At 60.4% G+C, this 57671-nt stretch carries 54 protein-coding genes (1 of these 54 running past the window's edge); 31 read left to right on the plus strand and 23 right to left on the minus strand.

Translation table 11 applies throughout. The features are described 5' to 3' along the window. From QZ638_RS01985 to QZ638_RS02020, 8 genes are all read left to right on the plus strand, one after another. Window positions 1–1224: FHIPEP family type III secretion protein (locus tag QZ638_RS01985; RefSeq protein WP_295806223.1), on the plus strand; the 1224-nt coding region annotated here is incomplete at its 5' end. 48 nt (window positions 1225–1272) lie between these two features. Next, a complete protein-coding gene (gene fliR / locus QZ638_RS01990; protein WP_295806225.1) occupies window positions 1273–2019 on the plus strand; it encodes a flagellar biosynthetic protein FliR in 747 nt (248 codons plus the stop codon). 2 nt (window positions 2020–2021) lie between these two features. Then, window positions 2022–2411: a hypothetical protein gene (locus tag QZ638_RS01995; protein WP_295806227.1), complete on the plus strand. Its 390-nt coding sequence runs from the start codon at window positions 2022–2024 to the stop codon at window positions 2409–2411. Window positions 2412–2471: 60 nt separating this feature from the next. Next, window positions 2472–3014 (plus strand): rod-binding protein, encoded by a 543-nt coding sequence (locus QZ638_RS02000; protein WP_295806229.1) that lies wholly within the window; start codon window positions 2472–2474, stop codon window positions 3012–3014. Between the two features lie 22 nt (window positions 3015–3036). Continuing rightward, window positions 3037–3450 (plus strand): hypothetical protein, encoded by a 414-nt coding sequence (locus tag QZ638_RS02005; protein ID WP_295806231.1) that lies wholly within the window; start codon window positions 3037–3039, stop codon window positions 3448–3450. Beyond that, on the plus strand, window positions 3447–3986 hold the full coding sequence (locus QZ638_RS02010; RefSeq protein WP_295806232.1) for a hypothetical protein: 540 nt from the start codon (window positions 3447–3449) through the stop codon (window positions 3984–3986). The genes QZ638_RS02005 and QZ638_RS02010 overlap by 4 nt, the downstream gene beginning before the upstream one ends. Window positions 3987–4406: 420 nt before the next feature. Further along, entirely contained in the window at window positions 4407–4982 is a 576-nt protein-coding gene (locus QZ638_RS02015; RefSeq protein ID WP_295806234.1) for a MarR family winged helix-turn-helix transcriptional regulator, read from the plus strand. A gap of 121 nt (window positions 4983–5103) precedes the next feature. After that, window positions 5104–5385 carry an SCP2 sterol-binding domain-containing protein gene (locus QZ638_RS02020; RefSeq protein ID WP_295806236.1) on the plus strand — a complete coding sequence of 94 codons (282 nt, stop codon included), beginning with the start codon at window positions 5104–5106 and terminating at the stop codon, window positions 5383–5385. An 84-nt stretch (window positions 5386–5469) separates the two neighbouring features. On the opposite strand, the gene QZ638_RS02025 is transcribed toward QZ638_RS02020, so the two are convergent. Further along, entirely contained in the window at window positions 5470–6045 is a 576-nt protein-coding gene (locus QZ638_RS02025; RefSeq protein WP_295806239.1) for a GNAT family N-acetyltransferase, read from the minus strand. Window positions 6046–6112: 67 nt separating this feature from the next. Next, a complete protein-coding gene (odc2, locus tag QZ638_RS02030; RefSeq protein ID WP_295806240.1) occupies window positions 6113–7246 on the minus strand; it encodes an ornithine/lysine decarboxylase in 1134 nt (377 codons plus the stop codon). A 543-nt stretch (window positions 7247–7789) separates the two neighbouring features. On the opposite strand from odc2, the gene QZ638_RS02035 reads away from it, so the two are divergent. The 4 genes from QZ638_RS02035 to QZ638_RS02050 all read left to right on the plus strand — a co-directional run bounded on the left by QZ638_RS02035 (window position 7790) and on the right by QZ638_RS02050 (window position 11720). Beyond that, window positions 7790–8977 (plus strand): amidase, encoded by a 1188-nt coding sequence (locus QZ638_RS02035; protein WP_295806242.1) that lies wholly within the window; start codon window positions 7790–7792, stop codon window positions 8975–8977. Between the two features lie 11 nt (window positions 8978–8988). Further along, window positions 8989–9891, plus strand: coding sequence for a LysR family transcriptional regulator (locus tag QZ638_RS02040; RefSeq protein ID WP_295806243.1), 903 nt, complete (start codon window positions 8989–8991; stop codon window positions 9889–9891). 70 nt (window positions 9892–9961) lie between these two features. Beyond that, window positions 9962–10627 carry a DUF1007 family protein gene (locus QZ638_RS02045; protein ID WP_295806245.1) on the plus strand — a complete coding sequence of 222 codons (666 nt, stop codon included), beginning with the start codon at window positions 9962–9964 and terminating at the stop codon, window positions 10625–10627. Window positions 10628–10631: 4 nt separating this feature from the next. Continuing rightward, window positions 10632–11720: a nickel/cobalt transporter gene (locus QZ638_RS02050; protein ID WP_295806247.1), complete on the plus strand. Its 1089-nt coding sequence runs from the start codon at window positions 10632–10634 to the stop codon at window positions 11718–11720. Between the two features lie 16 nt (window positions 11721–11736). Here the strand turns inward: QZ638_RS02050 and QZ638_RS02055 are convergent, their stop codons facing one another. The 12 genes from QZ638_RS02055 to QZ638_RS02110 form a co-directional block, all read right to left on the minus strand. Beyond that, window positions 11737–11937 carry a hypothetical protein gene (locus tag QZ638_RS02055; RefSeq protein ID WP_295806248.1) on the minus strand — a complete coding sequence of 67 codons (201 nt, stop codon included), beginning with the start codon at window positions 11935–11937 and terminating at the stop codon, window positions 11737–11739. A gap of 36 nt (window positions 11938–11973) precedes the next feature. Beyond that, on the minus strand, window positions 11974–12648 hold the full coding sequence (locus QZ638_RS02060; protein ID WP_295806250.1) for a GNAT family protein: 675 nt from the start codon (window positions 12646–12648) through the stop codon (window positions 11974–11976). A 249-nt stretch (window positions 12649–12897) separates the two neighbouring features. Beyond that, entirely contained in the window at window positions 12898–14517 is a 1620-nt protein-coding gene (locus QZ638_RS02065) for a TRAP transporter large permease subunit (RefSeq protein ID WP_295806252.1), read from the minus strand. A 5-nt stretch (window positions 14518–14522) separates the two neighbouring features. Further along, window positions 14523–15218, minus strand: a complete 696-nt coding sequence (locus QZ638_RS02070) for a TRAP transporter small permease (protein ID WP_295806253.1) — start codon at window positions 15216–15218, stop codon at window positions 14523–14525. A gap of 104 nt (window positions 15219–15322) precedes the next feature. Then, on the minus strand, window positions 15323–16318 hold the full coding sequence (locus QZ638_RS02075; RefSeq protein ID WP_295806255.1) for a DctP family TRAP transporter solute-binding subunit: 996 nt from the start codon (window positions 16316–16318) through the stop codon (window positions 15323–15325). Window positions 16319–16510: 192 nt separating this feature from the next. Then, window positions 16511–17764, minus strand: a complete 1254-nt coding sequence (locus tag QZ638_RS02080) for an AMP-binding protein (RefSeq protein WP_295806256.1) — start codon at window positions 17762–17764, stop codon at window positions 16511–16513. A 127-nt stretch (window positions 17765–17891) separates the two neighbouring features. After that, window positions 17892–18572 (minus strand): zinc metallopeptidase, encoded by a 681-nt coding sequence (locus QZ638_RS02085; protein ID WP_295806258.1) that lies wholly within the window; start codon window positions 18570–18572, stop codon window positions 17892–17894. Window positions 18573–18602: 30 nt separating this feature from the next. Next, window positions 18603–18986 carry a hypothetical protein gene (locus tag QZ638_RS02090; protein ID WP_295806260.1) on the minus strand — a complete coding sequence of 128 codons (384 nt, stop codon included), beginning with the start codon at window positions 18984–18986 and terminating at the stop codon, window positions 18603–18605. A 140-nt stretch (window positions 18987–19126) separates the two neighbouring features. Then, the gene (locus tag QZ638_RS02095; RefSeq protein ID WP_295806262.1) at window positions 19127–20572 is read right to left on the minus strand and encodes a homospermidine synthase; all 1446 of its coding nucleotides are present in this window, start codon (window positions 20570–20572) and stop codon (window positions 19127–19129) included. A 93-nt stretch (window positions 20573–20665) separates the two neighbouring features. Beyond that, on the minus strand, window positions 20666–20950 hold the full coding sequence (locus QZ638_RS02100; protein WP_295806264.1) for a YciI family protein: 285 nt from the start codon (window positions 20948–20950) through the stop codon (window positions 20666–20668). Window positions 20951–20961: 11 nt separating this feature from the next. After that, window positions 20962–22098, minus strand: coding sequence for an aminodeoxychorismate synthase component I (locus QZ638_RS02105; protein WP_295806266.1), 1137 nt, complete (start codon window positions 22096–22098; stop codon window positions 20962–20964). Window positions 22099–22117: 19 nt separating this feature from the next. Continuing rightward, window positions 22118–23977, minus strand: coding sequence for a M3 family oligoendopeptidase (locus QZ638_RS02110; RefSeq protein ID WP_295806267.1), 1860 nt, complete (start codon window positions 23975–23977; stop codon window positions 22118–22120). A 157-nt stretch (window positions 23978–24134) separates the two neighbouring features. Here QZ638_RS02110 and QZ638_RS02115 point away from each other — a divergent pair, with 157 nt between their 5' ends. Then, window positions 24135–25637: a sigma-54 dependent transcriptional regulator gene (locus QZ638_RS02115; protein ID WP_295806269.1), complete on the plus strand. Its 1503-nt coding sequence runs from the start codon at window positions 24135–24137 to the stop codon at window positions 25635–25637. A 239-nt stretch (window positions 25638–25876) separates the two neighbouring features. Next, complete coding sequence (locus tag QZ638_RS02120; protein WP_366936193.1) at window positions 25877–27619, plus strand: DUF882 domain-containing protein; 1743 nt, start codon at window positions 25877–25879, stop codon at window positions 27617–27619. Window positions 27620–27691: 72 nt separating this feature from the next. On the opposite strand, the gene QZ638_RS02125 is transcribed toward QZ638_RS02120, so the two are convergent. Both QZ638_RS02125 and QZ638_RS02130 read right to left on the minus strand, forming a co-directional pair. After that, entirely contained in the window at window positions 27692–28330 is a 639-nt protein-coding gene (locus tag QZ638_RS02125) for a 2-dehydro-3-deoxy-phosphogluconate aldolase (RefSeq protein WP_295806315.1), read from the minus strand. 134 nt (window positions 28331–28464) lie between these two features. Then, window positions 28465–29343, minus strand: a complete 879-nt coding sequence (locus QZ638_RS02130; protein ID WP_295806270.1) for an N-acetylmuramidase domain-containing protein — start codon at window positions 29341–29343, stop codon at window positions 28465–28467. Between the two features lie 162 nt (window positions 29344–29505). On the opposite strand from QZ638_RS02130, the gene QZ638_RS02135 reads away from it, so the two are divergent. From QZ638_RS02135 to modC, 5 genes are all read left to right on the plus strand, one after another. Continuing rightward, window positions 29506–30456, plus strand: coding sequence for a rhodanese-related sulfurtransferase (locus tag QZ638_RS02135; RefSeq protein WP_295806272.1), 951 nt, complete (start codon window positions 29506–29508; stop codon window positions 30454–30456). A 494-nt stretch (window positions 30457–30950) separates the two neighbouring features. Then, window positions 30951–31646 carry a tellurite resistance TerB family protein gene (locus QZ638_RS02140; protein WP_295806273.1) on the plus strand — a complete coding sequence of 232 codons (696 nt, stop codon included), beginning with the start codon at window positions 30951–30953 and terminating at the stop codon, window positions 31644–31646. A gap of 290 nt (window positions 31647–31936) precedes the next feature. After that, the gene (gene modA / locus QZ638_RS02145) at window positions 31937–32674 is read left to right on the plus strand and encodes a molybdate ABC transporter substrate-binding protein (protein WP_295806275.1); all 738 of its coding nucleotides are present in this window, start codon (window positions 31937–31939) and stop codon (window positions 32672–32674) included. Window positions 32675–32683: 9 nt separating this feature from the next. After that, window positions 32684–33367 (plus strand): molybdate ABC transporter permease subunit, encoded by a 684-nt coding sequence (modB, locus tag QZ638_RS02150; RefSeq protein ID WP_295806276.1) that lies wholly within the window; start codon window positions 32684–32686, stop codon window positions 33365–33367. After that, complete coding sequence (gene modC / locus QZ638_RS02155; protein WP_295806277.1) at window positions 33364–34485, plus strand: molybdenum ABC transporter ATP-binding protein; 1122 nt, start codon at window positions 33364–33366, stop codon at window positions 34483–34485. Before modB ends, modC begins: the two co-directional genes overlap by 4 nt. On the opposite strand, the gene QZ638_RS02160 is transcribed toward modC, so the two are convergent. Continuing rightward, window positions 34460–34969, minus strand: coding sequence for an OsmC family protein (locus QZ638_RS02160; protein ID WP_295806278.1), 510 nt, complete (start codon window positions 34967–34969; stop codon window positions 34460–34462). The genes modC and QZ638_RS02160 overlap by 26 nt on opposite strands. A 193-nt stretch (window positions 34970–35162) precedes the next feature. Here QZ638_RS02160 and QZ638_RS02165 point away from each other — a divergent pair, with 193 nt between their 5' ends. Beyond that, window positions 35163–37316: a 5'-nucleotidase C-terminal domain-containing protein gene (locus QZ638_RS02165; protein WP_295806279.1), complete on the plus strand. Its 2154-nt coding sequence runs from the start codon at window positions 35163–35165 to the stop codon at window positions 37314–37316. A gap of 125 nt (window positions 37317–37441) precedes the next feature. Here the strand turns inward: QZ638_RS02165 and QZ638_RS02170 are convergent, their stop codons facing one another. Continuing rightward, complete coding sequence (locus tag QZ638_RS02170) at window positions 37442–37747, minus strand: hypothetical protein (RefSeq protein WP_295806280.1); 306 nt, start codon at window positions 37745–37747, stop codon at window positions 37442–37444. A gap of 184 nt (window positions 37748–37931) precedes the next feature. On the opposite strand from QZ638_RS02170, the gene QZ638_RS02175 reads away from it, so the two are divergent. The 4 genes from QZ638_RS02175 to QZ638_RS02190 all read left to right on the plus strand — a co-directional run bounded on the left by QZ638_RS02175 (window position 37932) and on the right by QZ638_RS02190 (window position 41164). Then, entirely contained in the window at window positions 37932–38291 is a 360-nt protein-coding gene (locus QZ638_RS02175) for a MerR family transcriptional regulator (RefSeq protein ID WP_295806282.1), read from the plus strand. Window positions 38292–38419: 128 nt separating this feature from the next. Then, window positions 38420–39484: a ferrochelatase gene (gene hemH, locus QZ638_RS02180; RefSeq protein ID WP_295806284.1), complete on the plus strand. Its 1065-nt coding sequence runs from the start codon at window positions 38420–38422 to the stop codon at window positions 39482–39484. 252 nt (window positions 39485–39736) lie between these two features. Further along, window positions 39737–40696 (plus strand): SPFH domain-containing protein, encoded by a 960-nt coding sequence (locus QZ638_RS02185; RefSeq protein WP_295806286.1) that lies wholly within the window; start codon window positions 39737–39739, stop codon window positions 40694–40696. 6 nt (window positions 40697–40702) lie between these two features. After that, window positions 40703–41164 carry an NfeD family protein gene (locus QZ638_RS02190; RefSeq protein ID WP_295806287.1) on the plus strand — a complete coding sequence of 154 codons (462 nt, stop codon included), beginning with the start codon at window positions 40703–40705 and terminating at the stop codon, window positions 41162–41164. 66 nt (window positions 41165–41230) lie between these two features. On the opposite strand, the gene QZ638_RS02195 is transcribed toward QZ638_RS02190, so the two are convergent. Continuing rightward, window positions 41231–42226, minus strand: a complete 996-nt coding sequence (locus QZ638_RS02195; protein ID WP_295806289.1) for a KpsF/GutQ family sugar-phosphate isomerase — start codon at window positions 42224–42226, stop codon at window positions 41231–41233. Window positions 42227–42538: 312 nt separating this feature from the next. On the opposite strand from QZ638_RS02195, the gene QZ638_RS02200 reads away from it, so the two are divergent. Next, on the plus strand, window positions 42539–44023 hold the full coding sequence (locus tag QZ638_RS02200) for an outer membrane beta-barrel protein (protein ID WP_295806291.1): 1485 nt from the start codon (window positions 42539–42541) through the stop codon (window positions 44021–44023). A 93-nt stretch (window positions 44024–44116) separates the two neighbouring features. Here QZ638_RS02200 and galU read toward each other — a convergent pair whose 3' ends face one another. After that, on the minus strand, window positions 44117–44989 hold the full coding sequence (gene galU / locus QZ638_RS02205) for a UTP--glucose-1-phosphate uridylyltransferase GalU (RefSeq protein ID WP_295806292.1): 873 nt from the start codon (window positions 44987–44989) through the stop codon (window positions 44117–44119). Between the two features lie 198 nt (window positions 44990–45187). Between galU and QZ638_RS02210 the strand changes: the two genes are divergently transcribed. Together QZ638_RS02210 and QZ638_RS02215 are read left to right on the plus strand one after the other, a co-directional pair. Next, on the plus strand, window positions 45188–46414 hold the full coding sequence (locus QZ638_RS02210; RefSeq protein WP_295806293.1) for a lytic murein transglycosylase: 1227 nt from the start codon (window positions 45188–45190) through the stop codon (window positions 46412–46414). Between the two features lie 23 nt (window positions 46415–46437). After that, a complete protein-coding gene (locus QZ638_RS02215; protein WP_295806294.1) occupies window positions 46438–47682 on the plus strand; it encodes a DUF459 domain-containing protein in 1245 nt (414 codons plus the stop codon). A 24-nt stretch (window positions 47683–47706) separates the two neighbouring features. Here the strand turns inward: QZ638_RS02215 and QZ638_RS02220 are convergent, their stop codons facing one another. The 3 genes from QZ638_RS02220 to gltB all read right to left on the minus strand — a co-directional run bounded on the left by QZ638_RS02220 (window position 47707) and on the right by gltB (window position 54632). Further along, window positions 47707–49161 (minus strand): glutamate synthase subunit beta, encoded by a 1455-nt coding sequence (locus QZ638_RS02220; protein WP_295806296.1) that lies wholly within the window; start codon window positions 49159–49161, stop codon window positions 47707–47709. Window positions 49162–49282: 121 nt separating this feature from the next. Beyond that, the gene (locus tag QZ638_RS02225) at window positions 49283–49873 is read right to left on the minus strand and encodes a glutathione S-transferase family protein (protein WP_295806297.1); all 591 of its coding nucleotides are present in this window, start codon (window positions 49871–49873) and stop codon (window positions 49283–49285) included. 25 nt (window positions 49874–49898) lie between these two features. Then, on the minus strand, window positions 49899–54632 hold the full coding sequence (gene gltB, locus QZ638_RS02230; RefSeq protein ID WP_295806299.1) for a glutamate synthase large subunit: 4734 nt from the start codon (window positions 54630–54632) through the stop codon (window positions 49899–49901). Between the two features lie 548 nt (window positions 54633–55180). On the opposite strand from gltB, the gene QZ638_RS02235 reads away from it, so the two are divergent. From QZ638_RS02235 to QZ638_RS02250, 4 genes are all read left to right on the plus strand, one after another. Beyond that, entirely contained in the window at window positions 55181–56233 is a 1053-nt protein-coding gene (locus QZ638_RS02235; RefSeq protein ID WP_295806300.1) for a low specificity L-threonine aldolase, read from the plus strand. Between the two features lie 156 nt (window positions 56234–56389). Further along, window positions 56390–56695, plus strand: coding sequence for a DUF2282 domain-containing protein (locus tag QZ638_RS02240; RefSeq protein WP_295806302.1), 306 nt, complete (start codon window positions 56390–56392; stop codon window positions 56693–56695). Window positions 56696–56740: 45 nt separating this feature from the next. Then, a complete protein-coding gene (locus QZ638_RS02245; RefSeq protein WP_295806304.1) occupies window positions 56741–57661 on the plus strand; it encodes a DUF692 domain-containing protein in 921 nt (306 codons plus the stop codon). Then, window positions 57645–57671: the start of a DNA-binding domain-containing protein gene (locus QZ638_RS02250; RefSeq protein WP_295806306.1), read on the plus strand. It continues 789 nt past the right edge of the window; only the first 27 of its 816 coding nucleotides appear in the window; its start codon is at window positions 57645–57647; the stop codon falls past the right edge of the window. Before QZ638_RS02245 ends, QZ638_RS02250 begins: the two co-directional genes overlap by 17 nt.

Consider the following 57671-nt stretch of genomic DNA (forward strand, 5'->3'; position numbering starts at 1 on the left):
CTCTTCGTTGCCGCCATGCTTCTCACCGTGCTCGGCCTCATGCCTGGCCTGCCTTTCCTGCCTTTCGTCGCACTTGCCGCCGTGATGGCAGGCATCGGCTACGCCTTGCCGCGACGTGCGCGCCAGCGGCAGGAAAAGCAACACGAAGTTCAGCGGCAAGAGCAGCTCTCGCAGGAAGAAGAAGAGCGCAACTCGGTCAAATCTTCGTTGAAGACGGCCGAGATCGAACTGCTCATCGGCAAGCAGCTTTCCACGCGACTTCTGGCTTCGCATCAGGAATTGGCCTATCGCATGGGCAAGATGCGCAAGAAGTTTGCCGCGCAGTACGGTTTCGTCGTGCCCGAAGTGCGTCTGACCGACGACTATTCCATCCCGCCCAAAAGCTACCGCATCAAGATCCACGGCACCGTGGTGACAGAGTATCAGATGCGCGTCGGCGAACTGCTCGTCCTGGTTGGCAACAACCGGATGCCCGACATGCCTGGCGAAGAGGTCAAGGAGCCAGCGTTCGGCATGCGCGCCTTCTCGGTGCCGGAAATGTTCAGCGACGACCTGAAACGCGAACGCTATGCCTTCGCCGACAACATGTCGGTCCTGCTGACCCATCTCAGCGAAGTGATCCGAAACAACCTGCCGCAACTTCTGTCCTACAAGGACATGAAGGCGCTCATCGAACGGCTCGATCCCGAATACCGTAAGCTCGCCGATGAAATCTGCTCCTCGCACATAACCTATCCGGGTTTGCAGGCGGTGCTCAAACTTCTCCTGGCTGAGCGCGTCTCTATCCGCAATCTCCATCTCATCATCGAGGCCATTGCCGAGATCGCGCCGCATATCCGCCGCACCGAGCAGATCGTCGAGCATGTCCGCATCCGCATGGCGCAGCAAATCTGCGGCGACCTGACCGAAGGCAACACGCTCAAAGTGCTCCGGCTCGGGGGTCGCTGGGACCTGGCCTTCCATCAGGCGCTCAAGCGCGACGCCAAGGGCGAAATCCGAGAGTTCGACATCGATCCGCGCCAGCTCGAGGAATTCGGGCAGGAGGCGAGCACGGCCATCCGGAAGTATCTGGACGCCGGCGAGCGCTTCGTGCTTGTCACCGCGCCCGAGGCGCGGCCCTACGTGCGCATGATCGTCGAACGACTGTTCCCGACGCTGCCTGTACTCAGCCATGTGGAAATGGCAAAAGGCGTCGAACTCAGCGTGCTGGGCTCGATTTCGTAATGCCGGACCCACGCTCCCTGGGAGCCAGAGCGTCGGCAACCTGATACGATGCTCGAAACCCCGCTCCTCGCCGCGTTTCTTGCCTTCTGCCGTATCGGCGGCTGCTTCATGCTCATGCCCGGGCTATCGAGCGTGCGCGTGCCCATGCAGGTGCGCCTGTTCGCTGCCGTGGCGGCCACGCTTGCCATGCTCGCTCATCTTTGGGATCTCATCACACCGCACGTGTCCGACGAACCGGGGCCGCTTTTCCTGCTGATCGCCTCGGAACTTGCCATCGGCGCGCTGATCGGTCTCATCGCCCGCGTCTACGTCCTGTCGCTGCAATTTATCGGCACCTCCATGGCCATGTTCATGGGCTTCGGCATGGCCGCCGGCGGCACCGCGATCGAAGAGGCCGAACCGCAGCCACCACTTACCGCGCTCATCTCGCTCTCGGCACTAATGCTGCTCTTCGTTCTCGATTTTCACCACCTGATCATCCGTGCGTTGGTGGTCTCGTACGAACTGGCGCCGATCGATAGCCTGTTCGACCCGCAATCCGCACTGACCGACATCACCGACACGCTTTCCGACGCATTCTTCGTGATGCTCAGGCTCGGCAGCCCCTTTCTCGCCTACGCGATCCTGGTGAACCTCGCCATCGGTTTCATCAACAAGCTCACGCCGCAGATCCCGATCTACTTCATATCCCTGCCATTCGTGATCGCGGGAGGCATCATTCTCCTCTATTTCGCCATCCCCTCGCTGCTCGGGCTTTTCGCCGAGGGGTTCTTTCCGATCTTCGAGGGACGTTAGGCATGTCGACACCACGGCAGAAACGCCTGCGGAAGCTTGTATCGGTGATGGAACGCCTCAAGAACTATCACCAGGCACAACACGCCGCGCACATGGCCGAAACCGTAGCTGCGGAAGAGGAAGCCAAGTCCATCACCGACACGCTCGACACCGGCACCACCATGACGGCCCTTTTTCCCGACCTTTATCATCGCCGTGTCGCAAATGCGCTTGAGCGCAGCCGCTCGAGTGCCGAACGCGCCCGGCAGGAAGCGCAAAGCATCATGCAAGCGGATGCGCGTGGCAACGCTTTGGCACGCGCCTATCGCGAGGCCACAAACATGGAAGAACGCAGCAGCGCCGACAAGGAACGCCTCGAATTCATCGAACGCCGCAGAACGGGCGAGACTTAAGCCTCCCACAAGCTTGTTCTGGGAATATGCCGTTTACAAACACGAACGATGGAGGACGCCTTGGCGATATCGCCTCCCGGCGACATTGTCTTGAATGTGGCGCGCGCCGCAGACCCGGCCAAAGCCGCAGCCGCGAAAGAGCGGCTTGAGGCGAAGTCGGGTGTAAGCGCCAGTTTTTCGACAGTGATCGACACGCGGCCCATCAGTCCAATGAAGGCTGGCGCAAACGCGCCGTCCGATGTCGAAAAGAAGTTCGAGGCGATGGTTCTTCAGAACTTCATGCAATCGCTCCTGCCGGAGGAGACCTCCGCCGTTTACGGCGAGGGACTGGCCGGCGAGATGTGGCGCTCGATGCTGGCCCAGCAGCTCAGCGAAACACTGGCCGAGAAGGGTGGCATCGGCATCGCCCGCAATGTTTTGCGCGACTATACGGTCGAAAACGAGCACCGCGTGCCCGTGGGCGCGGTCTCGCAGACGCCAGAGCAGCAAGAAGCCGGCAGACGGGCTCTGCTTTCCACCGCTATGGTCGAGGAGATCGAGCGGCACGCGGCCAAGACGCTGGGCGGGAACCCTACACCGACCCGCAATGACAAAGAGAGCTGAAGTACAGAAACGGAACGAAACCATGTACGATATGACCTCCGCAGCCAATTCCGAGAAAGCCTCTCTGGCCATGAACCAGCATGGTGGCGCGAGCGCCCTGGCGATCATGCGCCGCATCGAGGAAACAATCGACGCCGAGACCGATGCGATCCGCAACGATCCCGCTTTCGATCTCAAGGCGTCCAATGCGCGCAAGAGCCGTCACCTTTACGAGTTGACGCGCGCGCTCAAGGGAGCAAACGAAGCGGGCCTTGCCAACGCGCATCGTGACGCGCTGGTCCGGTTGCGGGACAAGCTCGCTGATAATGAAGCCACTATCCGCGCGCATATGGGCGCCGTCAACGAAGTGGCGGAGCTCCTGCAAGACGCCATCGAGCGCGCGCAGACCGACGGCACCTATTCGCAACACGAATTCGGCCAGGCCGCACCCACATGATAAAGTTCGTCTTCGCCGCCCTGTGGATCTGCGCGGTGTCGGTTGGAACGATGCTTTATTCGTTCCAATTCTCACAGGCCAAGAACAACGCCGAACCCCCACCCGCTTTCTTTGGCGGCCTCGATTATGTGAGCACGGACGTGATTTCGGTGCCGGTCGTCAAGACCGGGGCGGTAGACGGCTATTTTCTCACGCGCCTGTCTTATTCGATCGACTCAAAGAAGCTCAAAGCCCTGAGCATTCCGGTAGAGGCCATGTTGGTGGATGAGATTTACTCTCATCTTTATGCCAACCCCGCCATCGACTACGCGAGCAAGGATGGTTTCGACGTTTCCGCGTTCCGCGACGGATTGGTCGAAAGCATCAATGCGCGGGTCGGCGAGGAGCTGATCCACGAAGTGTTCATCGAACAGGCCGATTATCTGTCCAAGGCAGAAATCCGCAACCAGTCAGCAAGAAGCCGGCTTGGCCCGGAAACTTCAGGCCCCAATGCACTGGAAGCGGATTCCACGGCATCGCAGCCAAGCAGCCACTGAACTCCCCCGCCGGCGTCTTCACCTGCCGCAGCCCATTTGTCAAAGCCCGAGAATCGCACCGATTTTCGGGCGCGTTTGTTTGTCAGAAGCTTCTCGCCTGTGATACCGGAAAAGGGGGATTTTGGGGGCGCTTATCGCCACCAGCATCGATCTTTTCCATTTGTAATATAAGAAATATAACTTTGAAAATTTGAAATAGTATAAAGAATAAATATTATTCATAAGCTATATAATTATGCGAAATTCCGCTTCATAACGCATTTTTATATCCAAATGCCTCATTCCTGTCCAAAATCGATCTGTTTAATGCAGATATAAGGCGTTGCCTTATACAGCAAACAATGTAAACAGTTCCCCGCTACTGCAATTATCCTGAAATTTTTAATCGGGACGCGGGGGGCACTGTTTCGTTGCCGCACTATGTGCGGGCCGAAAGAGTATATTTGGAGATTTATAGTGACGATGACGCACCCCTCGGCCGATATTTCGCCGCCGATCCCGGACAGGGAATGTCTGGAAGCTTTTGATACAGACACCAACAATCCCTGCTTACCACCTCTGGCAACGGCTATTGGATACAAACTGCGCCGCGCGCAGCTCGCCGTCTTCCAAGACTTTCAGAAATCGTTCGCTTCGGTCAAACTGCGGCCAACAGAATTCGCCGTACTCTCTCTGATCGCGGCAAATCCCGGCCAGAAACAGACTGAAGTGGCAGAGCAACTGGGCATCAAGCGCGCGAATTTCGTCGCACTGATGGATTGTCTGGAAAATCGCGGGCTCGCGGAACGCCGAAAGGGCGATATCGACCGCCGTTCGCATTCCCTGCACCTTACATCCAAAGGCGCCGACTTCATCTCCGATATTTCGAAGCTCTGGGCACAGCACGAAAAACGGATCATCGAGAAACTGGGCGGAGAGGACAATCGCGATGCGCTTATTGCACTCCTCGATCGTCTGTTGGCAAACAAGAAACGCACCCCACTGCCGCGTCGATGAAAACCGACAAAAGACGTTGACGTAAACGTCAAATAATGTCTAGTGTCTGGCAACGGGTCTCCCTGCGTCAGTCGGGCAGAGCCATGAAAACGCAGCATATCCGGTTACAGGGAGAACATGTATGGGGATGGACGCGATTGCCGAGAAAGTGAAAGCGCGTGTTGCAGATTCGGATTTCGCCCGATCGGTGAAGTTCGATTGCGGCGATGACGGCGTGATTGTCATCGATGGAAGCAGCGTTTCCACCGGAGACGGCGAAGCCGATTGCGTTATCAGCCTTTCCAAGGATGACCTGGAGGCCATGATTTCGGGCGATCTCGACCCCACATCGGCCTTCATGCAGGGAAAACTCAAAGTGGACGGAGACATGTCCGTTGCAATGCAACTCAGCCAAGTGCTGTAGTCGCAAGATCGCAAAGACGAGACCTTTGGGCGGATCGCTTTTTGAGCAAAAGCGATCCGCCCTTTCTCATATTGAAAAGCCTTTTTACGCCACAAGCCCGTGCGCGCGACTGCGTATGCTCATCTTTCGTCCGCAGGCTCGCAAGGTACCCGTGGCACCGGCGAGCGCCCCTGGAACAAGTTCCAGAGCCAGGAAGCGCTCCGTCTCGTAGGGTCCCGGCATCGCAAGCGCGCGCGTCGGCGCCGAGGAGAAGCCGAACCGCTCATAATAGACGGCATCGCCCACCAGAAGAACTGCCGGATGCTCCAGCCTCCGTGCCTCGGCGAGCGCGTGGCGCATCAGAGCGCTCCCGACTCCGCATCCGGAAAGTGCGGTCTCCACAGCCAACGGCCCGAGCAGAAGCGCGGCCTGTCCACCTGTGCCCAAACGCACATTCCAAAGGCGGACAGAGCCGATCAGACGGCCTTCGTCGTCACGCGCGACAAACGCCAACCCCTCCGCCGGCAACCGGCCCCGGCGCAACGTCTCCGAGGATTTGAGCTTGCGCTTCGACCCCATGACGCGATCGAGCAAGGCTTCGCGTTCGGTCAGGTCCTGCGCGGTTTCACAAAGAATCGAAAAAGCAGGGGCATCCACCCCGCCGACAACAACCTGGTTCATGGCCTTCATCCTTGAAGCCCGAGAAATCCAGCCCGCGCAAGGATGCGCGGGCCACGCAATCTGTTTGTCAGATTACGTAGGATCGAAGCGGCTCGAACCCATTGAAGGCCACAGACGCATAAGTCGTGGTGTAGGCGCCCGTTCCCTCGATCAGAACCTCGTCGCCTATGGTCAACGACAACGGCAGTGGGTACGGAGTCTTCTCGTACATCACATCGGCGGAATCGCAAGTCGGGCCGGCCAGCACACACGGTGCGGTTTCGCTGCCGTCGTGGCGGGTTACGAGCGGATAGCGGATCGCCTCGTCCATGGTCTCGGCCAAGCCGCCAAATTTACCGATATCGAGGTAGACCCAGCGCACATTGTCGTTGTCGGCCTTCCTGGAGATCAGAACGACTTCCGATTTGATGACGCCTGCATTGCCCACCATGCCGCGGCCCGGCTCGATGATTGTCTCTGGAATGCGATTGCCGAAATGCTTGCGCAGCGCCGAAAAGATCGCCTGGCCGTAGGCCTGAGCCGCCGGAACATCACGTAGGTAGCGCGTGGGGAAACCACCGCCCATATTGACCATCTTGAGCACAATGCCCTCGTCCGCCAGCGCGCCGAACACGGCGCGAGCGTCCGCCAACGCGCGATCCCAGGCATCGAGATCGGTCTGCTGCGAGCCGACATGGAAGGAGACGCCATAAGGATCGAGGCCGAGCGCGCGGGCATGGCGCATCACGTCGACAGCCATGGCCGGCGCACAACCGAACTTGCGCGACAGTGGCCACTCCGCGCCAGCACCGTCCGTCAGGACGCGGCAAAACACACGCGAACCCGGTGCCGCGCGGGCGATTTTTTCTACCTCTTCCTGACAGTCCACCGCGAACAGGCGAATGCCGAGTTCGTAGGCGCGCGCCACGTCGCGCTCCTTCTTGATCGTGTTGCCGTAAGAGATGCGGTCGGGCGTAGCGCCAGCATTAAGTGCCATCTCGATTTCTGCGACAGATGCGGTGTCGAAACTCGAACCAAGCTGGACCAGCAGACGCAGGATTTCCGGCGCCGGATTGGCCTTCACCGCGTAATAGATCCTGGAGTCGGGCAGCGCCTTCTCGAAAGCGCAGTAATTGTCACGCACGACATCGAGATCGACGACCAGGCAGGGGCCATCGGGACGGCGGGTGGCGAGGAAGTCGAGAATACGCTGTGTGGCCATGTTTCTCTCCATTTGCGGCCCTTCCGGCCGCACGACTGAAGCTTCTGACTGCAGGCGCATTTACGCGCCTGCGGTGGACAAAGGAGCGGCATACACACCTTGGAGCCGGCAGGTGGAGAGCACCGGAACCAGGGCCATGCGATGACGCGCAGCGATGCATTCCGCCTTGCGGCGAAGATGCGCTTTGTCTGCCTCAGCTTTGGATGGGAGATCCCAACCGCACTGCCGGCAATGAAGGTGTGCCTCTTCAGTAACCCCGGTTTTTGGACAACCGGCAGACACCAGAAAGGCCCGCACCGTCGTTGCTTCAAGATGTCCTCGGTCTAGCGGTTGGCCGTAAGACCGACTGGAGTGGTTAAATCCAGGTACCGTACCGGTTTCCTCGCCATTTTCGAGGTCCGGCGGACACCCACAGGCACGTGCGACTTTGGGCAGCGCCGATATAGTGGCATCGTCTGTCACAATCAACGAAAAATTTTGTGTGCTTGAAAAAAAGGGCGCGAATGCCAACCTGTTGCGCCAAGGCGGACGAGGAAAATGAAGATGACAAAGATGCGCGATACGCTGAACGCATTCCTCGATTATGCCGACGCCCCCGCCCCGGCAAGCGGAGACGGCCCGCTCCTGGGACTGACACTTGGTGTGAAGGACATCTTCGACGTCGCCGGTTATCCAACCGGTGGCGGCAATCCACACCGTGCCGAACTTCATCGATCTGCCATGAGCACGGCACCTGCAATTCAACGGCTGCTCGATGCCGGCGCACAGTTCATCGGCAAGACTCAAACCGATGAATTGACGTTTTCGATGATCGGGCAGAACGCCCACTACCCACCACCGGTCAATCGCGCTGCGCCGCAACGGTTCACCGGCGGGTCATCTTCCGGCTCCGCAGCTGCGGTCGCAGGCGGTTTGACCGACATTGCCGCCGGGTCCGATACCAACGGCTCGATCCGCATCCCGGCTTCCTATTGCGGACTGATCGGGCTGCGAACGACCCATGGGCGGATTCCGCTCGAAGATACGATGCCTCTCTCGCCATCGTTCGACACATTCGGCTGGTTCGCACGGGATGCGGCGACCTATGGCCGCGTCGGCGAGGTTCTGCTAGGCGACGATCCGCACACAACGCGTCTGACACGTCCGGTGCGTGTTCTGGAACTCGAAGCTCTTTTGTTCGGGGAACAAGAGCGGGCGGCATACGGTGCGATGCTTCACACCTGCGCGCATCATTTCAACCGGGAAACCGTCTTCCTTGCGCTGCCCGGTTCGGTGAAAAGATTGTTCGCCTGTTTCCGCACAATCCAGGCCTACGAAGCCTGGCAAGTGCATGGAGATTTTATCCGAAATGCCAAACCGGCACTCGGTCCCGGCGTTAGAGAACGGTTCGAACACGGAAGCCGGATCAGCGCCGAAACGGTCGCCAGTGCGCGCGTCGAACGCCAGCGCTTCCAACAGGATTTCGCCGCGCTGTTCGATGACGATATGGTGTTGGTCATGCCGACGCAGCCCACCGTCGCACCCTTGAAAAGCGCGACACGGGAGGAGCTCGACCGCTACCGCCAGCTCGCGCTCACGCTCACCTCCATCGCCGGTCTTCTCGGCTGGCCGCAGATCACCATTCCCCTTGGCCAGGTGCACGATGCCCCGTTCGGCGTTTCGCTTCTCGGACCCGCCGGCAGCGACCGGCAACTCATCCGCCTGACCGCCGATATCCTCTCCGGAAGCTGAAGGACACTCCCTTGGATACACTTAGCCGTATGCGCGCCTTCGTTGATGTGGTCGAAGCGGAGGGTTTTTCCGCCGCTGCCCGTAAAGTGGGCAAATCGAAAGCTTTGCTATCGAAATATGTGCGCGAGCTCGAAGACGAACTGGGCGCGCTTCTGTTGAACCGGACAACCAGGCAATTATCGCTCACCGAAGCCGGCCATACCTATTTCGCCCGCACCGTCGAATTGCTGCGCGACGTCGAGGATCTCGCCGAGGCGGTGCGCGATTCCTCCGGCGATGTCCGCGGCCGGATCAAGCTTTCGGCACCGCGCACATTCGCGGACGCCCCTATCGGCCAATCGCTCATCGATTTCGCCAAGTCGTACCCCGACATTACTCTCGACATCCACCTCGACGACCGTTTTGTGGATTTGGTGGAAGAAGGGTTCGACCTCGCCATTCGTATTACCAAGCTGGCCGACTCCTCGCTCATCGCCAAGCGTCTGGCGCCTTTCCGCGTTGTACTGTGTGCCTCGCCCGAACTGATCGCCGTTCACGGCGAACCCAAGGTTCCGGAAGACCTGACGCACCTGCCCTGCATCGTCGATACCAATGGCCGTTATCGCCAGAACTGGCCCTTCAAAGCAGACGACGGCGATACGATCAACGTCCCTGTGACCGGGCGTCTGGAGGTGAACAGCCCCATGGCGGCACGTGCCGCCGCTCTCTCGGGACTTGGATTTGCAATCCTGCCCGATTTCATCGCCGACCCGGAGATCAGCGCCGGCCGCCTGGTGCCCCTGCTTCAGGAAAACAATTTCGACGGCGCCGGCATCTACGCGATTTATCCACATCGGCGCTATCTGCCAGCGAAAGTCCGTGCATTTGTGGACCATCTCGCCCGGTGGCTGAAGGAAAATTATCCGAACAAATGACACCCCGTCCAATTTCTGCCGGGTTCGTGTACAAGACAGCATCAACCAGATGGGAGCGGGACCGTTTCAAATGCCGATTCGCAATGATTTCACCCTCAAAGCCGGCATTGCTTTCTTGTCTCTTACGTGTACCGTTCCCGCCTTCGCCCACCCACACGTCTTCGCCGAGGCCCGCCTCGACGTAAACGCCGATAGCGATGGCACCGTCTCCTCCCTGCATCACGTCTGGCGGTTCGACGATCTTTTCTCCAGCACGGTCCTCGTCGAGTTCGACAAAAACCAGGACCTCGCGCTCGATCAAAAAGAGTTGGAAGAAGTGGCGAGCGTCGTTCACGGGTCGCTCGCCGACTTCAATTACTTTCAGCTCGTCACCCAGGGCGGCAAGGACGTGCCTATGCAGGCGCCTGAGCGGCTTATTGCCGATTTCGTCGACAACCAGCTCATCATTCTGTTCGAATCGAAACCCGAAAAGCCGCTGCCCCTTACCGGCAAGGTCGCGTTCGGTGTTTACGACCCCACCTTCTACACAGCCATCGACTTCGTTGAAGACAGCTACATGACCGTCAACAATCTTCCGGCCGACTGCACGAGCAGCGTTGTCCGACCGGATCCCGATGAAGCGATCGCCCAGAACCAGCAAACCCTGACGGACGCCTTCTTCAACGATCCAACCGGCAACGACATGAGCAAAATCTTCGCAACTCGCCTGGAGTTAACCTGCAGCAAGGACAGCTGACCTCATGCTCCTATCCCGCCGTGTCATCGTCGTCACCGCTGCAATCACTCTTGTGGCCGCCGGCGCCGCAATGGCGCAAAGCTCCCTCGGTATCGGCGCGGCGGAACCGGCCATCACGCCCGCGGGCCCTTTCGCCAGCACATTGCAGTGGATCAACACACAGCAGCAGGCGTTCTACCGGACACTGACCGGAGCGTTGAAGGCAATGCGCGAAGATGGCAGCAAATTGTGGGTGCTGATCGGCCTTTCTTTTGCCTATGGTGTGTTCCATGCGGCCGGGCCCGGCCACGGCAAAGCGGTCATCTCCTCTTACATGCTGGCCAATGAAGTGGCGCTCAGGCGCGGTGTCGTCCTCTCGTTCGCCTCCGCGCTCTTACAGGGGCTCACAGCAATCGCGCTTATGGGCGTCGTGTTCCTCGCCCTACGCGGCACATCCATCTCCATGACCGATGCCGCCTGGTTTCTCGAGACGGTCAGCTTCGGCCTGATCGCCGCCTTTGGCGCCTGGCTCTTGTGGCGCAAACTGTCGGGCCCGATCCGCGCCAACCTGCCTGTTCCGCAGCCCATGCACAGTCTTTCTGCCGCTCATGTTCATGAGCATGCGCACGATCACCACAGCCACGATCACTCCACCTGCGGCCACGACCACCACACCGCCCACGGGCACGCCCATGATGATCACGATCATCATCACCACAATCATGCCCCGGGGGAGGTCTGCCCCACCTGCGGCCATTCACATGCTCCCGATCCCAGCATGCTTACGGGCGAACGCTTCGACTGGAAGACAGCGAGTTCGGCCATCGCCGCCGTAGGCATACGTCCCTGCTCGGGCGCACTCATTGTGCTCACCTTCGCTTTTCTGAACAGCCTCTGGATCGGCGGCATCCTTTCGGTGATCGCCATGTCCATCGGCACGGCCATCACCGTTTCGGTCTTGGCGATTTTGGCTGTAACGGCAAAGAACTGGGCTGTGGCACTGTCCGGCGGCAACCGGACGAGCAATCGCATTCACAATGCCATCGAGATCGGCGGCGCAGCACTGGTGATGGTTCTGGGCCTTACCTTGCTGGCCGCAAGTCTTGCGGTCTGATACGGAAACGTGCCTCTCAATCCCGCTTTCGCTGAGCGCGGGCGCGCAGCCAGAACACCATGAAAAACGCCAACACAAAAAGGACGGCAACCGCTCCTGCGATCCAGGGCGAATAGGCGCCGATCGCGAGCATGATGCGTGGCATCAGATAGGCCACGAGACCGAAGCCGATGAGGATGAGCGCGGCTGCAATGGCCGCCTTACGATTTTCCGACAAGTGATCCTGCCTGTCCGTTCGCCGGCGCCTTCAGAGTCAGGTCCGGAAGGCCTCCAACCGTTTCTTCTGACGGCCTTCCTTATCGAAATTGGCGGGATCAAGCCATGCGTCAAATGCACTTTTTAGCGCCGGCCACTCGCAATCAAGAATAGAATACCAGGCGGTGTCGCGGCTTTCGCCTTTCATCACCATGTGCTGACGAAAAACGCCTTCATGGGTGAAGCCGAAACGCTCGGCCGCGCGGCGTGACGGCAGATTGGCGTTGTTGCATTTCCACTCGAAGCGCCGATAGCCCAGATCGTCGAATATGTGACGAGCGAATAGATAAAGCGCCTCGGTCGCCCGCGCCGTGCGCGAGATGCCAGGTCCCCAGTAGATGTTCCCCGCTTCGATAACGCCATTGGCGGGGTCGATGCGCATCAAAGCCTGCCGCCCGCCGATGCGGCTCGTCTCCCGGTCGACCACGGCATAGAAAAACGGGTCCGCGCTCGCCGCAGCTTTCTCAAGCCAGGGTGTGAACGCTTCCCGGCTTTCTGGCGGATACTCGCCTAGCCAGCGAAAACGCTCCTGAGCGTCGGCAACGCTGGAAACGGCAAAAAGACCGTCGCCATGGCACACCGGGTCGAGTGGCTCCAACCGCACTGTGCGTCCCTCCAGAACCTGGCGCGCGGGACGCGGTCTGGCTGTCCAGTTGGAAATGTCGCTCTTCATGTCGTTTCTCTCCAGCCCTGTCTGCCCATCCATCTGCAAAACATGATTGGGGGCGGCCTGGAAGGCCCAGCACTCTGCTTCGGTCTGCACCAGATGACGGTCAACAATGATGGCGGAAAACGGGCGGGGCGGTCACTGGTCGACCGCCCCGTTTCGAACCGTGCTTGGGAGGAGGAAAGCCGATCCGACAATCGGAATCCTACGCGCCAAATCGTTAACGTTTACTTAACGGGTTGGCTCAAATCCTCGCTATCGCGTCACGATCTCAGGCCCCATAAGGCTATATGGCAGCCATGTTGACATAACCGGCACATAGGTCACGAGTATCAGGAAGATAAACAGAACCAGTACGAAGGGTGCGGCGGCCCGCACCACCTGGATCAGGCTCATGCCAGTGATGCCGCTCGTAACGAACAGATTGAGCCCGATCGGCGGCGTGATCATGCCGATTTCCATGTTCACCACCATGATAATGCCGAGATGAACCGGGTCGACACCCAGTTCCATGGCGATGGGAAACACCACCGGTGCAACGATCAGGAGCAAGCCCGAGGGTTCCATGAACTGACCGCCCAAGAGAAGGAGAAGATTCACCGCAATCAGGAAGGTGAACCAGGTGAAGCCGGCATCGACCATAAGGCTGGTGATTGCCTGGGGAATGCGTTCGGCGGTCAGCACATGCGCGAAGAGCAGTGCATTGACGATGATAAACATTAGCATCACCGTGGTGCGAGCCGCATCGACAGTCACCTTCCGCGTCTCCTCGTTGAAGAAAGCACGCAGCACGTTGCGCCCCATCAGCCCGAGGTTGCGCCGCCAGATCGGCAGGCTCGATGCCAATAGGCCGGGCAGACCGCCAAGTCCCTCCTCGCCACCGCGCCATAAAGCATAGGCCAGCATGGCGGCAAGCGAGAGGCCGACGCCAGTCAGCGTGCGTCCCTGAAGTGTGACGCCCTCCCAATCCGCAGTCAGGAAAAATGTCAGGATCATCCAGACGAAAAAGAATGCGAGCGCATAGACGGTGGCCGAAAAGCCCACCCGTGCCCGGATGCCGTCCTCTTCCTTCACCCAGCGTTCGCCCTTCATGGGCCCCATGTCGCGGTAGACGAAAAGCGCAACCACGAAGGAATAGACGGCCGCGACGGCGGCCGCTTCGGTCGGCGTGAAGACACCGCCATAGATACCGCCCAGAATAATGATAATCAGAAACAGTCCCCAGCCGGCCTGCTTGCCGCCTTCGATGATCTCATGGAACCCTTTCCAGTCCTCGGCCGGCAGATTGCGCACGCGCGCCATTACATAGATGGCGATCATCAGCATCAAGCCGGCGACCACTCCGGGCACCACACCGGCCAGGAACATGCGTCCGACCGACACGTCCGTCGCCGCAGAATAGACGACCATCACAATGGACGGCGGGATGAGAATACCCAGGGTGCCGGCATTGGCGATGATGCCGGCGGCAAACTCCTTGGAATACCCCACCTGCCGCATGCCGGCGATGGCAATGGTGCCGATGGCCACCACGGTCGCCGGCGAGGAGCCGGAAAGTGCCGCAAACATCATGCAGGCGAGAACCGATGCCATCGCCAGACCGCCCCGAAAATGTCCGACGGCAGCGATCGCGAAGCGGATAATGCGACGCGCCACCCCGCCCGTCGACATGAAGGCCGAGGCGAGGATAAAAAACGGAATCGCCAGAAGCGTATAGTTCTGCGAGGCTGTGAAAAGTTGAAGGGCCACCGAGGATATGGAGTCGCTTGAAAAGAAAGCGATGATGCACAGCGACGATAGCCCAAGCGCCACCGCAACCGGAACGCCTGTAAAGAGCAGGAACAGGACGAGAATGAACAGAATGGCTGGTTCCACCGCCGCTACTCCTTCAACGCGTCTTTGTTTTCGGCCACCAGTTCCTCGGCTTCGTGTCCCGCGATGATGAGGTCGCGCTCACCCCTGACGATGCCGGCCACACCCTGCAGCGCACGGAAGGCCAGAAGCGCCAGGCCGATAGGCAACATGAGATAGGCCACCCAGCGCTGCACGCGATCCTGCAAGCCGAATGTCTCCTGCATCCACAACGGATAGCGCAGGTCGTCGAGTCCGGTGCCGCGGTCGAACATGAACGTCCAATAGCCGATGGCACCGGTCTGGCGCCAATTGGTCGAAACGTCCGCTCCCACCAGTGTCAGCCAACCCGCATAGAGCAATATGAAGGCGTAGAGGAACACACATAGAGCGCCGAAAATCGCCGCCGTTCTGAAGAGCCGCGACGGCATCAATCGGATAAAGGCATCGACACCCAGATGAATGCCGTTCTTCACGCCGTAACTCATGCCGAAAAGGATCATCCAGGCAAAGAGAATACGCGTGAACTCAAGCGCACCGCCCCAACCACTATTGAAACCGTATCGCGCGACCACCTGGGTGAAAGAAACGAATGTAATGGCAGCCAGAAGAATGGCGAGGACATTCTCCTCGAACCGTCCGACGGCATCGGGATAGCGCCGTTCCCAAAGGAACATGACTGCCACGAGGGCGACAAGCCCGAGCGCCGGCCATAAGAGCACCATAACTTTTCTCCCGGAGAGAGCTGCTACAAGACCGCCCGCTTGCAGGCGGACGGTCCTGAGAGCACGACGAGGGGAAACGCCGCGCTTGGGTATAGGCTACAGGATCAGGAACCGCTGGAAGCGGCAGACTCGATCAGCTCCTTGCCGATGTCGCCCTCGAACTTTGCCCAGACGGGTTTCATGGTCTCGACCCATTTGGCACGCTGTTCGGGCGTCAGCTCGCGAATCGTACCGCCGGCGTCCAGAATGTTCTGGCGACAGGTGTTCTCCTGGTCCGCCACATTGGCGTTGGCCGTTTCCGTGACCTCTTTGACGATCGTCACGAACTGGTCGCGTACGGCCGGATCGAGCCCTTCGAGCCATTCGGTCGAGGTTACCAGAAGATAGGCGAGGAGTTGGTGATTGGTTTGCGTGATGCCGTCCTGCACCTCGAAAAACTTCTGGGTGTAGATGTTGCACCAGCTATTTTCCTGGCCATCCACCACGCCGGTCTGCAATGCACCGTAGACTTCCTTGAAAGCGAGTTTCTGCGCCGAAGCGCCCATCGCCTCGATCATGGCAACGGCCACGTCCGAGGTCTGCACGCGGAATTTCAGCCCCGCCGCATCCTGCGGCTCGATAAGCGGTTTGCCAGCGGAAAACTGCTTGAGGCCCGACGACCAGAAACCGAGGCCGGAATAACCTTCGTCTTCCATCACGGTCAGCAGTTCCTGCCCGTCATTCGAGGTGGTAAAGGCGTTCACCGCGTCGAGAGTGGGAAACAGAAAGGGAAGATCGAAAAGCCGGTATTTCAGCGTGTAGGCCTCGAACTTCGCAAGCGACGGTGCAGCCAGTTGCACATCGCCGAGAAGCAAGGCCTCCATTACCTTGTCGTCATCGTAAAGCGTCGAGTTCGGGAACACTTCCATGCAGGCGGTTCCGTTCATCTCGTCATTCACCCGCTCCGCAAGGAGCGTCGCCGCATCGCCCTTGGGGTGGCCCTTGTCGGCAACCACATGGCTGAACTTGATAACCATTTCGCCATCGTCGCACTGGGCTTGCGCCTGGCCTGCGAACACGGTCAGGGTGAGCGCCGATAAGGCACCGATCAAAAGTCGCATTGGGTCTCCTCCACTCTGCACGGCCCGCAACTTACTGCAGGCGACCAATCGCGGCCTGTCACCGCCTCTTTCTTTTTGGGCATGACACGAACGAAAACAGTCGTCCGAACGCCATTGCGATCGCATCCTGTGACACGGGTGGCACGAAATCAAGCGAGACGCGAACGGCGCCCGACTTTTCGATCTTATGCTTTAGTCTGAATAATCCCGCTCGTCTGCGATGACTTTGCCGTCGCGCGGCAGGCTTCCCGGTTCCGCCAGAATCACACGGCCGCCAATCTTGGTCACCTCGCGCAGCGTCGCCTCGATGGCAAGCGTGTCCGGAGCGGAACCGGCAAACACCTCCACATGCAGTGCCATCGCATCTTTTGCGTCATCGCGGTTCACCACCAGCCGGGCTCGCTCGATTTCGCTATGCCGACGCGTCAGTTCCGCGATCTGTTTGGGGTCGACAAACATGCCCTTGACCTTGGTGCGCTGATCGGCGCGGCCCATCCAGCCCTTGATACGCATATTGGTACGCCCGCACGGGCTTTCCTCTCGCATGACGGCCGAAAGGTCTCCGGTTCCCAAACGCACCAGCGGATAGGCCGGATTGAGCGCGGTCACCACCACCTCACCCACCTCGCCCTCCGGCACCGGATCGTCGGTTCCAGGCCGGACGATTTCGACAATCAGATTTTCGTTCACCACCATGCCGGGCAGCGGCGCGCCGTCCGGCCCTAGCGTTTCATAGGCGATAACGCCGAACTCCGCGGTGGCGTAGCACTGCAAGACATTGACGCCACGGGCGCGGTATTCCTCACGCAACGAGGGAAACAGCGCTCCACCCGAAACAAGCCCCGTTCGGATCGAAGAGAGATCCTTACCGTCACGATCGGCGCGTTCGAACATGATCTTCAAGAAATCCGGCGTACCGGCATAAACATCCGGCTGAAAGGCCTCGGCCGCTTCCACCTGCATGTCTGTGTTGCCGGTGCCCGCAGGAAAGACGGTGCAGCCCAGTGCCCGCGCACCCGTGTCGAGCACGAAACCGCCCGGCGTCATGTGATAGGCAAAGGCGTTGTGTACGCGCGCGCCAGGACGTACGCCAGCGGCAAAGAAGGCACGCGCGGCCTGCCAAGGATCGCCCCCCGCACCCTGGATTTCCCAGATCGGTCCGGGCGACATGAAAACGCGTGCGCCCTCCATCGCATCGGGGTCAACAAAGCCACCGAAAGGCGGTTTCGCTTTTTGCCGCTCCAGCAGCTCCGGCTTGCGCAGCACAGGCAAGCGTGCCAACGCACTGCGGTCGACAACATGCGGAAGGTCGATGCCGGAGAGCCATACCGCAAGGCCCTGGGCCTTTGCCACCGCATCGCTTAAAAAGCGAGGCAGACGCGAAAACAAATCGCGCTCGCGCTCCGCCGGATCTCGGATTTCCAGCGCATCGAAATGCGGTGCCATGATTCCTCCCTGTAGCGTTTCGCAGTCGGGTGGAAGCACCCGACAACCGCGCAAACGCGGAAAACAAAGCGATAAAGCGTCCTTATGCACCCCGACGGACGCTTGGCCCTCAAAAAGTCCGCCCCTGTTATCGCAACAATCGCACCCAGCGGGCAAGATCGACCAAGGTAATGAGTGCGGCGGCCAGATAGGTCAGTGCCGCGGCACGCAGCACCGCGCGAACCGCCGGCATGTCGGTTTCGGATACATATTGCCCACTTTCGAGCACGGGCAGCGCCTTGGCGAAGCTGGCGTCGAACTCGACCGGCAATGTGGCGAGCGTGACAAGAACCCGCACGGCAAGAAGTCCCACTCCGACTGCGACAAGCGCGAGCAGCGCCAGGGGCGTGCGCGCCAATATCGCCAGGAAAGGTGCGGCGATGAAGAAGATGCCCGCCGCACGATCCGTCACCATGGCAAATCGCGCAAGCCTCTGCCACGCCTTGAAAGAACGTTCGCCGTGGGCATCCTGGAGCGCGTGTGAAACCTCATGCGCTGCCACGGCCACGGCCGTCAGAGAACGACCCGAATAGACATTCTGAGAAAGCCGGACCGCCTTGTCCCGCGGATCGTAATGGTCGCCGCGATCGCTCGTTTCGACCCTGATGTCGGGCAGCGCAAACCGGTCGAGCAGATGGCGTGCCAGTTCGCCGCCGGTTCCGGGAATGTCCGGTCGGTCATTTCCATGCTTTGCCAGCGTGTGCCGCACCCAGAGTTGCGGCAGCACGATCACGGCAAGCAGAATAAGGGCGAGGACGGCAAACAGCATGTTCGCGATGCGTCTCCGCCGGTTTAAAGATCAAGAAACGCCTGCAGCGCGGTTGAGAACGAAATTGGTGCCGTTGGCCAGCGTGCAGTTCATCTGATCGCTGGTCGCCAGAAGACATGTCGCAGCCGTCTGCTGCTGGCTCTTGAGCGAGTAAAAGGAAAGCTCGATGGTGCGCGCATCGCGATGCGAATAAGAGCCCTCGGTGAGCGTTTCGCCGGTTTCCACCGCTCGCGAACTGAAACGTCCGCCCTGCAGGGTCGACACGGCTACGCCATCGGTGCCCATCCACTGTCCTTCGACGCCCGTCTGGCGTGCGGCGCGTGGACCGCCGCCGTCCGACATGCCAGTTTGGCAACCGGCTACCGCAAGTGCTGAAACCACCGTTGCGAGCGTCAGAATTTTGCTTGTCTTCATGGTTCTGGCCTCCTGTCGCGCACCCGTGCTTCCCGATCGTGCACCGCCTTGAAAAGGCCCGGCCCCGTTCAGGACCGGGCGATACCCATTTCAATTGCCCGATTTTGACAGCATTGCAAGCGCGGTGCGCGCTTCGTCGTTCAGCGTACGAGAATGTTGCGGAACTGCCACGGATCGGATTCGTCGATATCCTCCGGGAAAAGTCCGGGTCTGCCCTCGAGCGGCGTCCAGTCCGTATAATAGCCGTTCACCGGCCCCAGATATGGCAGTTGCACCTCGAGACAGCGGCGGTAATCGATCTCGTCCGCCTCGACGATACCGGCTTGCGGGTTTTCCAGCGCCCACACCATGCCGGCGAGCACGGCCGATGTCACCTGCAAGCCGGTGGCGTTTTGATATGGCGCCAGCTTCCGGGTTTCCTCGAGTGTCAATTGCGAGCCGAACCAATAAGCGTTTTTCTTGTGGCCGTAGATCAGCACACCCAGCTCATCCATCCCGTCGACCAGTTCGTTCTCGTCAAGCACATGCTGCTCGGGTTGCGGCTTGCCCTCGGCGCCGAACATTTCGTGCAGAGAGAGGACCGCATCGTTGCAGGGATGGTAGGCGTAATGACAGGTCGGCCGGTAGACGACCTTGTCTTTTTTGTCGCGCACGGTGAAGAAGTCAGCGATGGAAATCGACTCATTGTGCGTGACAAGGTATCCATACTGCGGCCCCGGCGTCGGGCACCAGCTGCGCACCCGTGTGTTCGCGCCCGGCTGCTCGAGAAAGATGGCCGCCTTGTTGCCCTTCTTCTGCTTGCGCGCATTCCCGGGTTTCCAGTTTTCGTGCGTGCCCCAGCCCAGTTCCGCCGGCTGCAGGCCTTCGGCGATAAAACCTTCCACCGACCAGGTGTTCCAGAACACGTTCATCGGCTTGGGCTTTTTGGTGCGCTGGGTGTCGCGCTCGGCAATGTGAACGCCCTTCACACCGCACTTTTTCATAAGCTTGGCCCAGCCTTCGCGGTCGTCGACACCCGGCTCCTTGAAATCGATCCCAAGATCCCTTGCGAGATTGACCAGCCCCTGTTTCACGAACCAGGACACCATTCCGGGATTGGCGCCGCAGGTTGAGATTGCCGTCGTGCCGCCCGGGTTCTTCGTCTTTTCCCGACGCACCGTCTCACGCAGCGCATAGTTGGTGCGCGAGGCATTGTCGGCCTTATCGTCGAAATAAAAGCCAAGCCATGGCTCCACCACCGTATCGATGTAGAGCACGTCGAGCTTACGGCAGAGTTTGAGAATATCGAGCGACGACGTGTCGACCGAGAGATTAACGCAAAAGCCCTGCCCTTCGCCTTCGGTCAGGAGAGGCGTCAGCAAGTCCTTGTAATTGTCCTTGGTGACATGCGCCTGCACATAGCGAATGCCGCGTTCGTCCAGCATCTTGCGGTCGCTATCGATAGGGTCGATCACCACCATGCGCTTCTTGTCGAACTTGAAATGGCGCTCGATCAAGGGCAGCGTCCCCCGCCCGATAGAGCCGAATCCGATCATCACGATCGGACCGGTGATTTCACCATGGATGGGCCAGTCTTTAGCTGCCATTGCGCGCCTCTCCAAAACAAAAAGTCTTCGCTTCCAAACATATAAGTCTGTCACAATAAAGCAGAAAAGCGGTTTGGGTTTCGAACGGTTTCGTCATTCCCTGAGCGCTTCGAGCCCTTCGACCGTGCGCGAGATCGCACATTCGATGATCTCGAACTCGGCAACGCCATGCACCACAAACGGGTCGTCCGCGAGACAGGACTCCAGCTTGCTGCGCTCCCCGCGCGCCAGGATCACGCCGCCGGTCCTGGGCACTTTGCGCCCGGATGCGATGAAGGTTCCGTCGGCATAATGTTTTTCAAGCCAAGCCATATGTCCGGCCATATGCGGCTCCACTTCCCCGACGGGAACCACATAACGCAGCGAAACGATGAACATGCCCGTTCTCCCTAGCTTTCAACCATCGCGAAACGCGCCTTCAAGAGCGCTTCCTGATATTCGCCGTCGGCGGTTGAATCGAACACCACCCCGCCACCCACATTGTAGGTCGCTGTCCCATTTTCGAAGAGCGAAACTGTGCGGATCGCGACGTTGAAACGCATGGTGCCATCGGGTGCCGCCCAACCCACCGCACCACAATACGCCTCGCGCGGCCCGGCCTCCAGCGTATGCAGAATTTCCATGGCACGGATTTTGGGTGCCCCGGTTACCGAACCGCAGGGAAACAACGCGGCGAAAATCTCATGCAATCCTGCCTCCGCGACCAGCTTCGCACGCACCCGACTTACCATCTGATGCACCGTCGGGTAGCTTTCCACATGGAACAGTTCCGGCACGTCCAACGTGCCCACCTCGCTGATCCGTGAGATGTCGTTGCGCAACAGATCCACGATCATGCGGTTTTCCGCCTGGTTCTTCGGATCGTTGCGCAAAAAGGCCTTCAACGCCGCGTCCTCGTCGACAGACGCGCCGCGCGGCGCTGTGCCCTTCATCGGCCTGGTTTCGATCCAGCCATCCCGCGACACCTGGAAAAACAGCTCCGGGGAACGCGAAACGATCACGGGCCACCCCATATCCACCAGCGCACCGTAACGGACCGGCTGTCGTGCGCCGAGCATGTCGAACAAGGCCGCCGGATCTCCGCTCCAACGCGCTTCGATTGGGAATGTCAGATTGGCCTGATAGCAATCGCCCACCCGCAAATGTCGATGCAGACGCTGGAAACGCGTGCGATAATCGTCAAAGCTCCAGGCCGGCACCGCGTCGGAAAGAGTGGCACCACTCGTGGCAACCTCGTCTACGGGCCGATCCTCGGGTGGATCGAACACACCGAAGCATAGGAGCGGTCCTCGCCGAGTTCCCGGCAAAAGAGGTTTCAGTTTCGGTTCCAACAGATAGCCGGCCTCATAGGCCATGTATCCGGCCAGCCAGAGGCCGGAGCGCCGCGCCTGCCCGGCGCGGTCGAGCGCGGCGTCGAACGTCTTCGCGTCCCACGCGATCAGGATGTCTCGCGGACGGGAAAAGAAAAGCTCCCGACCCGCCGCGTCGTCGCGAATGAGAACCCGGCCCCGAACGTCTGCGGGCATGTCGGTCGAAAGACTCCGTCTACCCGTCGAGCGTCTCGAGCTCGTCGATCAATCCTTCGATGACCGAAAGCCCTTTGCTCCAGAAATCGGGATCCCTGGCATCCAGACCGAACGGCTGCAGCAACTCCGAATGATGCTTCGTGCCGCCCGCCTCCAGCATAGCGAAATATTTCTCCTGAAACCCTTCAGGCGCCTGCTGGTAGACCGCGAAAAGAGAGTTCACCAGGCAGTCGCCGAAGGCATAGGCGTAGACATAAAAAGGCGAATGTATGAAGTGCGGGATGTAAGCCCAGAAGGTTTCATACCCCTCGCGTAGCCTCACCGAGGAGCCAAGACATTCCTTTTGCACCTCCAGCCACAATTCGCCGATCTGATCGGACGTTAGTTCGCCGTCGCTGCGGCGTTTGGCGTGCAGCTTGCGCTCGAACTCGTAGAAAGCGATCTGGCGGACGACCGTGTTGAGCATGTCCTCCACCTTCTGTGCCAGCATGGCCTTGCGTTCGCGCTTCTCGGTGGTGCTGTCGAGCAAGGAACGGAAGGTGAGCATCTCGCCGAAGACCGAGGCCGTCTCGGCCAGCGTCAGCGGGGTCGGCGCCATAAGTGCGCCCTGCTTGCCGGCGAGCACCTGGTGGATACCGTGCCCCATCTCGTGTGCCAATGTCATGACGTCGCGCGGTTTGCCGAGATAGTTCAAAAGAAGATACGGATGCGCGGACGGTACGGTGGGATGAGCGAACGCGCCTGGCGATTTGCCCGGGCGGACGGGAGCATCGATCCAGTTGTGCTCGAAGAAGCGCCCGGCGATCTGCGCCATACGCGGATCGAACGCTTCGTACGCGTCGAGCACTGTTTTCCTTGCCTCATCCCAGCCAATCACCGCCTGCGGCGTCTCCGGAAGCGGCGCGTTGCGATCCCAGTGGTTCAGCACGTCCAGACCCAGCCATTTGGCTTTCATGGCGTAATATCGGTGCGACAACGTCGGATAGGCAGCGCGCACAGCTTCCGCCAGCGCATCGACAACGGGACGTTCGACGCGGTTTGCCAGATGACGGGAATCGGCAATATCCTCGAACCCGCGCCAGCGGTCGGAGATTTCCTTGTCCTTGGCCAGCGTGTTGGTGATCAAGGTGAAGGTGCGCAGGTTCTTGCGAAAGGTCTCCGCCAGCGCATCGGCCGCTATACGGCGTTTCTCCCCATCGGCGTCCTGCAGCAGATTGAGCGTCTGCTCCAGTGCCAATTCCTCGCCGTTCACGGTGAAGCGAAGGCTGGTCATCGTCTCGTCGAACAACCGATTCCAGGCACCCCGCCCGGTCACCGACTTTTCGTGAAAAAGCTGCTCGACCCGATCCTCGAGTTCATAGGGCTTGTCGCGACGGATATCGAGTACCCAGGGCCTGTAGTGGGCAAGCTTACTGTCGGCGTCGAGCGCGGCATCAATGGCCGCATCGTCGATCTTGTTGAGTTCCAACGTGAAAAAGATCAGATGCGCGCTGGCATCCGTCAGCTTTTCCTGCACGTCACCGTAAAGCTTGGCACGTTTGGGATCGGAGGTATCGCCGGCATAAAGCAGGCCAGCGTAGGAGACGATGCGGCCCATGAGTTCCTCGATGGCCTCATAAGCTTCAACCGCCTCGCCCAGGCGGCCGTTGGCGCCCTTGGCCGCTTCGTCCGCAAGCTTGCCCTTCCATGCGGTTTCGAAGCCAGCGGCTTCAGCCGCAGCGCGGTCCAGATCGCGCTTCAATTCGGGCGACTCGATCGCCGGATACAGATCAGCAAGGTTCCACTCGGGCAAATTGCCAAGTTCGGAAGCAGCGTTTCCAGCCGCGATCGCCGCATCCGTTGCCGCAAGACGCGCGGCCTTGCCATTGTCGTTGGCCATGTAATCCTCGTTCAGCCGAAATCGGTCTTTGCCTACGGTGCCGAAAGGTTTCGTTCACCGGGATTCTTGAGCCCTTGTTTAGAAGCCTATGCCATTTTGTTCCAGCCCGTGTACAGAAACCGCGCAGGATATCGTAACGCCATTGCATAAATGCGACATGTCGGAAGCCGTTCTTATAGTCGATGACGACCCGGTCCAACGCCGCCTGCTTCAGGCTGCGGTGGAAAAACTCGGCCACACGCCGCTGCTGGCTGAGAATGGACGTGAAGCGCTGGGTGTACTGGATCGTGTGGAAGAAGCGCCACGCACCATCGTTCTCGACCTCATCATGCCGGAGATGGGCGGGATCGAAATGCTGGAGCGCCTTCAGGCTCAGGGATCGGACATTCCGGTCATCGTGCAGACGTCGCGCGGCAGCATAGACACGGCAGTCGAAGCGATGCGCGCCGGTGCATTCGACTTCATCGTCAAACCCGTCGCTCCGGCCCGCCTCGGAGCCGCCATCAACAATGCGCTCAAAGTGCGCGCGATGGAGACGCGCCAGCGCAAAAGAAGGAACACAGGCGACACCACTTCTTTCGACACGCTCGTCACCAACAGCCCGTCCATGGCGCGTGTCATAAAACTCGGACAGAAAGCCGCCGCAAGTGACATACCGATCCTGATCGAGGGCGAGTCCGGCGTCGGCAAGGAACTGATCGCCCGTGCGATCCAGTCGGAAAGCCGCAGACACCGCAAACCTTTTGTCACTGTCAATTGCGGCGCAATTCCCGACACGCTGGTGGAAAGTATTCTGTTCGGCCATGAGAAAGGCGCCTTCACAGGCGCCACAGAGAAGCGCATCGGCAAATTCACGGAAGCCGATACGGGCACCCTGTTCCTGGATGAGATCGGCGACCTTCCCATCAATGTCCAGGTCAAGCTCTTGCGCGCTGTACAGCAGGGCGAAGTGGATCCGGTGGGTGGACGCGGAACTCAGAAAGTGGATATCCGCCTGATCTCGGCCACCAACCAGAATCTGATCGAGCGCGTGAAGGAAGGACATTTTCGCGAGGACCTGTTCTACCGCCTTAACGTCTTCCCGATCATGGTGCCGCCGCTGCGCGACCGTAAGGAAGACATACCGCTGCTGGTGCAGAATTTCATCGCCCGTTTCTCCGATAGCGCATCGAACCGGGTTACCGGCATTTCGCGCCCCGCCCTCGCGCTCCTGGAAAGCCACGACTGGCCAGGCAATATCCGCCAACTCGAGAACGCGGTATTCCGTGCCGTGGTGCTCTGTGAAACCGGAGTTCTGGACGTTACCGAGTTTCCGCAGATTCGCGCTCTGGTGGAAGGCATCGACCCTTACGAGGGGGCGAAAGACATCGCGCCGGATACGCCCGGCATCATCACATCGCAGCCGCTGGAAAAAAACGCACACCTTGAGCCAACCCCACCACAAGATCTGCCGGGACACACTCCGTTGCTGGATGAAAACGGCAATGTGCGCGCCCTGGAGGACATCGAACGCGATGCCATCCAGTTCGCCTTGGATCATTACAATGGCCAGATGAGCGAGATCGCACGGCGTCTCGGGATCGGGCGCTCCACACTTTACCGCAAGCTCAGGGATATGGGCCTCGATCCGGCCGAACGAACCTACCCAAGGAACGATTGAGGCCGACAGGTCACAGTCCAGGGCTTAACCTGGCATTTACCGTGCGACGCGTTGTCACGTTTTGCCACGATATCGCCATCCTCTTTGCGCATTCCTCCTTTAATAAGATCGGATTAACCATTAAAATGAATAATCGGAAGGTGGAAACCGCAGTCCGGGCCTGAGGCTCGGGGGACAAACACCAGCCTGTAGGGCCAGGAAACTTGAGAAAAAACGACGTTCACGTTCATGGATGGCGCTTGCCTGCGCTCGTACGCGTGAGGCTCCTCGCCGGTTTGATGCTCGCAGTCGGCGCGCTCGTTGCAGCCGCGCCCTCCGCCCACGCCGAAACGCGCACCTTGAAGCTATACTTCATCCACACCAAGGAACGCGCGGAAATCACATATAAACGCAACGGTCGTTACATCCAGAGCGGTCTCAAGCAGGTCAATCGCTTTCTCCGCGATTGGCGTCGCAACGAGCCGACCAATATGGACCCACAGGTTCTGGACCTGCTGTGGGAGGTCTATCGCGCCGCCGGCGCACGCGACTACATCCACATCATTTCCGCCTATCGCTCTCCAAAAACCAACGCCATGTTGCGCAAGCGCTCGAGCGGGGTGGCAAAAAAGAGCCAGCACATGCTGGGCAAGGCGATCGATTTCTACATTCCGGGCGTCAAGCTCTCCAAACTGCGTAATACCGCGCTCAAGTTCCAGGCAGGCGGTGTCGGTTTTTACCCCCGTTCCGGTTCCCCCTTCATCCATATCGATGTGGGTGGAGTGCGCCACTGGCCGCGCATGAACCGCAAGCAGCTTCTCGCGGTTTTCCCAAACGGCAACACACTTCATGTCCCAACCGACGGCAAACCGCTGCCGGGCTACAAGCAGGCGCTCGCCGCCTACGAATCGCGCAAGCGCAACGGTAGCCCGATCCAGGTTGCCAGTGGCAATGGCGGCAGCGGCAATGGCGGCGGTCTTCTGGCCGCGCTTTTCGGCGGCGGCGCAGACGAGGAAGAGGATAATGCCGAGACCACGACGGTGGCAGCTCGTCAGCCGGCCGCACGTCGTCAACAGGCGCCAGCAGCGGCACCACAGCCAGAGCCCGAAACTCCGCGCACTATCCTGGCCGCCCTGCCGCAGCGCAGCGTGCCGACACCCCGCGCCGCGCCGCGACCGGATGTTGCCGTCGGCCACCCCCTGCCCTTCGAGGTCAAGCCTGTCGAAGGCGCGCCGACCCTCGAACAGGCGACACCCGAAGAAGCCGGAACCGCGGCGCTTGTAGCAGCGAACATTCCGACGCCAACGCAACGCCCCGATTACGCGCCCGACGCGGCCACGCAGGAAGCGCTCGTGCAGATCGCCTCCGCGCAGACCGATGCGCCCGACGCCATTGCCGGCGTTCTGGCCGATGCCGAGGAAAGCGAACAGCCGGTCACCACTGCCGCCTATCTGCCGGTTCCGTCCAATCGCCCGTCGCGCGCGGCGGACGACGAGTTCACGCTGGCGGCTCTGCCCGAACCGCGCCCGCAAGCCGGAGCGACCACCAACACCCAGAGCGATTTCGCCCGGAAAGTCGAAGAAGAAGAGCCCGTCGTGGAGGCAGCGTCAGCCATGACGGCGGTATCCGGGCAGACGGTTTCCGCTTCGCCGCGTCAGACACTTCTCGCACGAGCAGAGCAAGCGGAGCCGACACGTCCCGAGAGCCGGGCGCGCAGCACGCGCAAATCGGCCAAGCCCGGTCCGAGCGACGTGACCCGTGGCGCGCAGCCCGTGGTCGTGGCTTCGAAGGGCGAAGCGCCAACCCGCGCGCTCAGCCAGAACTCCATGCTGACGGAAGCGGCGCGTCCGACTCATCCGCCGGCATTCGACAGCGAGTTCGTCCGCTCGCCCGAAACCGTCTATACGACGGGTTTCCAACAGGACATCGCAGTAGCGGACGCCACGCGGTTCACCGGCAAGGCCGTAAACTTCATCTCCATGGCCCGCTTCCGCACCAATTGACGCACATCGAATAGACCACAAAAAGCGAGGTTCTCGGACCTCGTTTTTTTGTATCCGGTAAGTTGTGAGCGATCAGCGCTTCAGACCGCTCGCCTCGCGCGCCAACGCTTCGATGGAAGCCCAGTCGCCGGCTTCAATGGCCTTGTCGGGCGCAACCCAGGAACCGCCGACGCAAATGACATTCGGCAGAGAAAGATAATCGCCCACATTCTTCGGCGAAACGCCACCCGTCGGGCAGAAGCGGATCGACGCCAGCGGCGAGGAAAGCGCCTTGAGAAAAGGCGCGCCGCCCGATTGTTCGGCCGGGAAGAATTTCAACAGGCTGTAGCCTTCCTCGCGCGCAGCCATCACTTCGCTTGGGGTTGCCGCTCCCGGCAGGAACGGCACGTCGGACATGGATGCCGCGTCCAGCAGTTCCTGCGTAATGCCAGGGCTCACGATGAAGCGAGCTCCCGCCGCCACCGCATAAGAAAAATCCTTCGATGTCAGGATCGTGCCCGCACCCACGACCGCTTCCGGCACTTCCTCGCAAACGAGTCGGATCGCATCGATGGCATCGGGTGTGCGCAACGTGATCTCAATGGCCGGCAGGCCGCCCTTCACCAGCGCCCTTGCCAATGGCACCGCGTCGGCCAGGCGCTCGATCTTGAGAACCGGAATCACCGGCTGCCCTTCCAGGATCGCCAGCAGCACTTCGTTCTTCTTCTGCATGGCAGCGTTCATTTCGACACATCTCCTCAAGGCTTGCCCGCCGCTTTGCGCAAAACCGCAGCGCTAAAACGATTCAATACACGGATTTCGCCGCTCATGAACACTTTTTAGCCGAAACTGACAAGCCGCAAGCCTCAAAACAACCATTGCAATCGCTGCCACAAGCGTGAAACGGCCGCTCGCAAGCGCGATCGCAATCCATTGAACGGCAAAGCCTGCCTCAACGCCTTCCGAGTCGCCCGTCCCACCAGGCCATCCTGCACGAGACCGGCATCCGACTGAAACCGTTTCACGGTCTTTTCTGTCCGCTTACCGAAGATCCCATCCGACGTCACCGGATAGCCGAGCGCCAAAAGCATCGTCTGCAGGCTCTCCACCGCACAGCCGCGTGAACCGACCCGCAACAACTTCTCCGCAACGGGCGCTTGGTCCACCGCATAGGCGCGGTACGCCTGCGCAAGTTTTCGATCATACTGGTTGCGACGATAGGCGGGACCGTTATAGCCATGCGCAAACCGCGCCCAGTCTCGCGACGCAAGCGCTTCCCGCAGCCCCGCCTTCTCGATGTAGCGCAGCATCAGCCGAGCCTGCCCGGTCGCTCCGTCCCTAGCCTCGGTCACCAGCGCTTCCACATCGGTGAAACCGAGCCGGTTCCAGTGCGCGCCCATCACCTGCCCGATACCCCAGGAAACGGATTCCAATGCCGCCTTGCGGTCGATGCGTGTCGCTTGCTCCAGAAGCGCCCATCGCTCCCTTTGGCTGCGTGGATTGGCAACGCCGCCCACCTTCGGCGAGGCGAGTCCCGCGGCCCGCGCCTGCGCGCGTTTCGCATTAGAAAGCCGTCCGTCGAAATAATGCCCCCCGAAGCGGATCAGCGGTTCCACCCTGCCGCGAACCACGGCATGTGTCCTGCCGCCGCTCTCCACTTGTGCCACGGCCAGAAGCAGGGCCGGCTCAAGCTTTGCCCGCAAGGCCGCTTCGCTGATTTCGGTGATTGCCTTTTTCGAAAACATCGCTCTCGCTCATGACCGTTTTCGACAATTATCGCCCACCGCGACCGTGAGGGGATAAAACATCCTGTCGCGGCCTAGCGAAAACATGCTGCAACGCTCTGAACGCTGGGAAAAGGCGGCTTTTTCTTGCAAGCTGAAAACGAGAAGCGTAGGAAACCGCGCATGATTTCTTCCTCGCCAGAACAGACATTCCGTGTCGCCGCGCTCTACCGTTTCGCGGCCTTGCCGGACTATGAGACGTTGCGACCTCAGCTTGCCGCGTTTTGTTGTGAACGCGGCATTCGCGGAACGCTTTTGCTGGCCGCCGAGGGCATCAACGGCACGGTGGCCGGCAGACCCGAAGTCATCGACGCATTGATAGCGCATCTGAAGAAGATCCCCGCGCTCCGGGATATCGAAGTCAAATACAGCACGGCCGACGCAATGCCTTTCCACCGTATGAAAGTGCGGTTGAAGAAAGAGATCGTAACCATGGGCGTCTCCGGGGTCGACCCGGTCAACCAGGCTGGCACCTATGTGGAACCGGACGAGTGGAACGCGCTGATCGCCGATCCCGACACGCTGGTCGTCGACACCCGCAACGCTTACGAGACCGCCATCGGCACCTTCTCGCGCGCCGAGGATCCGAAGACGGAGACGTTTCGCGATTTCCCTACCTGGGCAGAGCGCAATCTCAATCGCTTGAAGGGCCGGAAGGTCGCTATGTTCTGCACGGGTGGCATTCGCTGCGAGAAGGCTACCGCCTACATGAAACTCATCGGCGTCGACGATGTCTATCATCTCAAAGGCGGCATCCTGAAATATCTTGAAGAGGTTCCTGCCGCCCAGAGCCTTTGGGAAGGCGAATGCTTTGTGTTCGACGAACGCGTCTCCGTCCGCCATGACCTGCAAAAAGGCGAAGCAACGCTGTGTCGTGCGTGCCGCCACCCATTGATGCCCGATGAGCGCGCCTCCCCGCTTTTCCAGGAAGGCATTTCCTGCCCTCATTGCGCCGAAACCCGCAGCGAGGCCGATCGTGCCCGCTATGCCGAGCGCCAGCGCCAGGTGGAACTTGCCGAAAAGCGCGGGGAGAGCTTCCCCATCGGCACACCGCCAGAAAAGCACAAAGTCTAGATCGCTGTGTGTCCGCCGGACGCGGCAAGGTCCTCAAGGATCGTGTCCTCATGGTCCCAGAGAGTGTCGCTTCCCTCGTCTTCAGGCTGGTGCAGCGTGGTGTTCACGAAGCGGCCATCCTGCGTCGCACCGAAGTCCTACGAACGACCCGGGCTCGTATCGGCCAAGCCGAACCACGAAAGCGACAGGGCAACGGCGACATGATCGCGCTCCGTCCTAACGGATGGGTGTCCGCTCGTGCGCATGGCGCGAAGGGGCATCGGGGTTTTGCGGGCGCGATCTATGATCGTTTTTGCGCAAGCAGCGAGCGTATCGCGCCCGCCGCCATGACCTGACCATCGGACGGCAAGACGCTTGCCGAACCATTTGGATGGTCATTGAACTTTCGTCTTCCCATGCAGGTTGTAAATCCCTGCGACATTGCAATGCCGCAAATGCCCTCCTACCTTTTTGCCAACGCCAGGGCGCAACGAGCGCGAAACGAGGAGATGCGGATGCTCGATCCCAAGAAGCTGTTGAACGACCTTTTAGGCTCCCAAGTTCCCGGAACGCAGGGAACGGTGCGAGACAAGGCAGGCCAGGCCGTTCAGCTCGCCAAGGACAACCCACTGGCAACCGGCGCCATCGCCGCCGTGTTGCTCGGCACCAGCACGGGGCGCTCGATAACGGGTAGCGCGCTCAAGCTTGGCGGCATCGCGGCGGTGGCCGGAATCGCCTACAAGGCCTATCAGAACTACCAGTCCGGGAAAGAGCCCAGCCAGGCCGCAAAAGAAGGCGAACTTCTGCCACCGCCAGAGGATACAAGCTTCAACCCGGCACAAGCGCCACAGGGCGAAAGCGAATTTGCATTGGCACTTGTGCGCGCTATGATCGCCGCCGCGCGCGCCGACGGCCATATCGACGAAGCCGAGCGCGGCAAGATCGCCGACAAACTCAAACTCTCCGGCATCGACGAAGAGGAAGAGGCTTTTCTCATGCGCGAGTTGGAGCGCCCGGTCGATCTCGACGCGCTCGTGGAAACCGCACAGACAGACGCGCAGAAGATCGAGCTCTACACCGCCTCGCGTCTCACCATTGAACCCAAGACGCGCGCCGAGCGCGGTTATCTCGATATGCTTGCCGGCCGACTGCGCCTGCCCGACCCGCTCGTCGATCATATCGAGGCGACCGTGTCCGAAGCCACCGTCTGATTTTCCCGCCCTCCGCCGACTATGACGAAGGGTGAGACAGGGCAGACCATAGGGCATAGACACCCCCTTCCCCCCGCAAACGGGGGGAAGGGGAGGATGAAAAGTCCAACGCGATCTCGCTTGACCCGATCGGCACGCCACTCCTAGTATCCGGTCCGGGCGGCGTGTGATGGCTGCCTCTGGCCCAAGGTTCGGGCGGCATTCGGAGCGCGATTGTCCAAGCCTGACCACCATGCATTCCTGTTGACCGGCCGTGGCGTTTGCCCGTGCCAATGACCTATGGTGGTTTTATGTTTAAACGCGCTCTCGCAGCTCTCACCCTCCTCGCCTTCCCAGTAACAGGGGCCGCCGCCGAGAAGCTCACCGTCTTCGCCGCTGCCAGCATGAAGGATGCCATCGAGCGCGCCGCCAGCGAATATCAGGCGGTCGACGGTGATGAAGTCGTCGTCTCCTTCGCTTCCAGCTCCGTTCTCGCCCGCCAGATCGAGGCCGGCGCACCCGCGGATGTCTACATCTCCGCAAACACCGATTGGATGGCCTATCTGGTCGAGCGCGATCTGGTCCGCACCCAAAGCGAGGCGATCATCGCCGGCAACAATCTCGTCATCGCAGCCGCGAAAGGCATCGAGCCGGTGGAAAGCCCCAACGCCCTCCTTGACGAGCGCTTCGCCATGGGGGATCCGAGCCATGTGCCCGCTGGCAAATATGCCCGCACAGCGCTCGAAAACCTCGATCTTTGGAAAGACGTCGAAAAGAACGCAGTCTTCGGCGAAAACGTCCGCGTGGCGCTGGAACTGGCCAGCCGTGGCGAGGTTAAAGCCGCTATCGTCTACGGATCGGACCAGAAGGCCGTCGGCGATCTGGTGCGCGCCTATGTCTTCCCCGCAGAAAGCCACGCGCCAGTTCGCTATCCCGCTGCCGCCACGAAGAATGGAGCAGAAAGCGCCGAAGCCTTTCTCGCCTTCCTGAAAAGCGAGGCCGGTCGCAAAATCTTCACCGATCTCGGCTTTTCCGAGGCTACGGAATAGACTGCCGGGATGGGGGAGACCGAACTTTCCATCATACTCCTGTCCGCGAGGGTGGCGTTTACCGCCATCCTCTGCGCATTGGTGCCGGCCTTTGCGGTCGCCTGGCTTCTGGCCCGCAAAGAATTCACTGGAAAAGGCATCGTTCAAGCGCTGGTCACACTGCCGCTTGTACTGCCGCCAGTCGTCACCGGTTACGGTCTTCTGATTTTGTTCGGATCCAAAGGACCGCTGGGCAAGCTTTTTGAAACTCTCTTCGGCATCGGCTTCGCTTTCCGATGGACGGGTGCCGCCCTCGCCGCCGGCGTCATGGCTTTTCCGTTGCTCGTACGCCCCATCCGCCTCTCTCTCGAAGCAATGGACAGGGGCTATGGTGAGGCCGCGCGCACGCTCGGCGCCTCGCGCCTCACTGTTTTCTTCACAATTACCTTGCCTCTGGCCCTGCCGGGCATCATTGCCGGTTCCGTGCTCGGCTTCGCCAAGGCATTGGGTGAGTTCGGGGCGACGATTACCTTCGTCTCCAACATTCCCGGCGAAACGCAGACCCTCTCGCTCGCCATCTATGCGCTCCTGCAATCGCCGTCCGGCGATGCCGCCGCCCTTCGCCTGATCGCAATCGCCGTCGCCCTTGCGCTCGCCGCCATCGTCGCGTCCGAGTATCTGGCCCGAAAACTCACCGCCAAGGGACGCGCATGACCGTGCTCGACGTCGATATCAAGGGCCTCGCCGGCAGTTTCGAAATCGAAACCGCCTTTCAGGCGGGTGCGGGCGTCACGGCCCTTTTCGGCCCATCCGGTGCTGGCAAATCAACGCTCCTGAAGATGATCGCTGGCACGGCCCGCCCCCAATCGGGACGCATCGTGGCGGGCGGGCGCACATTGTTCGATTCCGCTACCGGCACCAACCTCCCGCCAGAAAAACGCGGTATTGGCTTCGTCTTTCAGGACGCCCGCCTCTTCCCGCATCTGTCGGTGCGCAAAAACCTCACCTATGCGCGCTGGGCCGGTCGCCGTCCGGTCTCCCGCGCCTTCGATGAAGTGGTGGCCCTGCTCGGCCTTGAGACGCGCCTCGACGCCGCCCCCGCAACGCTTTCGGGCGGCGAGCGCCAGCGCGTCGCCATCGGCCGGGCGCTGCTTGCCGATCCCGCGCTGCTGCTTATGGATGAGCCGCTTTCCTCGCTCGACAAGGCGCGCCGCAACGAGATCCTGCCCTATCTGGAGGCGATCCGCACCGAGGCTGGCATTCCCATCCTCTATGTGAGCCATGAAACCTCCGAGGTCGCGCGCCTCGCCGACACGGTCGTGCTGATCGAAAACGGACGCGTTTCCGACAGCGGCCCCGCCGCCACCATTCTCGCCCGCCTCGGCCTTTCCGCTGGCACGGCCTCCGAAGACGCCGGCGTCATCCTCGAAGGTCACGTCACCGAAACCGACCCCGCCTACCACACCGCCATCATCACGCTTGATGAAGATCGCATCGAGCTGACCGGCGACGGCTTCGCGGTCGGCATGACCGTGCGACTGCACGTGCGGGCGGGCGATGTTGCAATCGCCAATGCGCCTCATGACGGCCTGTCGATCCGCAACCAGCTTCTCGCAACGGTCGAGGAAATCCGCCGCGACGGCGCGTTTGCCATGGTAGCCTTGGCGCTCGGCGGTCAGCGCCTGCTCGCACGCATCACCGCGAAATCGTCCGACGATCTTGCCCTTCGGCCAGGCACGCGCGTTTACGCACTGCTCAAGGCCGTCTCCGTCGAGATGGCCCGTCTCGAGAGACCCGACCCGCGTTTCACACCCGCGTCATCGCCACGTTGAGCGACGGGCCGCCGGCAAGCGTCTGGTAGACCACGCAGTAACGCTCTGTGAGCTTCAGGAGTTGATCGAGCTGCTCCTGCGAAGCATCCGTATCAAGATCGAACGAGAGCCGGATTTCCGCAAAGCCAACGGGCGCATCCTTCACCACGCCCAGCGTGCCGCGAAAGTCGAGATCGCCCTCGGCCGAAACGGTGCCCGTCCGAAGCGGAATTTCCAACGCCGTGGCAACGGCCTTCAGCGTCACGCCAGCACACGCGACCAATGCCTCGAGAAGCATATCGCCAGAGCAAAGCTCCAGCCCGGTACCGCCCGTCGCCGGGTGCAGACCGGCAACGGCAAGCGCGCGTCCAGTCTCCACCTTACAGGCAATGTTCCGGTCATCGAGCGTGCCTTTGGCATGCAGCGTCACAAGGGCTGCGCCGGACTCTCCGCGATAGCGCTCCTTGATCGGCGCCTGGATGGCCCGCAATTCTGCAGCATCCATGGCATTCACCTCCCTGGAACCGACAAGCGTTCAGAGTATCACCTTATCGCCTCATTTGCGATCTTCCGATCGTCCTCCCAAGTTTCTCTTGCATCGCACCGGAGCCGGTGGAAACATGCCCTCGGATACGCCTTTAACGGGGCGTCACAATGCGGCGTTAGAGACCGCAGAGAGCCATCCGGGAGAAGTTGCAATGAACAAATCGATCTTCAGGAAGCGTCTTGCCCTTGCCTCGCTGACAGCATCGGCTCTGACCCTGAGCGCGGGCGCGGCTTTCGCCGATTACACGCTGAACATTCTCCACATGAACGACTGGCACAGCCGCATCGAACCGATCAACAAATACGATTCCACCTGCTCGCCGGAAGACGACGAGGCCGGCGAATGCTTCGGCGGCGCAGCCCGTCTTGTCACCGCCGTGGCGGAATCGCGCGATGCGCTCGAAGGCGAAAACGTTCTGTTGCTCAACGCCGGCGACAATTTCCAAGGCTCGCTCTTTTACACCACCTACAAGGGCGCCGCCGAAGCCGAGTTCCTGAACCTCATGAAGACCGACGCCATGGTTGTCGGCAACCATGAGTTCGACGACGGCGAAGACGGTCTCGCCACCTTCCTCGACAAGGTCGAATTCCCCGTGCTTGGCTCCAATGTGAAGGCAAAGGAGGCATCAGCGCTTGGCGACCGGGTTAAGGAGTATCTGCTGCTCGATGTGGGCGGCGAGAACATCGCCATCGTCGGCGCTGTGGCCAACGACACGGCAGAGCTTTCCTCGCCGGGCGAAAATGTCTCCATCATCGAGGACGTCGCCGGCATCACCGCAGCCGTGGAAGCCGCCACCGCCGAGGGTGCGAACAAGGTCATTGCGCTCACCCATGTGGGCTACCCGCGCGACCTTGAAGCCATTGCCAAAATCCCCGGCGTCGACGTGGTCGTCGGCGGGCACTCCAACACACTTCTGTCGAACACGGTCGAGGGTGCGGAAGGCCCCTACCCGACCATGGTCGACAATCCCGACGGCCATCAGGTGCCCGTGGTCCAGGCCGCTTCCTACTCCAAATATCTCGGCGAACTGAAAATCACCTTCAATGACGAGGGCGTCGTCACCGCCGCAACCGGCGACGTCAAGCTGATCGACGCTTCCGTCGCCAAGGACGAGGCGGTCGTCGCCCGCGTTAAAGAACTGGCCGGTCCCATCGAGGAACTGAAAAACAAGGTGGTCGCCGAAACCGCCGCGCCCGTGGACGGCAGCCGCGAGACCTGCCGCGCCGGCGAATGCGAGATGGGCAATCTCGTTACGGATGCGATGGTCGCCCGCACCAGCGATCAGGGAGTTCAATTCGCCATCACCAATGGCGGCGGGCTGCGTGCCTCCATCGATTCCGGCGAAGTCACCATGGGCGAGGTTCTGGGCGTCCTGCCCTTCCAGAACACGCTCGCCACTTTCCAACTCAAGGGAGCCGACGTGGTCGCCTCCCTCGAGAGCGGCGTCAGCCAGATCGAGGAAGGGGCCGGCCGCTTCCCCCAGGTTTCCGGCTTGCGCTACAGCTTCGACCCGTCAGTTGCGCCGGGCGAGGGCCGCATCAAGTCTGTCGAGGTGAAGGATGGCGATGGATGGGCTTCGATCGATCCGGATGCAACCTATACAGTTGCCTCCAACAACTTCATGCGCAATGGCGGCGACGGCTACAAACTCTTCGCGGACAAAGCGGAGAACGCCTATGACTACGGGCCGGGCCTGGAACAGGTCCTGGCCGACTATCTCGCCGATAACAGTCCGTACACGCCCGCCACCGATGGCCGCATCACGGAAGTCGCGGCAAGCGTTGCCGGAACGCAGGCCGACGGCGAAGCGGACACACCAGACCTGCCAGAAATGTCGAAGACAATCGCCAACCAAGCCCCAAGCGCGATCGAATCCGCCGAATCCACTGTTGAAAACGCGGCTGACGAAGCCAAGAGCATGGCCGAAAGCGCGGTCGAAAAGGCTGGCGAAGCGGTCGAGAACATGACCGACAGTGCGAAAGAAATGGCAAGCGAGGCCACCGAGGAAGCCGATGCCGCCATGAAGGAGATGGCCGAAGGTACCAGCGAAATGGCGGAAAAGGCGAGCGAGGCTGCTGAAGGCGCGGAAACAATGGCCGAAGACACCGCCGAGACGGCCGATGAGACCATGACGGAAATTGGTAAGAAAACCCACACGATCGTCCGCGGCGACACGCTGTGGGAGATTGCCCGCACCTATTATGGCGACCCTGCCAAATGGCGTTCCATCGCCGAGGCCAATCCGGACATCGACGCCAACCGGCTCGACATCGGCATGACGATTGAAGTACCGGCTGCCAACTGAGCCTTCGCCATTCCCGAAGCCCCGCCGGTGGCGGGGCTTTTTCTATAAACGCAGATACCTGCTTATGGGTGTCGTCTGGCGCCTGCCCAAGCGGCACGAACGAACCCGAGACCAAGATCCCGGGCTCAGGCTTGCCAGGCCCGATTAAGGCTTTTCGTCAAACCTGTGAGCTGCAAGACACCAAATGTGATTTCAGGCACGAGGAAAAACCAGATCAACGGCGTTGCGCCCGAGAACAAGGCAACGATCATCCATGTGGAGAACGCCAGCCGCGCGATGCCGTCATGAATACCCAGACGAGGATCGTCCGAAACAAGGCGGACGATCGACCAGATGACGACAACGGTTCCGAAAAAATTCGCGAAGAGCACCGCATAAACGCCGAGCACTGGAAGTTCGCCAAAGCCGAGTTCGCGGTGCAACGAACTCATTGCATACTCCCAGACAAGCGTTAGCGTCACAGGCGTGGCAAACGGCCAGCTAACCAGAAGGTCATAGAGCGCCGAGATGCGAAATATTCGCTTATATATCTGATTTGAAATCATTTATTTCCCTTTCCATTGCGTCGGAAAGGTTCTAAACCTTGGAGCATAGTCCAAGGTCAAGGAGAAGATGATGAGAATTGGCGAATTGGCCGAACGGACCGACGTCAGCACCGATACGCTGCGCTTCTACGAAAAACGCGGCCTCATTCGTTCCGAACGTCGCGATAACGGATACAGGGATTTCGATGCCGATGCCGTTCGAATTGTCGAACTGGTCCGTCTTGGGCAGCGTTTGGGTTTCAATCTGCGCGAGATTAAAGACGTGACCGCCGCCCTTTCGGCAAACACCATGAATGCTGAGGACACGTCACGACTTCTGCGGCAGAAGCTTATGGAGACCGAAGAGCGGGTTTCCGAACTCAAGAAACTGCAAAGCCTCTTAACCGAGGCGCTTGAACAGGCCTGCCCGCTGAAAACCCGGCAAACTTGACCCCCTGCAACGCAGCAAACCGGCAAGTGCTCCGCCCTCGAGCACGGCATTTTTTACCCTGCGGCCACACGCTGCATTGAAAACCCGTCCGACATCGCTAGCTTCCCCTGCATGATCGGAGCCAAAGCATGAATCTCCCCACCAAAATCGACCGCACCGCTGCAAAGGCTATCGGCCCGCTGCCTGCAGATCACCCACCTGTCCGCATTGGCAAGGTAGGCGTTCTTCTCGTCAATCTCGGAACGCCCGACGGCACCGATTACGCGCCCATGCGGCGCTATCTGAGGGAATTTCTTTCCGACCCGCGTGTCATCGAATGGCCCAGGGCGATCTGGTATCCGATCCTTTACGGAATCGTTCTGAACACCCGGCCGAAGAAATCAGGCGCCGCCTATGCGGAAATCTGGAATCATGAACACAATGAATCGCCGTTGCGCACCTTCACCCGTGCCCAGGGCGAAAAGCTGGCCGAAGCGCTTAGCGAACACGATCATGTCATTGTTGACTGGGCGATGCGTTACGGTCGCCCCTCCATAGAGACGGTCACGAACAGCCTCATGGAACGCGGCTGCGACCGTATCGTCATGTTTCCGCTCTACCCGCAATATTCCGCGACCACCACGGCGACCGTGAACGACAAGTTTTTTGAAGCGCTCATGAAGATGCGCTTCCAGCCGGCGATCCGCACCGTGCCATCCTATCAGGACGAACCGGCATACATCGAAGCGCTCGCCCGCTCCATCGAAACGCATCTGGCGAAGCTCGACTTCGAGCCGGAGGTCGTCATCGCGTCCTATCACGGTATTCCCCAGAGCTATTTCAAACGCGGCGACCCCTATCATTGCCATTGCCAGAAAACCTCGCGCCTGTTGCGGGAACGCCTAGGCTGGAAGGAAAACAGACTCATCACATGCTTTCAGTCGCGCTTCGGCCCCGAAGAGTGGCTTCAGCCTTACACCGACAAGACGGTCGAAAAACTGGCCAGGGACGGCGTCAAATCCATTGCCGTCTTCAATCCGGGCTTCGTCTCCGACTGCCTGGAAACGCTTGAGGAAATCGCCGGTGAGGCCAAGGAAATCTTTCAGGAGGCCGGCGGCGAGAAGTTTACGCACATTCCCTGCCTCAACGACACGGAAGAAGGCATGGCCGTTATCGAGACGCTGGTGCGGCGCGAACTTTCGGGCTGGGTGTAAGCTCCACGCCGCCATGGGCGTGTCATATTTGGCGAAGCATATGCATCGCGTTACAACCGTTTGTGGAAATCACGCATCACGCTGGCAGACACCATGTTTATGCGTGTGCCGTGGGTTGCCGTTCTTTCCACGCGACGTCACAACGTATTGGAGCATCGTGCGGAAACTGAAAGCACCCGACGTCGCGCAAATGCTCTAAAGTGTCGACCACATGCGTTTCAAGCCCCACCGGGGCGGTCTTAGGAGCCGAACATGCCTTTCTCCGGTTTTGACATCATCATCCCCGTTCTGGTGGTCCTTGTCCTGCTGTTGCTCTTTGCCGGCATCAAGACGGTGCCGCAGGGATTCAACTTCACAGTCGAGCGGTTCGGCCGCTACACACGCACGCTCACACCGGGACTTAATCTGATCATTCCCTTCATCGACCGCATCGGCGCCAAGATGAATATGATGGAACAGGTCCTCGACGTGCCGACCCAGGAGGTCATCACACGTGACAATGCCATCGTTGCCGTGGATGGCGTCGCGTTCTACCAGGTGCTGACCGCCGCCGAGGCCGCCTATCAGGTTTCTGGTCTGGAGAACGCAATTCTGAACCTGACCATGACGAATATTCGCTCCGTCATGGGCTCCATGGATCTCGACGAGCTTCTGTCCAACCGGGACACGATCAACGAGAAGCTCCTGCGTATTGTCGACGATGCCGCCAGCCCTTGGGGCATCAAGATGACCCGCGTCGAGATCAAGGACATCAATCCGCCGGCCAATCTGGTGGAATCGATGGCGCGCCAGATGATGGCCGAGCGTAACAAACGTGCGCAAATTCTAGAGGCCGAGGGTCTCAAGCAGGCCGAGATTCTGGAGGCCGAAGGCCGCCGCGAAGCCGCGTTCCGCGATGCCGAAGCGCGCGAACGCGCTGCCGAGGCGGAAGCCCGCGCAACCCAGGTCGTGTCGGAGGCCATCGCCGCCGGCGATGTTCAGGCCGTCAACTATTTCGTGGCGCAGAAATACACCGAAGCACTGGCCACCATCGGTTCTTCCAGCAACAACAAGATCGTCCTCATGCCCTTCGAGGCGTCTTCGCTGATCGGTTCGCTGGGTGGCATCGGTTCCATTGCGCGGGACGTTTTCGGCGAAACCGGCAAATCCTCGGCGCAGACGAAACGCGCCTCGTCTGCTCGTCCGCCACGCACGCGTCCAGCGCAGGAGTAAAGCGCCATGATCGAGCATGTCGTCGCAGAACTCGGCCCATGGAACTGGATGCTGCTCGGATTCGTACTGCTTGCAGCGGAAATCCTGGCGCCCGGTGTGTTCCTGTTGTGGATCGGCATCGCAGCGATCCTCACCGGTGCGCTCTCATTGCAATTATGGGACATGGCTGCCTGGACCTGGCAGGTTCAGGTTCTGGTCTTCCTGGCCCTTTCGCTGATCTCCGCCTATGCAGGCAAGCGCCTCATGGATTCACGCCGCAACGAGGAGACGGACCAGCCGTTCCTCAACCGACGGACGGAGCAGTTGGTTGGCCGCACGGCAACGCTGGAGGAAGCCATCGAGAACGGTTTCGGCCGTATTCGTCTAGACGATACGCTGTGGCGTGTCGCCGGACCGGAGCTGCCAACCGGCACACGCGTCCGTGTGGCGTCGGTGGACGCGGGGACGTTGCGCGTCGAAGCGATATGAAATGCCATTTCCCGAGGAATGAAGGTCCCTGGAACGGATATCCGGGCACACTTGACCCGTCAGGTTTCAGGCCGCGCCGATCCGCAACAGATCGTGCAGATGCACCACCCCGCAGGGCTTGCCATTCTCCACCACCATCAGCGTGGTAATGGACGAGGAATTGACGATCTGCAGCGCGCTTTCCGCCAGCGTTTCCGGCGCGATCGTCTTGGGATCGCGCGTCATAACCTGATCCACCGTGAGGGCCAGAAGCTCACTGTCGATATGGCGCCGCAGATCGCCGTCGGTAATGATGCCAATCAGAGCGCCGGCGGCATCGGTAATGCCGACGCAGCCGAAGCCCTTCTGCGTCATCTCCAGAATGGCTTCGCGCATCAGCGCGCCACTTCTGGCAAGCGGCAATTCGCCGCCGGAATGCATGATCTGCCGTACCTGGGTGAGCTTCGCACCGAGTTGGCCGCCGGGATGGAAGGTGCGGAAATGATCTGCCGTGAAGCCCCTTGCCTCGAGCAACGCCACCGCCAGCGCATCGCCGATCACCAATTGCAAAACCGTCGATGTGGTGGGCGCCAGGCCGTGCGGACACGCTTCCGGGGCGCGTGGCAGACCGAGCACGATCGAAGCCTCCTTCGCGAGCGCTGACGATTTGCCGGCGGTGATCGCGATGATCGGGATGGCGAAACGTCTGGCATAGGCAACGATGCCATGCAGTTCCGTCGTCTCCCCAGACCATGACATGGCTAGGATCAGATCGTCGTCGCCAATCATACCGAGATCGCCGTGATTGGCCTCGGCGGGGTGCACGAAAAAGGCAGGGGTTCCCGTCGAAGCGAGCGTCGCGGCAATCTTCGATCCGATATGACCGCTCTTGCCGACACCTGTCACAATCAGGCGCCCCTTGATGCCGGCGATAACCCGCACCGCTTCCGCGAAGGGATCGGCCAGGCCGTTATCAAGTGCTTCGGCAAGTTCCTTCAGGCCTGCGCGTTCCGTTTCAAGCGTGCGAACGGCCGAAGCGACAACGCTTTTCCGGTCGATGGTCATGGAAGAGTCTTTCAGCATGGCAATGCCCTTACCGCCTCGGTGGCCGGCTGTCCATTCAGTTTGTCCCCGCCGACGCACCCACTTTGTCCTTTCCCGGGCCTCGGCCATTACCGGACAGATGTATCACTTGACCGCTCAACCTTCCGTTAACCACGGCACTTTACACTTCGGTAAGCATAATCATGACGCGTCGCTATAGTCTGGATCTGTATGTCTCGTCCCGGTGTCAGAGTGGGTTCCCGTATATGCGGCTGGCACAGGTCCACTGCGCTGGGCCTGTGTCTGTCCGCATTCGCGTGCAGCGTCGCCGCGACACAGGAAATCGACGGCTTGCGGGGTCTCGTCTCGGAAACGGACATCACGTCGGCCATAAGGAGCGATGCTGAGACCGGCCTCCCCCCGCAGCGCTACGAACCGGCGACGCCAAGAGCTGCAGAACCGGAAGAGGTCGAAAACGAACGTGCCGTCCGCGTGCCTTCGACCGCTGTCGCGCGAGAACGCGCACGCTCGGAAAGCGACAATCAAGACCAGCCGACAGAACCCGCTCCCGATGGAACAGTCACGGGCGGCATTCCGGAAGACGATCTTGAAGAAGATGCGACCGCCTTCGAACGGATCGAACGGGCCGAAGCCCTCAATCCGCGCACTGGAGCGATCGAGAACGACTTTCAGGCCTCCGAGGACAATCCGTATGCTCCCCTGGGTTTGCGGTTCGGCACATTCACCGTCACGCCTACACTCGAGCAAGGGCTGAGCTGGACTTCGAACGCCGATTCGAGCCCCGGCGGAAGCGAGGCGATGCTTTCCGAAACCACGCTCAGGCTTGCTGCGGTTTCAGATTGGGCCCGACACGCAGCGACAATGGATGCTTACGGGATCTATCGCAGATCCGTTTCAGGCGATGAGGTATCGGAACTGGAGGGGGGTATCGACAGCACGCTGCGCTTCGATCTCGCGCACGACTATACGGCGCTCGCCAGTCTCGGCTATTCGATCCGGCCTGAATCGGCGTCTTCACCGGTCATCATCGCCGGTGTCGAGGATCGTCCGCTGCGCCATACTCTTGATGGCAGCCTCGGTCTGTCGAAGAACCTGGGTAAGCTGCGTCTCAGCGCTACCGGATCGGTGTCGCGTCAGCAATACGGCGATGCGACGCTCGTCGACGGTAGCACATTGTCCCAGGATGAGCGCAACGCCACACTGGCCACGCTGCGTCTGCGCACGGGTTACGCCGTTTCGCCCGCTCTCACTCCGTTCATAGAAGGAGAAATCGGCCGCCGTTTGTACGATGAGAAACAGGACAGCGCTGGGTATGAGCGCTCCGCGACGCGGATTGCCGCACGCGCCGGCGTAATGGTCGACATCGAGGAAAAACTGTCGGGCGAAGCCGCGATCGGCTGGATCGCCGAGGATATCGACGACGAACGCCTCGACACGGTTTCGGGCCTCGCGCTCGCCGCCACGCTCAACTGGTCGCCGCAACGCGGCACCAATGTGCGCCTCGACGGCTCGACAACGATAGAAGGCACCACGGATGCAGGCAGCAGCGGCTCGATTCTCTATGCCGGCACCTTGAGGCTCGAGCGGCAGATCCGCGCCAACCTGACGGCCGAGGCCGCGGCCGGACTTTCCTGGCGCGACTATATGAGCGGCGAGCACGATCTGACAATGAACGGCGAAGCGGGCATGACCTGGTGGCTCAACCGCACTCTCGGTTTGACCGGCCGTGCGCGCTACGAGAAACGCACGAGCAGCCTACCCGATCGCGACTACGATGCCACGAGTGTATTTCTGGGCATCAGAATGCAGCGATAAGCCGATTTTTTCCGGAATCTACGCGCAGAAATCTTAGATTCTGAGAAAAACAGCGCCATTCCCACATGAATGGCGCCGTTTTTCCGTTTTCTGTCAATTCCGCCCGGAGGCTTCGACTGCCCGCAAAACGTGCTCACGCAAATCAGGCCGCTCGAGCGCAAAAGCAAGGTTGGCTTCGACGAAGCCTTCAGGCGAACCGCAGTCGAACGTGCGACCGGTAAAGTGATAGCCGTGAAATGGCTGTTGCTCCATCAACGTCAGCATGGAATCGGTGAGCTGGATTTCACCACCGGCACCACGTTCCTGCTGTGCCAGAAGATCGAAGATCGACGGCTGGAGAATATAGCGGCCATTGATATAGAAATTCGACGGCGCATCTTCCGGCTTTGGCTTTTCGACCATGGCGTTGATCTCGAACCCTCCGGCGACATCCGCGCCGCGGCCGACGATGCCGTATTTGTGGGTCTGGGAAGGTTCGCATTCTTCCACCGAAACCACGTTGCCGCCCGTCTTATCGAACACTTCCACCATCTGCGAAAGGCAACCCTTGGGCGACTGCATGATCATGTCGGGAAGAAGCAACGCAAACGGTTCGTTGCCGACCAGTTCGCGCGCGCACCAGACAGCATGGCCGAGACCGAGAGGTTCTTGCTGGCGGGTGAAACTCGTCTGGCCCGGCTGCGGCTGCATGCCATGCAGCCTCTCCAGAACCGCGTTCTTGCCGCGCCGCTCAAGTGTGTCGTACAATTCGACCTGAATGTCGAAGTGATCCTCGATGACCGCCTTGTTGCGTCCGGTCACGAAAATGAAGTGCTCGATACCGGCTTCGCGCGCCTCGTCGACAACGTACTGAATTACAGGTTTGTCGACGACCGTCAGCATTTCCTTGGGAATTGCTTTTGTGGCCGGGAGAAAACGCGTTCCAAGACCAGCGACAGGAAATACCGCTTTGCGAAGTTTCGTCATCAGAAATAGACCCCCGAAGGATTGGCAAATGGGATATGGCACCGCCTTAGCAACGCCGGATTGATGTTTGCTGAATGAATGCGCGTATATCGTGACAAGTTCCGCGGAAGGATGATCACGGACATTAACAGCATGGTAAACGTTTTTCTAACCGGAGCCTGCGAAAGATAGGCTGGACTACCTGTAACGGAGATCGTGATGTTGTTCCGCTTGCCCCCACGAAACCGCGTCGCGACATTGATCGCCTCTTTCGTGGTTGCCTTTACCGTAACCCTTCAGCCGGCCAGCGCCGACGCGGGATTTCAGCGCTGGATTCAGCAGTTCCGCAACGTGGCGATCCAGAACGGCGTTTCCGGCGCCACCTACGATCGCGCTTTCCGCGGCATTACCGCCCCCGACCCGGAAGTGCTCGAAAAGGCGCGCTATCAGCCCGAATTCCGCGCCGAGCCGTGGGAGTATTTCGACAACCGCGTTCAGGACGACGCGATTCAGCGCGGCCGCCAGCTCGCCCGTCAGTGGAAGCCCTGGCTGGACCGCATCGAGCGCCAGTTCGGTGTCAGCCGCCACGTGTTGCTCGCCATCTGGTCGATCGAATCGAACTACGGCGAGGTGCTTAAAAACGACCGCATCATGCGCAGCGTGCCGCGTTCGCTGGCAACGCTTGCTTACGCAGACAAACGCCGCGCAAAGTTCGCCCGCCAACAACTCGTCGCAGCATTGAAGATCCTGCAGACCGGCGACATCGACGTTGGCCATCTAACCGGCTCCTGGGCCGGTGCGATGGGGCACACGCAGTTCATACCGACCAGCTATCAGGCCTATGCGGTCGACATGGACGGCAATGGCCGCCGCGACATCTGGACCTCCATTCCCGACGCGTTGGCTACCGCGGCCAATCTGCTTCGCCGCAATGGCTGGCGTACCGGCGAGACCTGGGGCTACGAGACGGCAGCGCTTCCGGGCGGACGCAAGTTCCCCGGTGGCAACATGTCGCTTAGCCGCTGGCAATCGATCGGCGTGGTGCGCGCAAATGGCAAACCCTTCCCGCGGCCGGGCGACAGCGCCGAACTGAAAGTGCCGGATGGCCGTGCAGGCCCGGTGTTCCTGGTGACCAAGAATTTTCAGGTCATCAAGCGCTACAACAATTCCGACAAATACGCGCTCGCCGTGGGTCTACTCGCCGACCAGATTGCCGGCTATGGCGGGCTGGTACGCGACTGGGACCGTCCCTTCGAGCGCCTGAGCTATACGGAAACGGAAGAACTTCAGCGTCGCCTGGGCGCTCTCGGCTATTATGACGGCCCGATCGATGGCAAGATCGGCTCGGGCTCGCGGGCGGCCATCCGTGCCTTCCAGAGCCGTAACGGCATGCAGCAGGACGGCCATCCCGGCAAGGAGGTCCTGCGCCGCTTGCGTGGAAATTGAGCCGGCAGCAACGGAACGAAGGCATGGAAGCCAACCGGACCAGACAGAATGAGGGAAACGGCAAACCCATCGCACTTGCCGTTGTCGCCCTGGCTCTGACCATGCCCGCAGCGCTCACGGCCATACCCTCGAGCGCCGAAGCGCAGGAATATCGCCAAGAGCAACGGCGCGGTCTGTTCGACCTCCTATTCGGCGGCGGTCTGCGTCAGCGTCAGCCGGAACGCCCCGCCGTTCGCCAGCGCAACGTTCCAAGACAGCAGGAGCGCACGCGGCGACGACGGTCGGCAGCGCCGAGCGCACCCCGGCAACCACCGCCGCCTCCGGAAGTCGAGAAACTGGAGAACGCCCGCGTCGTCCTCGTCCTTGGCGACTTCATGGCGGGCGGACTTGCCGAAGGGCTGAGTGCAGCCTATGCGGAATCGCCCGGCGTGCGGGTGGTCAACCGCAGCAACGGTTCGTCCGGTTTCGTGCGCGACGACTACTACGACTGGAATGGCGAGATCGCCGGTATCCTTGAAGATGTGTCTCCCGCCGTCGTTGTGGTCATGATCGGTTCAAACGACCGACAGCAGCTTGTCGTCGACGGCAAGCGTGAAGCGCATCGCTCGGACGCCTGGCTCGCGGAATACACCGAACGGGTGGAGACTTTCGCGACAGCGATCGAGGAGAAGCAAATTCCGCTCATCTGGAGCGGTCTGCCGGCGTTCAAATCGTCCAGCATGTCGTCGGACATGCTGGCCTTTAACGACATTTACAAATCGACCGCCGAAGCCATCGACGGCACGTTCGTCGACATCTGGGACGGATTCGTGGATGAGAATGGCGGTTTCATCTTCACCGGCCCCGACATGAACGGCCAGCCGGTAAGGTTGCGCGGCAGCGACGGCATCAATCTGACGCGCTCGGGCAAGCGCAAGGTGGCCTTCTATGTCGAAAAACCGCTCAACAAGCTGCTAGGAGAAGCCGTTTCTCCCGATATTGGCGAGCTTGGCATCGAGAGCCTGCCTGCCCTGGTGCTGCATCCGGAGGCCCCCTCACCGGTGAACCGGACAGTACCGATCTCGCTTTCAGACCCCACGCTGGACGGCGGATTGGAATTGATGGGCGCGGTTGTGAAGCCGATTGCCCGCCAAGAGCGCAATCAAGACGAGGAGCGCACGCCACAGCCGGCCGCACAGCCCGGCCGTGCGGACAATTTCTCCCTGTTTCCCAGGACGACCGCAGATAATAACGCGCCATCGAAGCCTTCGGCCCAGGCGTCACCCTGACCGTTCAAGGCTTGTTCAAGTCAATCAGCGCGGCAAAACAGAGCTTCCCATGAGGAACTCGTCGACCGCACGGGCAGCCTGACGACCTTCGCGAATGGCCCACACCACCAGCGACTGGCCACGACGCACATCGCCCGCCGTGAAGAGCTTGTCGACGCTGGTCTTGTAATCGCGGTCATTGGCATTGACGTTGACCGAGTTGCGACGATCGACATCGGTTTTCAGGCGCTCGCCGAACTCCGAAAGAACGCCGGTTTCCAGGGGACCGGAGAAGCCGATAGCGATGAAGGCGAGATCGGCACGGATGACAAATTCGGTTCCGGCAATGGGCTTGCGCTTCTCATCCACCTGGCAGCACTTCACACCGGTCAGAACGCCGTCCTCACCGACGAATTCGAGCGTGGCCACCTGGAATTCGCGCTCCGCGCCTTCCGCCTGCGAGGAGGAGGTGCGCATCTTGGTCGCCCAGTAAGGCCAGACGGCAAGCTTGTCTTCCTTCTCCGGCGGGCGTGGACGGATGTCGAGCTGGGTGACGCGAACAGCCCCCTGGCGAAAAGCCGTGCCCACGCAATCGGACGCCGTGTCGCCACCGCCGACGACGACGACATGATTGCCACCGGCCAGAATGGGGTCAGCGGCCCAGGCGACGGATTGGATGTCCTCGCCACCCACGCGCCGGTTCTGCTGGACGAGATAAGGCATGGCGTCGTGCACACCTTCGAGATCAGCGCCGGGAATGCCGGCCGGGCGCGGGCGTTCCGAACCGCCGCAATAAAGCACCGCATCGTGCTCGCCGAACAGTTCTTCCACCGACTTGTCGACCCCGACATTCACGCCGCAATGGAAGGTGACGCCCTCGCCCTGCATCTGCTCGATGCGACGGTCGATATAGTGCTTCTCGATCTTGAAATCGGGAATGCCGTAACGCATCAAACCGCCCGGCTTGCTTTCGCGTTCGTAGACGTGCACCCGGTGACCGGCTCGACCGAGCTGCTGGGCAGCCGCCATGCCGGCCGGGCCGGAACCGATAATGGCTACGGATTTGCCGGTTTTGTGCTCCGGCGGATAGGGTCGCACGAAACCGGCCTCATAGGCCTTGTCGGCAATGGCCTGCTCGACCGTTTTGATGGCGACGGGAATATCCTCGAGATTGAGCGTGCAAGCTTCCTCGCACGGTGCTGGACAGATGCGGCCCGTCCATTCGGGAAAATTGTTGGTGGAATGAAGATTGCGGATCGCCTCGTCCCAGTCGCCGTTGTAGACGAGATCGTTCCAGTCCGGAATCTGGTTGTGAACCGGGCAGCCAGTCGGCCCGTGGCAATAAGGAATGCCGCAATCCATGCAGCGCGCGGCCTGCTTCTCGACTTCCTTGTCCGACATGGGCAGCGTGAACTCGCGAAAATGGCGAATCCGGTCGGACGCCGGCTGATACTTGTGTACCTGCCGGTCGATTTCGAGAAAACCTGTAACCTTACCCATCGAGTAAACCCCGTTATTCTATCGCATTTTTCAGCCAGGTGGCCTTACCTGACGTCCGCATAAATGCGGAAACACAAAGAGATAGAGCGTCCCTTGTGCGTCCAGAAGAACGCATGGCGCTCTAGTGAAGTGCCGGAAGCCCGAGGACATCTTCGCACCGTGCAATCCAGCGGGTGATCGCCTTGCGCCCATCGACCTGAAACCCGCCCTGGGGAGCGAGCCGCGTATAGCCGAGGAGCGCGATATCGGCGATTGTGAGGGCAGCACCGACGAAGAAATCGCGCGTCTTCAACGCACCCTCCATGAAATCGAGAGCTGCCTCTCCCCGCTCGACCTTGTCCGGATCGCGCGTTTCAACCGGTTCCCCGCGATAGACCACGTGGAACCGGGCGCCGGCGACATTGGGCTCGTGGAAATTCTGTTCCCAGAACATCCATTGATCGATCTCGGCCTGGGTGAAAGCGTCATCCGGCAACAGCACGGATCCCCGCGCCAGAAAGCGTATGATCGCGCCGGATTGCCCGAGCGCCCGACCGTCGTCAAAACGCACCACCGGCACCTGACCGAAAGGCGACATGGCGAGAAACACGTCCGTGCGGCTTTCGCCGGCCATGATATCGAGCTCGTGCCAGCGATAGGACAGGCCCAGATGGTCCGCCGTGTATTTGACCTTCAAGCAATTGCCCGAATTCAGGTCGCCGAAAACTTCCATCCGCGTAAACTCCCCAGAACGACGGCTATTCCGCCGCCAGGCCCAGCCTCATGCGCTCCATCTCCTCAAGCGCACGGCGGTATTCGACGGGCATCACCTTGCGGAATTTCGGACGATAGTCCGCCCACTTGTCCAGAATGGTGCGCGCCCGTTCCGAGCCCGTGTAGTGAAGATGGTTGGAAATGAGCTGCGCCAGGCGCTCCTCGTCGTGCCGGGTCATGTCGCCGGAAACGTCGACACGGCCCTTGTGCATGAGGTCGCCGCCGTGGTGGTGCAGCTTCTCGAGAATATCGTCCTCCTCAGGCACCGGTTCGAGTTCGACCATGGCCATGTTGCAGCGCTCGGCGAAATCGCCAGCTTCATCGAGCACATAGGCCACGCCGCCGGACATGCCGGCGGCGAAGTTGCGGCCCGTCTGCCCGAGCACGACCACAACGCCGCCCGTCATGTATTCGCAGCCATGGTCGCCGACGCCCTCGACCACCGCGACAGCGCCCGAATTGCGAACGGCGAAACGCTCTCCGGCAACGCCCCGGAAATAGCACTCGCCCTCGGTGGCGCCATAAAGCACGGTGTTGCCGACAATGATCGAATCTTCCGCGATAATCCTGGAATCGTCCGTGGGACGAATGACAATGCGGCCGCCGGAGAGGCCCTTGCCCACATAGTCGTTGGCATCACCCTCGAGATTGAACGAGACACCTCGCGCCAGGAAAGCGCCGAAAGATTGGCCGGCGGTGCCGGTCAGACGCACGGAGATCGTATTCTCCTTCAGCCCCTTATGACCGTAACGTTTGGCGACCGCACCCGAAAGCATCGCACCGGCGGATCGGTCGGTGTTGCAGATCGGGAAATCGAGCGACACGGGCTCGCGGTTCTCGAGTGCCGGCTTCGCTGCCTCAATCAGCTTTCGGTCGAGCACATCGTCGATGGGGTGCGCCTGCCTCTCGGTCCAGTAAATGGCCTCGCGGGGCGCATCGGGCTTGAAGAACATTTTTGTGAAGTCGAGCCCGCGCGCCTTCCAATGCGCAATCATGGCGTCCTTCTCCAGAAGGTCCGATTGGCCGACAATGTCGTCGAGCTTCGTGTAGCCCATTTCGGCGAGATACTCGCGCACCTCTTCGGCAACGTAAAAGAAATAGTTGATGACGTGTTCGGGCGTGCCCTTGAAGCGCTTTCGCAACACCGGATCCTGGGTGGCAACGCCAACGGGGCAGGTGTTTAGGTGGCACTTGCGCATCATGATGCAGCCGGCCGCGATCAGCGGCGCGGTGGAGAACCCGAACTCGTCGGCACCCAGAAGCGCACCGACGATGACGTCGCGTCCGGTCTTCAAGCCGCCATCGACCTGGAGCGCCACGCGCGAACGCAGGCCGTTCAGCACCAGCGTCTGGTGCGTCTCGGCAAGGCCCATCTCCCACGGACTGCCCGCATGCTTGATGGAGGTGAGCGGCGAAGCACCGGTGCCGCCGTCATAGCCGGCGATTGTGATGTGGTCGGCGCGCGCCTTGGCCACACCGGCGGCGACCGTGCCCACGCCCACTTCGGAAACAAGCTTGACGGAGACGTCGGCATCCGGATTGACGTTTTTGAGGTCGAAGATGAGCTGTGCCAGATCCTCGATGGAGTAAATGTCGTGATGCGGCGGCGGCGAGATGAGGCCGACGCCCGGTGTCGAATGGCGCACCTTGGCAATGGTGGCATCCACTTTGTGACCGGGAAGCTGGCCGCCCTCGCCGGGTTTTGCACCCTGAGCGACCTTAATCTGCATCATATCGGAATTAACGAGATATTCGGTGGTTACGCCGAAACGGCCGCTGGCGATCTGCTTGATGGCCGAACGCTCCGGATTGCTCGAACCGTCGGGCATGGGCAAGTAACGGTCAGCTTCCTCGCCACCTTCGCCGGTGTTGGACTTGCCGCCCAGCGCATTCATGGCACGTGCCAATGTGGTGTGCGCCTCGCGGCTGATGGAGCCGAAGGACATGGCACCCGTCGAGAACCGCTTAACGATCTCCGCTGCCGGCTCGACCGCATCCAGGGAAACCGGCTTCCGACCGGCATCCTTCGCCGCCTTGACCGCAAAAAGGCCGCGAATGGACTTGGCGTCCACCGCCTCCCCGTCGACCATTTTGGCGAAGTCGCGATAAGTCTCCCAGGATTTTCCACGCACGGCATGCTGAAGGGACGCCACGGCATCGGGCGACCAGATATGCGATTCGCCGCGTATGCGGTAATTGTAGTCGCCTCCGACTTCGAGCGCGTTTTTCAGCACCGGATCGATGCCGAAGGCGGCGGCATGACGACCGGCCGTCTCGGCGGCGATTTCCTCCAGACCGACACCTTCGATGGTGGTGGCGGTGTTGGTGAAATACCGCTCGATGAAATCGCTTTCCAGCCCCACGGCGTCGAAAATCTGCGCGCCGCAATAGGACTGATAGGTGGAGATGCCCATCTTCGACATCACCTTCAAAATGCCCTTGCCGATGGCCTTAATGTAACGCTGGACGACTTCCTGCGCATCGACTTCGGGCGGAAAATCGCCCTGCTTGTGCATGGACAAAAGCGTGTCGAAAGCCAGATAGGGGTTGATCGCCTCGGCGCCATACCCTGCCAGGCAGCAGAAATGATGCACTTCACGCGGCTCGCCGGATTCGACCACCAGGCCTACTGCGGTGCGCAGGCCCTTGCGGATCAGGTGATGATGGACGGCCGCCGTTGCCAGCAGCATCGGGATGGCGATGCGGTCCGAACCGATCTGGCGGTCGGACAGGATGATGATGTTGTAGCCGCCGGCGACGGCTGCCTCCGCCCGGTCGCACACACGCTCCAGCGCGCCGCGCATGCCGGCCGCCCCCTCGCCAGACGCATAGGTAACGTCGATGGTCTTGGTATCGAAGCGGTCTTCGGTGTGGCCGATGGAGCGGATTTTCTCCAGATCGCCATTGGTGAGGATGGGCTGGCGCACCTCGAGCCGCTTGCGGCGCGAGTTGCCGACGAGATCGAAAATGTTGGGACGCGGGCCGATAAAGGAGACAAGGCTCATCACCAGTTCCTCGCGGATCGGGTCGATCGGCGGGTTGGTGACCTGCGCGAAGTTCTGCTTGAAATAGGTGTAAAGCAGCTTGGGTTTGTCGGACATGGCCGAGATGGGCGTATCCGTGCCCATGGAACCGATGCCTTCCTGGCCGGTGGTCGCCATGGGCGCCATCAGCATCCTGGTGTCTTCCTGCGTGTAGCCGAAGGCCTGCTGGAGATCGAGCTGAGCCACATCCTTGCGGAGCGCGCGCGGCTCGACCGGCTTCAGGTCTTCCAGGATGAGCTGGGTGTTGTCGAGCCAATTCTGGAAGGGATGCTTGCTGGCAATGGCCGCCTTAACATCTTCATCGGAGATGATGCGGCCCTCTCCCATATCGATCAGAAGCATGCGGCCTGGCTGGAGACGCCACTTGCTGACGATCTTCTCCTCCGGCACCACCAGCGCGCCGGCCTCCGATGCCATGATCACGCGGTCGTCGTCGGTAACGACATAGCGGGCCGGACGCAGGCCGTTGCGGTCGAGTGTCGCGCCGATTTGAATGCCGTCGGTGAAGGCCACAGCGGCCGGGCCGTCCCATGGCTCCATCAAAGCGGCGTGGTACTCGTAGAACGCCTTGCGTTCATCGCTCATCAAGCGGTTGCCGGCCCAGGCTTCCGGGATGAGCATCATCATCGAATGAACCAGCGAATAACCGCCCTGGAACAGGAACTCGAGCGCGTTGTCGAAGCAGGCCGTGTCGGACTGTCCCTCGTAGGAGATTGGCCAGAGCTTGGAAATGTCGTTGCCAAAAAGCTCCGAATCCACCGATGCCTGGCGCGCCGCCATCCAGTTCACGTTGCCGCGCACAGTGTTGATCTCACCATTGTGGGCAACCATGCGATATGGATGCGCCAATTCCCAGGAAGGGAAAGTGTTGGTGGAGAAACGCTGGTGAACGAGCGCCAGAGCGGTCTCAAAGCGCGGATCTTTCAGATCGTTGTAATAGGCGCCAAGCTGATAGGCGAGGAACATGCCCTTGTAGACAATGGTGCGCGCGGAGAGAGACACGGTGTAGAAGCCGTGCGTACCTCCCTCGAGCTCTTCGCGCACACGGCCCGATATGACCTTGCGCAAGATATACAGGCGCCGCTCGAAATCCTCTTCATTCTGGATACCAGCACCGCGCGCAATGAATATTTGCCGATGGACCGGCTCGGAAGCGACGATTTCAGGCGCCTTGGACAGGCAGGAATTGTCGACCGGGACATCGCGGAAGCCGATCAGTTCTTGACCTTCCGAGCGCACCACATCGGCAATGATATCATCGATACGTTTGCGCAGGTCGACATCGCGCGGCATAAAGAAATGGCCGACGCCATAGTGACCGGGTTCGGGAAGTTGGATGTCGCGATCCGCCCACTCCTCACGATAGAGGCGGTCGGGAATCTGCATCAGCATGCCCGCGCCGTCGCCCACCAGCGGATCGGCGCCCACAGCACCACGATGGGTAAGGTTCTCCAGCATGGCCAGGCCATCGCGCACGATGTCGTGGGAACGCTTGCCCTTCATATGCGCGACAAAACCGACGCCACAGGCATCGTGCTCGTTGCGGGGATCGTAGAGCCCCTGCGCCACGGGCAGGCCCGGCGCGGGCGTCGTCACGGTGCGTCTGACGGCGGGCGATCCGGCCTCGGCGGCAGGTTCGAACTCTGTCGAAACAGATGGCGTCATTTCCGTCATCGCAAGTCCTCGCAATTGTTGCCCAGAGCCTCTCCTCCCTGAGCGGTCGTTCAGTCGCCGGGCTGCCCTTGCGGCCATCCGGGGTGTATGCACGGCATTTCCGTTTAGAAGCCGGAGGAACGCTACCGGTTCGCTCCGGCGCATTTCTTGTTCTTGGGCGGGGCATTCCTGCCTATGATTTTTCTCCGGTCATTGCCGGACCGCCTTCGTCGCGCCGATCGCCAGCTACATTACCACGACCCCGGGAGGCGTTTGCAATGCATTGGCGACATGATTTGCGCACGATAAGACAGCAGTACTGTCCTATTCGCTGAAATGCCAGAAATACCAACACCAGACAAGACGGAAATGCAAATTTTTTGCGCAAAAAGCGAAAGAAAATTCCCAAACTGCAAGTATTGCCGAAATTATCCGTCATTACCGCAGATCATCCTGCAAAGCTCCATAATGACCGCAACATCTCATCTTCAGGGCTTGATACGGGAGAGCGAAGCGCGCAATGTCGCGCCGCCACTGCTTATTTTGAGGTCAAAAGAGAGATCGACTGCATGAATTTCGCCTCCGACAACTGGGCCGGCGCTCATCCGCAAATTGCCGAAGCGCTCACTTTCAATGCAAGCGGCTATTCATCGGCCTACGGAACCGGCGATCTGGACAGGCGGGTCGAACAGATCTTCTGCGATATATTCGAACGCGAGGTCGGGGTCTTTTTCGTCGGCACAGGCACGGCGGCGAACAGCCTCTCGCTTGCATGGGCGGCCAAGCCCGGCGGCGTCGCATTCTGCCATTCGGAGGCCCATGCCATCGAGGATGAGGGCGGAGCGCCGGAATATCTGACCGGCGGAACACGATTGAAAGGCGTTGCGGGCAGTCTGGGCCGCATGGAGGCGGATGCGCTCGATGCGGCGATCCGCGAATATCCTGCCGAGTTCGTGCATGCAGGGCAGCCGGTCGCCGCCTCCATTACACAGGCAACCGAGATCGGCACACTCTATCCCTTAGAGGAGATCGAGAAGATCGCGGGGATCTGTCGCCAGGCAGACATCCCGCTTCATCTGGACGGTGCCCGTTTTGCAAATGCGCTGGTGGCACTCGAAACGACGCCGGCCGAGATGACTTGGAAACGCGGTGTGGACATCGTCTCTTTCGGCGGCACCAAGAATGGCTGCTGGTGCGCGGAGGCCATTGTCGTGCTCGACCCGGCGAAAATCGGCCAGATGCGCTTCTTGCGCAAGCGCGCGGCGCAGCTCTTTTCGAAGTCGCGTTTCATGGCCGCGCAATTCGAAGCCTATTTCAAGGACGAACTGTGGCTCGATACCGCGCGTCATGCCAATGCGGTGGCAGCGGATCTTGCAGCCGTCATATCGGCGACCGACGGCGCACGTCTTGCCTGGGAGCCACAGGCAAACGAGGTGTTCGCGCTTTTAACGGCCGATAAGGCGAGGGTTTTGCAGGCCGCCGGTGCGCAATTTCATCCCTGGAAGGCGCCCCTCTCTTTTATCGGTGAAATGAAAGAAGACGAGCTTCTGTACCGTTTCGTGACCAGCTTCGCGACGGAACACTCAGAAATCGAACGGTTCTCGCAAGCTTTAAACGGCTGAACGGTTTAGGCACGAGGCCCTGCGATAAACAGGGCCTCACACCCAAGTGATGCTGGCTCGCGCGCGCTTGATTTCCAAGTGAACGATCCCTCTGAAAAAACGGTCCTGCCGGAGCAGCAATCCGGTTTCGACACGACCTCTAGAGGAGATCATTTCATGTCCACGAAAACCGCACTTACCGCCGCCTACATTGCCGGTACCGTTGCCGCCGCACTGTCGGCCGGCACCGTGGCCACGACAACCGCCGCACAGGCCCAGGAAAAAGAAAAATGCTATGGCGTGTCCATGGCGGGCAAGAACGACTGCGCAGCTGGCCCCGGCACCACATGCGCCGGCACATCAAAGGTCGACTACCAGGGCAATGCCTGGACTTATGTCGATGCGGGCACCTGCACCACGATGGAACTGCCCGACGACCGCATGGGTTCGCTTGAGCCGCTCGAGCGCGACCTGCCGTCCTGATCCGGCTCGACACAATCCAAAGACAACAATGCCGGGAGACGCCCGATGGCACGCGAGTCCGCAGTCCACTCCGCAATCCAACGCCGCTTCCCGGCATTCGATCCCGCCGGCCGTGCCGGCGCGAGTTTCAAACCCCAGCATTTCGATGCCATCGCGGCTGATCCCGCCTCGGTCGGTTTCGTCGAGGTGCATGCGGAAAACTATATGGGGGCGGGCGGTCCGCCACACGCCTCGCTAACCGAGATTCGCAAAGTGCTACCGGTCTCCCTGCACGGCGTGTGCATGTCCATCGGCGGGCACAATCCAATCGATCGGGAACATCTGGCCCGTTTCGCAAGTCTTGTGGAGCGTTATGAGCCCTTCAAGATTTCGGAGCATCTCGCCTGGTCGACCCATGACGACGTCTTCTTCAACGACCTCCTGCCCCTACCCTATACCGACGAGACGCTGGCGCGTGTGTGCGAGCATATCGATCAGGTGCAAAACACCATCGGCAGACCGGTGCTTCTGGAGAACCCGTCCACCTATATTTTGTTTTGCGAATCCGAATGGGCCGAAACGGATTTTCTGCGCGAGATCGTTAAACGGACAGGCTGCGGGCTGCTGCTCGACATCAACAATGTCTTCGTCTCGGCCACCAATCATGGCTACAGCGCCACGGAGTATCTGGCCGATTTTCCGTTGCAGCATGTCGGCGAAATCCACCTGGCGGGCCATGACGAACAGGAAGACGACGAAGGGTCTCCCCTTTTGATCGACAGTCATGACCGACCTGTCGCCGATCCTGTGTGGAGCTTGTATGAGATGGTGATCGACGAGCGCGGCCCCATCGACACGCTGGTCGAATGGGATTCGGAGGTTCCCGACTGGCCGATCCTGCGGTCCGAAGCAACCGCGGCCGAGCATATCCTCGACCGCTATCGCGGGCGCCAACAGCGCATGAACCGTCATGTCCTACAGTCCTGACACGATGGCG

The sequence above is a fragment of the uncultured Nitratireductor sp. genome (assembly GCF_913053745.1).
GTDB lineage: Bacteria > Pseudomonadota > Alphaproteobacteria > Rhizobiales > Rhizobiaceae > Nitratireductor.

Bases quoted from the DNA above. Each gene is read 5' to 3' on its own strand.
- fliR (WP_295806225.1), top strand. From the start codon at position 1,273: ATGCTCGAAACCCCGCTCCTCGCCGCGTTTCTTGCCTTCTGCCGTATC.
- QZ638_RS01995 (WP_295806227.1), top strand. From the start codon at position 2,022: ATGTCGACACCACGGCAGAAACGCCTGCGGAAGCTTGTATCGGTGATG.
- QZ638_RS02005 (WP_295806231.1), top strand. From the start codon at position 3,037: ATGTACGATATGACCTCCGCAGCCAATTCCGAGAAAGCCTCTCTGGCC.
- QZ638_RS02010 (WP_295806232.1), top strand. From the start codon at position 3,447: ATGATAAAGTTCGTCTTCGCCGCCCTGTGGATCTGCGCGGTGTCGGTT.
- QZ638_RS02015 (WP_295806234.1), top strand. From the start codon at position 4,407: ATGTGCGGGCCGAAAGAGTATATTTGGAGATTTATAGTGACGATGACG.
- QZ638_RS02020 (WP_295806236.1), top strand. From the start codon at position 5,104: ATGGGGATGGACGCGATTGCCGAGAAAGTGAAAGCGCGTGTTGCAGAT.
- QZ638_RS02025 (WP_295806239.1), bottom strand. From the start codon at position 6,045: ATGAACCAGGTTGTTGTCGGCGGGGTGGATGCCCCTGCTTTTTCGATT.
- odc2 (WP_295806240.1), bottom strand. From the start codon at position 7,246: ATGGCCACACAGCGTATTCTCGACTTCCTCGCCACCCGCCGTCCCGAT.
- QZ638_RS02035 (WP_295806242.1), top strand. From the start codon at position 7,790: ATGACAAAGATGCGCGATACGCTGAACGCATTCCTCGATTATGCCGAC.
- QZ638_RS02045 (WP_295806245.1), top strand. From the start codon at position 9,962: ATGCCGATTCGCAATGATTTCACCCTCAAAGCCGGCATTGCTTTCTTG.
- QZ638_RS02050 (WP_295806247.1), top strand. From the start codon at position 10,632: ATGCTCCTATCCCGCCGTGTCATCGTCGTCACCGCTGCAATCACTCTT.
- QZ638_RS02060 (WP_295806250.1), bottom strand. From the start codon at position 12,648: ATGAAGAGCGACATTTCCAACTGGACAGCCAGACCGCGTCCCGCGCGC.
- QZ638_RS02070 (WP_295806253.1), bottom strand. From the start codon at position 15,218: ATGGTGCTCTTATGGCCGGCGCTCGGGCTTGTCGCCCTCGTGGCAGTC.
- QZ638_RS02075 (WP_295806255.1), bottom strand. From the start codon at position 16,318: ATGCGACTTTTGATCGGTGCCTTATCGGCGCTCACCCTGACCGTGTTC.
- QZ638_RS02080 (WP_295806256.1), bottom strand. From the start codon at position 17,764: ATGGCACCGCATTTCGATGCGCTGGAAATCCGAGATCCGGCGGAGCGC.
- QZ638_RS02085 (WP_295806258.1), bottom strand. From the start codon at position 18,572: ATGCTGTTTGCCGTCCTCGCCCTTATTCTGCTTGCCGTGATCGTGCTG.
- QZ638_RS02090 (WP_295806260.1), bottom strand. From the start codon at position 18,986: ATGAAGACAAGCAAAATTCTGACGCTCGCAACGGTGGTTTCAGCACTT.
- QZ638_RS02095 (WP_295806262.1), bottom strand. From the start codon at position 20,572: ATGGCAGCTAAAGACTGGCCCATCCATGGTGAAATCACCGGTCCGATC.
- QZ638_RS02100 (WP_295806264.1), bottom strand. From the start codon at position 20,950: ATGTTCATCGTTTCGCTGCGTTATGTGGTTCCCGTCGGGGAAGTGGAG.
- QZ638_RS02105 (WP_295806266.1), bottom strand. From the start codon at position 22,098: ATGCCCGCAGACGTTCGGGGCCGGGTTCTCATTCGCGACGACGCGGCG.
- QZ638_RS02110 (WP_295806267.1), bottom strand. From the start codon at position 23,977: ATGGCCAACGACAATGGCAAGGCCGCGCGTCTTGCGGCAACGGATGCG.
- QZ638_RS02115 (WP_295806269.1), top strand. From the start codon at position 24,135: ATGTCGGAAGCCGTTCTTATAGTCGATGACGACCCGGTCCAACGCCGC.
- QZ638_RS02125 (WP_295806315.1), bottom strand. From the start codon at position 28,330: ATGCAGAAGAAGAACGAAGTGCTGCTGGCGATCCTGGAAGGGCAGCCG.
- QZ638_RS02130 (WP_295806270.1), bottom strand. From the start codon at position 29,343: ATGTTTTCGAAAAAGGCAATCACCGAAATCAGCGAAGCGGCCTTGCGG.
- QZ638_RS02135 (WP_295806272.1), top strand. From the start codon at position 29,506: ATGATTTCTTCCTCGCCAGAACAGACATTCCGTGTCGCCGCGCTCTAC.
- QZ638_RS02140 (WP_295806273.1), top strand. From the start codon at position 30,951: ATGCTCGATCCCAAGAAGCTGTTGAACGACCTTTTAGGCTCCCAAGTT.
- modA (WP_295806275.1), top strand. From the start codon at position 31,937: ATGTTTAAACGCGCTCTCGCAGCTCTCACCCTCCTCGCCTTCCCAGTA.
- modB (WP_295806276.1), top strand. From the start codon at position 32,684: ATGGGGGAGACCGAACTTTCCATCATACTCCTGTCCGCGAGGGTGGCG.
- modC (WP_295806277.1), top strand. From the start codon at position 33,364: ATGACCGTGCTCGACGTCGATATCAAGGGCCTCGCCGGCAGTTTCGAA.
- QZ638_RS02160 (WP_295806278.1), bottom strand. From the start codon at position 34,969: ATGGATGCTGCAGAATTGCGGGCCATCCAGGCGCCGATCAAGGAGCGC.
- QZ638_RS02165 (WP_295806279.1), top strand. From the start codon at position 35,163: ATGAACAAATCGATCTTCAGGAAGCGTCTTGCCCTTGCCTCGCTGACA.
- QZ638_RS02170 (WP_295806280.1), bottom strand. From the start codon at position 37,747: ATGAGTTCGTTGCACCGCGAACTCGGCTTTGGCGAACTTCCAGTGCTC.
- QZ638_RS02175 (WP_295806282.1), top strand. From the start codon at position 37,932: ATGAGAATTGGCGAATTGGCCGAACGGACCGACGTCAGCACCGATACG.
- hemH (WP_295806284.1), top strand. From the start codon at position 38,420: ATGAATCTCCCCACCAAAATCGACCGCACCGCTGCAAAGGCTATCGGC.
- QZ638_RS02185 (WP_295806286.1), top strand. From the start codon at position 39,737: ATGCCTTTCTCCGGTTTTGACATCATCATCCCCGTTCTGGTGGTCCTT.
- QZ638_RS02190 (WP_295806287.1), top strand. From the start codon at position 40,703: ATGATCGAGCATGTCGTCGCAGAACTCGGCCCATGGAACTGGATGCTG.
- QZ638_RS02195 (WP_295806289.1), bottom strand. From the start codon at position 42,226: ATGCTGAAAGACTCTTCCATGACCATCGACCGGAAAAGCGTTGTCGCT.
- galU (WP_295806292.1), bottom strand. From the start codon at position 44,989: ATGACGAAACTTCGCAAAGCGGTATTTCCTGTCGCTGGTCTTGGAACG.
- QZ638_RS02210 (WP_295806293.1), top strand. From the start codon at position 45,188: ATGTTGTTCCGCTTGCCCCCACGAAACCGCGTCGCGACATTGATCGCC.
- QZ638_RS02215 (WP_295806294.1), top strand. From the start codon at position 46,438: ATGGAAGCCAACCGGACCAGACAGAATGAGGGAAACGGCAAACCCATC.
- QZ638_RS02220 (WP_295806296.1), bottom strand. From the start codon at position 49,161: ATGGGTAAGGTTACAGGTTTTCTCGAAATCGACCGGCAGGTACACAAG.
- QZ638_RS02225 (WP_295806297.1), bottom strand. From the start codon at position 49,873: ATGGAAGTTTTCGGCGACCTGAATTCGGGCAATTGCTTGAAGGTCAAA.
- gltB (WP_295806299.1), bottom strand. From the start codon at position 54,632: ATGACGGAAATGACGCCATCTGTTTCGACAGAGTTCGAACCTGCCGCC.
- QZ638_RS02235 (WP_295806300.1), top strand. From the start codon at position 55,181: ATGAATTTCGCCTCCGACAACTGGGCCGGCGCTCATCCGCAAATTGCC.
- QZ638_RS02240 (WP_295806302.1), top strand. From the start codon at position 56,390: ATGTCCACGAAAACCGCACTTACCGCCGCCTACATTGCCGGTACCGTT.
- QZ638_RS02245 (WP_295806304.1), top strand. From the start codon at position 56,741: ATGGCACGCGAGTCCGCAGTCCACTCCGCAATCCAACGCCGCTTCCCG.